Consider the following 57671-nt stretch of genomic DNA (forward strand, 5'->3'; position numbering starts at 1 on the left):
AGAAATATGGGAGTAAAAGCAGTGGTGGCAGTTAGTATGGTTGGTTTGCTGATGACAGCTTGTTCTGCGGAGAAGCAAACATCTGAACAGCCAACGTCTGCGCAGCAAACGGGAACATCGAAGGACACACAGCCTACGACAATTGAAATAATGAGTACGTTGCAAGGCGTAGCACCGAAGGAAACAAGTGATGTGCAAAAAGAACTAGAAAAACTTACGAATACGAAATTGAATATCACTTGGGTACCGGAAACGGCTTATAAAGAGAAGTTGAACGCCACAATGGCTTCTGGAACGCTTCCGCAAGTCATGTTCACGAATGAAACCAAATCCGCCAACATCATTAATGCAGCTCGGTCAGGAGCTTTCTGGGAAGTAGGTCCTTATCTGAAGGACTATCCGAATTTGAGCAAACAAATGGACCCAGAAGTGTTGAAAGGAATCGCGATTGATGGCAAATTCTACATGCTTCCCCGTCACAGGGATGCTGCCCGCCACGTCATTACGATTCGCAAGGATTGGCTGGATAAATTAGGATTAGCGATGCCAAAGACGTTAGATGATTTGTATAAAATATCGAAAGCATTTACGGAAAATGATCCCGATGGGAACGGTAAGAAAGATACGGTCGGATTGGTGGAAGACGGTTTAAATGCCATGGTTCGCAGCATTGCCGTTTACCACGGAGCCCCGATGAATTATGGCGTGCAGAACGGGCAAGTGGTTCCCAACTTCATGACGCCAGAGTATTTGGATGGTCTCAAATTTTACAAGAAGCTGTTTGCCGAGAAATTAATGAATTCCGACTTTCCTATCATCAATACGCAGCAACGCCGGGATATGATGGCGCAAGGGAAAGCGGGAATCATGATCGCGGTCGAATCTGATGCTCCGGTTATTCAGAAAGAAGCGGTAAAGATAAATCCGAAGGCGGAATTTGATTTGATTCAAGGTGTGACAGGACCACTAGGGCTGAAAGTATCGGCTACTTCAGGGTATAATGGAGCCATTTTATTTTCCAAGAGCAGCATTAAATCGGAAGCGGAATTCAGAAAAATTCTAGCGTTCTATGATAAAATGTCGACCCCCGAAATGTTAACTTTGACGGGGAAAGGTATTAAAGATATTGATTATAAGATTGTAGATGGATTCGTTGAGCCTGTGAATCCCCGCGCTGAAGACCGCAAATCGGATGCTAACTATCTCAATTTTGGAGTCGCAAATCCGAGTAATGAGTTACCTATTAAATCAACAGACCCACTCGTCATAAAAGGGAAAAAGATGGTAGCTGATAATGCCAAAATTGCCATTTACGATGTAACAACACCACTTGATTCCAAAACCAAGACCGAGAAAGGACCAGAACTAGATAAAATTAGTCGTGATGCTCAGATTAAATTCATCATGGGTGAAATCGACGAGGCTGGCTACAAAAAATCCCTTGAACAGTGGAGCAAAGCAGGCGGCGATCAAATCATCAAGGAATTTACAGAGGATTACAAGAAGCAAGGCGGTAAATAATCGGCTATTTAAAAGATGGGAGATTTCTTCCGTCTTTTTCCGCTTACTTTCGGTGAATCGACTGGCTATCATTTGTTATATGCTAAAATTAGAACTGAAAGATTAAACATCCAGCAGCGGAGGTATATTCATGAAAACTCGAGGTCTAACATATCTAAATAAATTAGTGTTGTACGGGTTTGTCCTTGGTGTCGTACCTCTGCTGGCATTGGGATTTTTTTCATATTTTCGCACATCCGGTACAATTCAAAATTATGTGGAGGAAGGCAATTTACAAATATTAAAGCTAAGCCAGTCACGCATCGAGCAGAACTTGAAAACGGTAGAAGCATCCGCCACAACGATGCTTCATTCTCCATTTGTGGAGAGTGTGCTTTCCTTGCCGCTGGAGGGTAAATATTATAACGAATTTGATCAATTAACAGGGACGATTCGGCAATTGCAGGTGTTTGAGCTCGGTGTTAGTGATATTGAATTCTACAACATGCACGGCAAATGGCAGATCGGAAATAAGGGGATTTATCCGTTCAATCAAGATAACAGCCATCCAACTTTGGAAATTCCGCAAAAGACAGTTTGGGAATCAAATAAGAATGGGATTCGCATGATCAGTAAAAAACCAGCTTATGATCCAGACCCTGATGTGATAATCACGGCAGATATCCCCTTCTCACACCTGCGTAAGCTGCTGTTAGACACAAGCCCTCTTGGTAGTGTATTTATGTTAGATAGTGAGATGAAACTGCTTGGCTATCAAGATGAAAGTTTCACGCGTTCCTTTCTTGGTGAAACGGAGCTAGCCCAAGAATTGAAACGGTTGGATGCTGAGGTGGGCAAAGTCAATGTTCACTATGGCAAGCAGGAGTATTCTGTTACCTTTATTCGTTCCAGTCTCACTGGATGGATGTATGTGTCTGCGGTTTCAATCGATATGATCACGCAAGAATCGAAAGCGATCGGGCGGTTTACCATCTGGATCTGCTTTATCATCATTCTTCTTGTACTTATATTCTCTGTCATGGGATCGAACCGATTCTACAGTCCAATACGCAAGCTTTATGCCACAGTTATCGGACAGGATACCCACCAACCTACCCCTCATCTCAAACGCGAGGACGAACTGCAGCAAATCGGCAAACGTTTTCTATCCTTGTTGAACCGACAACAGGAAATGTCTGGGCAAATCCAGGGGCAGGTTGTACAGTTGAATCAATTTTTTGTGCAAAAGCTCTTTTTTGGCGAGGTTGGACCAAGGGAAATAAAGGAGAAGTTGTTGATTCTACAATTCCCGCAGCGTTGGCAGCGCATGTATGTGATGGCGATAGAAATCGACACGCTTGAAGGAAGCCGGTATGAGGAGAAGGATCTGGATCTGCTTTTGTTTGCTGTAAACAATATTGCGGGGGAGCTTGCTCCACAACATACCCTGCTCAATCCCATCGTTCTGCACGAATCTCAGCTGACCATTCTAGGTACTGACCAAACGGATCCGGCTTGGGAAGAAGATGTATATCAATTGGCAGAGGAGATTCAACGAGCGGTTCGCACGTATTTAAATATATCGGTTAGCGTCGGACTTAGTTATGCCTTCGAGGCGTGGACGAAGGTGCCAAAAGCTTATAAAGAAGCAATTGATGCCCTCAGATACCGCGTTAAGCTCGGTCACGAGACGATTATATCGATACGTGATATTTTTGCAGATACCCCCGCGGAGACTTCGTATCCCGTCAAAATTTCGGATGAGCTCAGACAGGCCATTAATGCCTCTGACTTGGAACAAGCAACTCTTCTTCTGCATCAAATGGTCCGGGAATTGGTCGTACAGCCATTTCACTTCCATGATTACCAGTTTTCCCTTATCAGGTTCTTATCCGAACTGGGTAGTCTGCTCCAGGATCAAGGAATTTCGATTCGTACGCTTATGAAAGATGATGAATCGATCGTGGAAAGTCTGTTCAAGCTGAGAACGACGGAAGAGGTCGAGGCTTGGTTTAAGGAAGTTGTTGTAGGTCCAGTATTGTTACTGTTAGAGGAAAGACGAAGCCATCAATTCCGCAAAATTTCGGAAGCTGTCATCCAGATCATTCACGAAGAATATGATTCAGACCTAACGTTAGAGCTATGTGCCGATCGTATCGAGTACCATCCTCATTATGTCAGCAAAGTATTTCGCCAGGAGGCTGGCGTCAATTTCGGTGATTATTTGTTACAATACCGACTGACGTTAGCCAAGAAGATGCTCGTAGAAACGAATATGAAAATCTCCGACATTTCCGAAAAGTTGAAATATACGAATTCAACGAATTTCATCCGTTCTTTCCGCAAGGTTGAGGGGGAGACACCTGGTCAGTACCGTGAACGGATGCAAGAGGTTCCTACTTCGGGTAGTCTAATGAAATAAGTGAGTAACAAGCGTCCTTCAAACGGGGAAATAACCGTAAGAAGGGCGTTTTTGTGTAAATGTAGGACGGAACATAGGCGGCATGTTTGCGCAAGTGAAGCATGCCCGCCGGACGTCGCAGTCTTGCGCACCAATGCTCATATCTGAACAAATGATTATAGACTGATATTCACCATGGAACCTATATTTAAAGGCGAAAGGAGGAGAGAGTATGAAACTTTATTTCGAAGTGGAAGCCAGCATGGCCTATATGCTGGCAGACCAGGACACGGACACCATCCTGGAGACAATTGCAGGTGCCTATATAGCGAACAATCCCCCGCATCCGTTCGTATTTCGGTGCTTCAGCAGGCTTTCGATTCCTCAGCTGTCCGATGGCAGATTCGACTTTAATATGGGGGATAAACATTCCGATGCTTCTTCCGGTCAATATGCTTTCGCCCTTGGCATGCTTTGGAGTGACAATGTCAGGACTGTCGAAACAGCCCTCAATTGTTATGGTCCGACCAAGTTGCTGCTAAATGGCAAGCTGCTTTATAAATCAGGTGTAGCCGAAGAGGTAAACGTAGAGACACGCAAGATTGTTGAAGTTCCATTGCATAAAGGCTGGAATGCTTTCCTACTCGTCTTCCGCAAAGTAGCTTCTGGCTTTGGCTGTGTATTTGGCTCAAATCGCAGCCATTCTACTCCTCTGGATTTCATGAACCCGTTTCATGAAAGATATGACTGTGGCGGCTGGCTGTATTCGGAGCCGCAAGACGAGGAATGGTTAGGTGAAACGAACTTTCCCGATGTGAAAGGATCTGAACTGGACTCCCCAGTCAAGTGGTATCCTTGTCAGGCGTGGACGACAGATCAAGCGTCGCTGTCGAACTGCGCTCGTATATTTGGGATGCAGCCGGGTAAAGTGGCCTATGCGTGGTCGAAAGGGGAGTCTGTCCTCCCCGGTCGGAATCCATTCACTCTGAAAGGATGGTCATCCGGACAGCTGCGTATCTGGGTTAACGATGAGCTAGTCGCTCTATCGGAGATGGAAGGGTCATTTGAGGTTGAGGTCAATCTCGCCTACGGAACACACAATTGGTTAATTGAGTCGACCTGCGGGGAGAGAGACTGGGGGTTCTCATTGGAAGTGTCCGCTTGCGATGAAGCGTATTCGTTCAGTCAACCGCATTCGGTGAAAGGTACGGATGAATGTTGGCTATACGTTGGTCCGCTGGAGCGATCCGAAGGTATTAGCCCGGAGCAGTTGCAAACGATGAGCAGTTTGTTCGAAATACAAGCTGGTAACCACACCTATTGGCGGGTAGACAGGCCAGGTATTTGGGTCAGGCCATACCTGCAGAATGCCCGTTATGCAAGATGGAACTATCCAATCGGTGTGACTTTGTATGGTCTCCTCCAGACGGGCAGAAAACTCGTGAGACATGATATCGTCCGATACGTAGTTCAACATTTGAGAACATGTACGACCATGTACAGCTACGCGCTGTGGGACCGTGAGCAGTATGGATATCCTGCGATGAACACGAAGCTGGTTGATATGAAGATGCTGGATGATTGCGGTTCAATCGGCAGCGCGATGTTGGAGGCGAATAAAGAGGCGCAAGAGGACGGTTTTGTCAGTCTGGCACATATCATTGCCGATTATATGGCGGGCACGCAAGAGCGGCAGAATGACGGTGCATTCTATCGGGAATCCAAAGGCTATTACATGGAAAATACCTTATGGGCGGACGACTTATACATGAGCACCCCATTCCTGTGTCGTTATTACAAGCTGACAGGAGAACGCAAATGGCTCGATGATGCGGCCAGACAGTTTCTCCTTTTCAAGAAATATTTGTATCTCACTGAGGAAAAGCTGATGTCTCATGTCTATGATTTCAAATGTCATATGGCTAATGGGATACCTTGGGGACGCGGCAATGGCTGGGTACTCTTCTCTTTATCGGAGCTGCTGGAGATCATGCCGGAGGACCACCCGGACAGAGGTGCGCTGCTTGCCTTCTTCCAAGATTTCTCTGAAGGGTTACTGGCCCGCCAAGGGAAGAATGGCTTGTGGCATCAAGTATTGACTGATGAGGGTTCGTTCGAGGAAACGTCCTGCACATCGATGTTTATTTATGCTTTTGCGAGAGGTGTGCGCTTTGGCTGGCTGGATAAGCCCCTCCCTTATGCGAATGCCGTACGCAAGGCGTGGCGTGCATTGATCAGCCATGCCTTTGAAGGAAATGGATCTGTCCATGGTGTGTGCTGTGGATCCAAATATTCCTTTTCCCCTGATTATTACAAATATGATCTTAAGGTGGTTACGAACGATCCTCACGGTATTGGCATCGTCCTGCTTGCAGGAATTGAAGCCTCTGCGATGAACAGGATGTTAGCAATTTTATAGGCAGCAGAATAATTAATGAGGAGTGGATGGAAATGAAAGGCGATGTATATTACTCAACGATAACCAGAAAGCAAGACGAGTTGACGGGAGTCGAGGTGATACAGCTCACGGACAATTCCGGTGATACGTATCATCCCTATTTCACCAAAACATTGATTGATTCGGAAAACAATTACATCCTACTGGCTTCTAACCGTACAGGTTCGATGCAATTGTATACATTACGGTTCAAGGATGGACAAATGGTGCAAATCACCGATCGTGAGGGGGTTATTCCTTTCAGCTCGGTACTCGATGCCTGGCATCATATTGTCTATTATTTTGCCGATCGTACACTAATGCGGGTTCGTCTTGATAATTTGGAAATCGAGGAGCTAATGCAAATTCCACTAGGTTTCAAAGCCAGTGATCTATCTATAGATAACTCTGGAAAATTCCTAGCTTTCTCGTATGTGGAACATATGGAACTCTGTACGGAAACAGGTGGTACGTATTCCACACACAGGGAAAAGCACTTCCGCAGACCAACGAGCGTGGTCATCCGTTATGACATCGAAAGAACAACTCCTTACGTGGTATGGGGAGAAGGGCAATATATTTCCCATGTGAATATAAGTCCGGTGGACTCGAATATCATTTTGTTTTGCCATGAAGGTCCATGGCTTCAAGTTCAGCGAATGTGGACGGCGCGTATCGATCATGACAAAGTGTATCCGCTTGTGGATCAGAAGGTCAATTTGGAACGAATCGGACATGAATTTTTTACCGCCAGCGGCAGGATTGGCGCGCAATATTCATCTAGGGAGACGATCGGAGATGAGTTTCTGCGTCATGGCGATATTTTCATCAACGTGGATGGCTCGAACGAGAGAAGATATGATTACCCATACACTCGGCCTTCCCATGTTCAGATGAACTACCAGGAAACCATGGGTGTCGGTGATCGTGCACCGATTCGAGAAGTGATGGAGGATAAAGGGAACTATATGTCCTTGTTAAGATACGAAGGGGATACCATTGAAGTCGGCCTTCTTTGTGCACATGGTACCTCTTGGCGTAGCCAGATGTCGCATCCGCATCCTCTTTTTACCCGAGATGACCAGCATATTGTGTTCTCTTCCGACCTCGGCGGCAGATCGAATGTATACTTGGCCAGGGCAGATTGGGACAAAACGATAAAGAGTGACAAGTGAAAAGCAGGATAAAAAAGGAGGAGAGTATCGCATGCATTCTATCAAAAACGAGCTAACAAAGGCAGAACGGGTAACACAAGAAGATGGGCATTATTTTTTTGGTTATTACGATACACCTGCGTGGAGTCAAAGTGACCGATATCATCTATGTCATAAAGTCGAGTTCATGGATCGACTTCCGCACGCGGCAGACAACGCCGTTGTAGGGTTCATCGATATGCTGGACCATTCTTTTCATCCCGTGGCGGAAACGACTGCTTGGAATTTTCAGCAGGGGAGCATGCTGCAGTGGCACCCTGCTTTTCCAGAAGAGGAAATCATCTACAACACAAGGGATGGCGAAACATACAGAGGAATTGTGCACAATATTCATACAGGATCCTCCCGACAACTAGCACTGCCGGTGGCCAATGTCGATCCCACAGGTACGTATGCGGTAAGTATTAGTTTTGACCGTATGTTCGATTTCCGGCCTGGTTATGGGTACGAAGGGAGAGAGGACCCTTATAAAGAGGCTCGTCATTCGACGGCTGACGGGATTTTTCTAATCGACTTGTCCACAGGCGAGTCCCGACTCGTATTGTCACTTCAGCATATATGGGACTTCACGAAATCCCGCTTTCAGGGTCAAGACAAGAAGTTGCTGATTAACCATATTACTTTCAATACGGATGGCTCCCGTCTCGTTTTCCTTGTTCGTTATTTTCCAGAGCCTGGCGAAGTCTGGGAAACGGCTATCCTTACGGTCAACCGTGATGGATCTGGTCTATTCCTCTTGTCCGATTATTCGTATGCCTCTCATTATCATTGGCGTGACAGCGAAACGATTGTTTTTCATTCACGCGGAGTGGAAAACGGTGATGCAGGTGATCAGTTATATGAGCTTAGAGATCTAACGCATGAGGCCGAAATGATCGATAACTCATTTTTCTTGAGAGACGGTCACTGCAGTTACTCACCAGATCGACAGTACATGCTCTATGACAGTTATCCGGATGCGGATGGTTATCGGCATTTGTACGTGTACTCTTTGAAAAATAAACGGGGTTTGACGCTCGGCTCCTATTACTCGTTGCCGGATATCGATGGTGATATACGTTGCGATTTGCATCCTCGATGGAATCGGGCAGGGACTCACATATCGTTCGACTCTATTCATGAAGGAAAGCGGCATGTGTACGCTATGGACCTGCGAAAAGTACTGGAAAGCGGCTGCTGAACAAATGAATGTTGACTGTCATTTGCTTGCGAACACATACTGAGCACGTGGCAGAGCCCCTTAGTAAGGAAGTGACTAGGTGGATCACCCGGGAGAGGGAAGGAGGGATGAGTAGGTAGGTAAAAAGATGACAAGGTTTGATGGATCATATTCAGCTATTTGTAAGCGATTGCAATTGAAGATTGCATCCAGAATCCACTGACTGATGTTTGAAAAAGGGCTTGCAAGGAAGCGAATCAAAGGAGGAAAGTGTTGATGACTCACTCTTTTAAAAATCTTTTGTGTAGAGTATTAGTATTTTGCTTGATGCTGGCATTTATCCCGTTAGGTATGGCTGCTCCGGCCTCAGCATATGGGAACGGAACGCTGCTCAACGGTGGATTTGAGAGCGCGACAGGTTCAGGTATAACGATTTTCGATGGGTGGAAGATTGACTCTACTGGAGCAAAGGCTACGAATGGCAGCCCAGCAGGCTCCACCTATGCTCGCACGGGGAATAATGCTTTGAAGATTTCGGCGGGTTCAGGTTCGCAGAAAACGCCTGCTCAGCAATTAGTTTCAGTTATTCCCGGACAGACTTACGATGCATCCTATTATATTAACGTAGCTACTTGTAACGCCGCTTGTGTCAGTGGTGGATCCGCTGCAGGCATGACGATTCGGTTCTATGATAACAAAGCCAACCCGGATAACTTTAGTACCACAGGGGCAACACAAGTCGGTAATGATATGAATGTCGGTGGTATAACAGGCACAGTTACGTCTGGCTACACCCAAATTCAGAAAAGCTTTACGGTTCCTGCGAACGCGGAGTATATGCGCGTTTATGTCTTCTCAATTAGCGCAACTAGCGGCAGCATGATTGCTTATGTGGATGATATCAGCATCGTTCAAACCGCAGGTTCGACGCCAATAGCTGCTACAGGTGTAAGTTTGAACAAGGCATCTACGACGATAGAGAAAGCAGGAACTGAAACGCTGGTAGCAACGGTTAGTCCGGCTGGCGCGCCTCAAGCGGTTAAATGGACCAGCAGCAATACCAACGTAGCAACCGTGGATGTCAATTCAGGATTGGTAACCGCTGTGAATACAGGGACGGCAACGATTACTGCGACTTCGACGACGGTAACACCGCCTAGTGCAACCAATGCGGTCTACACGGCATCAGCGCAGGTTAGTGTTGTGGCCGGGATGCCTGTTCCGGTATATGGTTTAACACTGACGCCGTCATTTAGTTCGATCAGTGTCTATATCGCTGGAGGACGGGATGATTTAATTCGCCATCTTTACTATAAGAAGTCTGCGGACACGGTATGGAAGGAAGCTTTGGAGCCAATTACGATTCCCGATAAAGGGATTTTCTCTGGTAGTATTGTCAGGCTTGATGAGGATACCTCCTACGATGTGAAATCGGACATCTACTTTGGAAGTACGTTGATCAAATCGGAGACAGGTACGGTTCGAACATGGACGTCAACTCCAACGATTGCGCAGACCATTTCGTTATCCAGTTTATACACGAGTGGTGGTTTAACCATCAATGGGATAACCGGAACGAATAACGGTTGGGTTAAGGTTGTCAATGACACAGGACTGACGATTGATGCTGGGTTTGCAACGGATCATGCCGTAGCTGTGACGAATTCGGTTTATACGATATTAGAAGGCTTTATTGTCAAAGGCGGTAAGAAAAATGGTATTTATTTAAATAATACCAATCATGATGTCAGAATTAGCAATTCCGACATCTCCGGTTGGGGACGGGTAGCCGTTGATACCGTGCATACGCAGCAACAGCTAGATTTTATTAACAAGAGTGATGTTGGCTATGGAACGCCTATCGACGATCAAGGAAATACGCTGGAAGGGGATGCCGGCTTCCGGATTGAAGATGCCAAGAACATTGTCGTGGAAAGAAGCTACGTTCACGAACCGAGAGGTTATGCGAATCCTTGGACGGGAATCACCTCCGATGGACAAGTGTTCAGTAACTCTCACCCGCAAGGTCCTGAGGCGATGTATCTTCGAAGTGCAGGCGGCATCGTAGTTCGGTATAACGACTTCAGTGGAACCGACGAATATCACCGGTTTAATGATGTCATCAGCGGTTATTATAATAGCCAAGAAAGCGGCGGGTTCTATAAAGATGCTGATATTTATGGCAACTTTTTTGGTTACTCCAATGATGACAGTGTTGAGTTTGACGGCGGGCAGTCGAATATCAGAGTGTTCGACAACCGTGTCGAGATGAGCTATGCCGGGCTGAGTTTTGCACCTAACATGGTGGGACCTAGTTATGCGTTCAACAATGTGCTTTACAATATGAATGATTTCAGACGTACGGGGACTGGATCAGTCATCAAGTTAGGCGGTAATAGCAGCACGACGTATGACGGCGAAACTTGGTTTTTCAATAATACCATTTATGCCGTTCCGAAAGCGATTGTAGGCAGCAGTACACCAAAGGGCTGGTACGGCGGTACTAAAAATAACCTAATCGTTGTCATGAGGAACTTCACAAGCGGTACATCTAGTTACTATAATATTGAAGATAATCCATTAATCAACCCAGGAACGAATTTCGATTACGATGCGCTGGGGCGCACGACGGCTGCAGATGGAGCAGGTCAAATCTTAGCAAACGCTGGTGCAGAAGCACACGGGTTGTTCAAGATTGGTAAGATGACCAATCCTGGTGCTGGTGTATTCACACCAACTGCTTCCGGTGTCGATACGGCAAGAGAAGTGAATGTCATTGATAAAGGAACCGTTGTGAAAAACTTCGCAGAGACTTACTCCGGCAGTGCTCCGGATATCGGTGCGTTTGAAGTGGGGGGAAGCAGTCTGTTCCCTAAACGGCCTATTCCATTTCAATCGGACAAATATTTGATTGCTATCCCTGCTACGGATAACACGGCTACCTTCACAATCTCTACAGGTGCTTTGACCAGTTCAGGTAATTATTCAATTCGTCGCAATGCGGAAGAGGACTGGTACACGGTTACACCTGTTTCGGGGACTTTTGCAAGCAATAGCCAGGTAACCTTTACCATTCAAGTCGATAGAACGAAAGCGTCTTTTAATAGAGCTGCGGAATATTCTACTTTGTTTATAAGGCTGGCGAATGGATTTTCAGTGCCAATTACGATTAAAGCAGATAATTCGGTTACTACGGTTCCCGTTGGGCAGACTGTGCAAATCAATTCGACCAAAGCTTTCCCGAACACATCTAATTTAAGTGCAGACTGGAAATCGAGCAGTGCGGCTGCTCCTATAACTTCTACAACCATTAGTGATGTAACTTCTGTACAGGTCACTGGAGCTTACGCGGGTAGTGCAACGATCACGGCAAATAGCTCGGTTAATGGGGTAAACCAAGCGGAGTATAGAGTGGTTGTTCCATCGAAACTAAGTGATATTCAAGTGAATGGCCAATCCGTGGTTGGTTTTGGTGCTGACACCTTCACCTATAACGTGGCTTTACCAGCAGGTACAGCGGTACCGACGATTACTGGGATTTCACAGGATGCGGGCAGCGCAGTGCCATCCACGGTCACGTACTCTTTGCCAGCAAGTTTACCGGGGACAGCGGTAGTGAAAACCACCTCTGCTGATGGAACAACAAGCAATACGTACACGATTCAGTTCACAGTAGCATCTTCAATATCCATTGCAGGGTACTGGAATCTTGATGAGACATCGGGAACTGTTGCATCGGATTCTTCGGGCAATCATTTGAACGGAACCTTGATCAACGGCCCCGTATGGACAACGGGCAAGATTGGAAACAGTCTGGATTTCGATGGCGTGAATGATGAAATCGATCTGGGAACTCCCACTGCACTGCAATTCACCGGTGCCGTGTCTGCTGCCGCCTGGATCTATGTTGACAGCTTCTCGGGCGATGGCAGAATCATCTCGAAGGAGTACGGCGCCAATTCCAGGTCATGGAGCCTCAATGTGAAATCAGGAGGCAAAGGTGTCTTTCAAATCGCAACGGGTTCAAATTCTTCCATAACCGTGGAGACAGCAAGTACGCTGCCGGTTGGCCAATGGGTCCATCTGGCGGGCGTTTACGAGCCGGGCGTCGCGTTAAGGCTCTACGTCAACGGCATATTAAGCAACTCCAACCTCAGCTCAATTCCGTCGACACAATACAACAACACTAGCCATGTGTTTATAGGAAGACGGCCGGATTTCTCGAATGCCTTTAACGGCAAGATCGACGAAGTATATGTTTTTGGCAACGCATTGACGGGTACGGATATCGCAGCGCTTGCGGGGAACTAAGAGACATCGCCGCAAAACATCTTCACTATAACATTCCATGAAGAAGTCAATATTCGTATCGTTATAGGCTTGTAATTGTTTTTGTTCAACTTTGTAGGGCTGCCATTAGGCAGCCCTATCTTCGTTACCAGAATTTGGAGGCAGCAGGTACTATTACTATGCCGAGGACGTGAACGGGGACAGTTGGGGAGGAAACTATTACACCTCTGTACCAGAGGGGGCTTTTAGTTGGTGCTGGAATATAGCCTGTACACCTACCTGCACCAATGTAGGGTTTGGCCGCCTAGATGTTGGGTTGCTCGTATTTAACCACATCATTGAGCTGCAATCGATCGGGGGCAAGGTAAATCAAAGATCGATTCAAATCCGCAGACGATTGCCTGAAAACCTGAAAAGAGGAAATCCCGTGGGTAAACGGATAGCAATTCCCCGGACATTGAGAAGAAAGTTTATAAAATAAAATTGTATGGATTTGCAGCGTTAAGTTGCCACCCAAGTTGGCAGCTTTTTTGCTTTGATCTTGCGTGATCCCAGTATTTTGAAGAATTGTAGGAAGTATCATATTCCTCCGTGATAATCATTAACTCAGAAAAATGGAAAATATGAGCAAATGATTATTTCGGAACCTCTTTCCATACTGATAAGCTGAGTCTGAGCTTGGATGAAGTGAGGAGGGATGAGTAAATTTGTAAGCGGTTTCTGATGCGATACAATAATTATACGTGGGAGGAATTACATTGAACAAAAGTGTTACGAAGGTAACGAGTTACGTGTTATTGTTTGCTTTAGCGCTGTCTATTATCGCAAGCGGAGTGGCCAGCAAGGCTGTACATGCTCTCGGTGTTTCGATCACGGGCAGTGGAGGCTGGAATGAGACGGCCTTTGTAGAATGGACACCTGTAAGCAATGCTCAGGGCTACAATGTATATGTGAAACCTGCAAGTGCAGCAGATACGCAATATAAACAAATTGATACGCAATTAATCCGACAATACCCTTCCAAATGGAGAGCTGATGCTGTAGGGCTTGCAGCTGGAAATTATGTTATGAAGGTTGAAGCGGTCCTGTCAGGTGGTTCAAAAGAAAGTGCGGTTACAAGTACGATTACAGTAAAGGCACATGATAGGTCTGGATTCGCTTTTGCCAATCAATCCACATTCGGCACAGGATCAGGTGCTTATAATGAAGATGGTACACTCCAGAATGGAGCGCAAGTTATTTATATAACATCCGCGACTGCTCAAACAGTAACTCTTGATGTGATAACTAGTAGCTCAGGTACTAAACAAACAGGAGTTGGTTTAGGTGCCATTCTGGCTCTAAGACAAAAGGGCTACGATCAGTCACCACTTGCAATCAGATTTATTGGAAAAGTGACTGATGCTAACATGGGTTCATCCATTAACAGCAGTGGATTTCTTCAAGTAAAAGGTGCTTCAGCTTATACACGAATGAATACGACAATTGAAGGTATCGGAAACGATGCAACTGTTTATGGATGGGGATTTCTACTTAGGAATGTCGGTAATGTAGAAGTAAGAAACCTTGGTATCCTGTTATTCCAAGATGATGCTGTTTCTATGGATACAAGCAATGTGAATATATGGGTGCATAATAATGATATTACTTATGGAAAAGCAGGTGGTGATGCTGACCAGGCCAAAGGGGATGGTTCAACTGACCTTAAAGGCGCATCAACGTATACGACGATATCTTATAATCACTACTGGGATTCCGGGAAAGCTGCTCTAATCGGTCTGAGCGAATCATCTGAATTCTTTGTCACATTCCACCATAACTGGTTTGACCATTCTGACTCACGTCACCCACGTATTAGAAAAGGAACTATTCATATTTATAATAACTTCTTTGATGGCGTCTCCAAATATGGATCTGGTATGACAACAGGAGGTTCGGCTTTCGTAGAATCCAATTATTACAGACATTCTAAAAATCCAATGTTGATCTCCTTGCAAGGTACTGATATTGCAGGTGGGGCCGTAGGTACATTCTCTGGTGAGAATGGTGGTATGATTAAAGCTTACAATAATAGTATTGTAGATCTTGTTGGAGGACTTGTTTATGCAAATTCCAACGCAGGATCGGCTCCAGCTAATGCAACTTCATTTGATGCGTACTTAGCTTCGACAAGAAGCGAGACAGTTCCAAGTTCATACAAAGCATTAGTAGGTGGAACATCTTATAATAACTTTGATACTACGATCGATACGGGAGTAAATGTAGCTGACATAGATAACGTAAGCACGGTTGAACAAGTTGTTACAGCAGAAGCTGGACGCCTAGGTAATGGTGACTTTACGTGGACATTTAATGATGCAGTTGATGACACATCATCTGATCTTAATTCAGCACTTATGTCAAAAATATTAAATTACACCTCTCAACTTGTATCCGTAGGGGGTAATTCAACACCGCCAACGTCGACACCAGCACCGACAGTAACACCTACGACTACACCGACAATTACACCGGCACCAACGACTACACCAGCCCCAACGACTACACCAGGTACTTCTGTTGTTCATAATTTTACTACTGATGGCAAAACTAGCCCCTTCTTCACGATTGTCGGAAACCTTTCAACTAGTAAGGGGACAGTGGTCTATAATGGGTTAACCCTAACGCAATGTTTAAAAATGGAGAGCTCAACTAGTGTTGGGTTTACCACAACAACAGCAAAAACATTAACATTAGTGTTTAATCCAGCAAACGGATTGAAAGTTAAAATCGATGGAACAAGCTATGCTATGACGAATGGCATTGTCAGTGTATCACTTGCACCAGGACAACATACCATTGTAAAAGAGGATGTAACCAATCTGTATTACATGAAAGTAGACTAACAGCAAATAAAGACTGCCAACAGTATCGCGATATTCGCATAGTGTTGGTAGTTTTTTTATCCAGACTACTTGTTCGTTCAAAAATATGGGATTTTCTTCATGACTTTAAAGAACGAACACCACTCTCGGATGTAGATGTTATCTATTTTGATGCATCAAATGTAAGTGAGGATCTTGAAAAAGGATTGGAAGAACAGTTGAAACAAATCATCCCGAACATACCTTGGTCCGTAAAAAACCAGGCAAGAATGCATGTACTCAATAACAATCCTCCTTATTCTAGTTCTACGGATGCCATGTCCAAATTCCCTGAGACAGCAACTGCCCTAGGGTTGTCTATAGACAATGAGGATCATTTGCGCTTAACTGCCCCATGTGGCATTGACGATGTACTTCACATTATCATTAGGCCAACCCCCTTTTTCACAGAAAATAAGCACCTTTCAGCTATATATAATAGACGAATTGAACAGAAGAAATTTAAAGAGAAGTGGCATAAGGCGACTGTTTATGAATTAGACAGTAATCGTTGAGGCATAATTACGAATCCGCTTGCTTTGCGAAATTTAAGCAGTTGCCAATCCCAGGAAGAAGCCACCTATTAAGCCAAGCAATCCCCAAATTATGGGACCCCAATATAACACGAATCCATAGATAGTTCCTATAACCGAAAAGAGAGTTGCGCATATCATAGCTCCGTCCAGAATACTTCTGCCATCGACCCGATGAATAGAGTCAATGATATGTGTCTCAGATTTCAGGTTCTCTACAGGTAATGCAACGATATTCCGCGCTGGTACTCCTAGTTTCTCAATTTCATGAATAGCAATCTCTGCAAAGGGGCTTGGGCAAGGATTGACAATGGAAAGGGCAATTCGTATGATCCAACTAGGAGTGTAAATAAGTGCAAAGGGGTCGAATGAGATGACGACAGCTAGCTGGGCGAACAAAATTACTGAGATCACATTGTTTGTAGAAGATTTGCATCGATCAAAGGTATTTTACTTAGAGACATTCAAACTTGCGATTATATATGAAGATGAAAACTGCACGGTGTTCAATTATGGCAATACAAGCATTAATCTGTTAAAACAATCGAATGCACACGAATTGATTGAGCCGAAGCAGGTTGGTAGCAAAGGAGATGGCGCGCGGTTTCAGTTTACGATCCAAGTGTCAGACGTTGACCAAGTATGTGATGAACTGGAAATGTGTGGCGTTAAGTTATTGAATGGACCGATAACGCGCCCTTGGGGGAGGAGAACGGCTTGTTTTGCCGATCCAGACGGGCATGTGTGGGAGATTGCACAAGTGTTGTAATTCAGAGTGGCGTGACGCGAAATTGTGAATGAAAAGAAGATCGTATGAATGGGTATCACGTGTGCTCCAAGTAAATGGATGGAATTTCTACATTATATTTTACACTTGAATCGAATTATCGTGGGAATTGGTTTAAAATAGCTTTATGTTTTCCATTTAATCGAATTGTGTATGATTAGATACACTAGCAATCTGCGCCAGCTCCAGTATCGGCACAGAAGTTAATATAATGGTCTGTGAAATTTTCTCATCCTAAGGAGCATTCCTATGAACCTATCAATTCTCCAAAAGCATATCCCCCTCCTGCACAACGTAACAGAGATGACACGGATTACGAAAGGATTCTCCTTCGATAGTAAGTACTTTGTATATGAAAATAGCGAAACACCCCACTATGTCTTGCGAACGGCCCCTCTAGAGCAAATGAAAAAGAAGGAATCAGAATTCGAAGTTGTTACGAACGTATTTAATCGAGGGGTAAAAACTTCGAAACCAATACAATTCGGTGTGATCGAATCGCTCGATATTTGCTATATGCTGCTGAGTTATATGGAAGGCGAGGATGCATTTGACATACTACCTTCCTTATCGGATGACGAGCAATACCAAGTTGGTTTAGAAGCAGGACGAGAGCTGCGTATCATGCATGACATACCTTCCCCTCACTCCGAAGATTGGCACGACATCAGATTCTCCAAGCATACGCGTCAATTTGAGAGTTATCGCAAATGCGGTGTTAAGCTGCCCGAAGAGGAAGCCATCATCTCTTTTATTAATCTTAATGCGAAGTACATGCGCAATCGCCCTAACCGCTTCCAGCATGATGATTTTCATACGAGCAATCTGCTCATCCATAATCGCAGCTACGCGGGGGCCATTGATTTTAACCGATACGATTGGGGAGACCCTTATCATGATTTTTTGAAAATTGCTTATTTTAGCCGCGAAATTAGTATCCCGTTCTGTAGGGGACAAATACAAGGTTACTTTAACGGCACAGTTCCGGGGGAATTCTGGCGATTATATGCGCTATACACAGCAATGATTATTTTTCCGACAATTACTTGGACCTTGCAGGTAGTTCCCGAGCAGCTTCAGTCTATGTTAGGGAGAATTCATGTTGTGTTGGATGATCATCATAATTTTGAGAAGTGTATCCCTAATTGGTTTATCTCATAACTGGCATATACAAGCTTATCTTACATACAATGGTGATGTAAGATACTGCTTGACTATGGGGGAGCTATGAAGTCGAAAACGGGTATGATATTACAAATCGCCGCAACATATATGGGGACTGTAGTGGGGGCGGGATTTGCCTCAGGGCAGTCTATAATGCATTTTTTCACTATCTATGGAGCATATGGCGGAGTTGGCATAGGGATTGCAACGGCCTTTTTTATTTGGATTGGGACGAAAATGATGGTTCTCTCGCACAGACTTAAGGCGTCTTCTTACCAGGAACTGAATGATTATTTGTTTGGAAATTTCTTTGGAAAAGTCGCGAATACCTTGACATTTATCATCCTATTCGGTGTGACGGCTGTGATGATGTCGGGTACTGGCTCTATTTTTGAAGAGCAACTGAGACTGCCCTATCAATTTGGAGTCATTATTAGTATGTTACTGTGCTACTTGGTCATGAGCAAAGACATGCATGGGATTCTAGCCATTAATTCGCTTGTGATGCCGTTGATGCTGTTTTTTATGGTGCTTGTGATCATCCGAGTTGTTGGTATAGATGGAATCGGCGAAGCTGTGAAATGGCAAGAACTGCAAACGAGTGCCCATTTGAAATGGATTATGAGTCCGTTTACGTACGTCGCCTTAAATTTTGCTTTTGCCCAAGCGGTCTTGGTGCCATTAGGCAGTGAGGTGCAGGATGAGAGCATATTGAAATGGGGAGGTTTATGGGGAGGCATTGGGCTTGGTCTGATGCTGCTCATTAGCCATTTTGCGATACATTCGCGGATGCCGGAGATCTTGAATTTTGAAATTCCGATGGCTGAAATTATAAGAGGCTTTGGACGGTTCTTCCATGTCTTATTCATCCTGGTTATATACGGGGAAATCGTAACGACATTAATTGGAAATGTGTTCGGTATTACCCGTCATATTGGGCGCATACGTTCATGGCCACGGAATTGGGTTGTTTTGGCTATTTTGCTGATCTGTTTAGGCATTAGCCAGGTTGGTTTCACTTCGCTTCTAACGTATTTATACCCACTCTTCGGATATATGGGGATGATCCTTCTAATTTTTCTAGTAGGCAAACTTATGCCTAGTAAGTAATGAAATTCATTAATGAAGGAGCTTTGGTCATGTTGGTTCAAAATATTGCTGATTTGGAAATCCGCCGATTAGGTCACATGGATGTTCCGGCTATTCGAGCGCTGATGGTTGATGTCGTATCTCGTCTCCCGTCACAAGAACTTTTTGCGATGGATGATGAACAGTACCTGAGCGCTCAGATTGAAGAACAAGGTGAAATCTACGGCGCTTTTCAAAATGGTAACCTTGTGGCCTACTCCGCTCTGGCGTTCCCTGGCTCGAGTGAAAGTAATCTGGGCAGGGAGTTCGGAGTTCCTGAATCAGATTTATCCTATGTAGCGATTCTCGATGCAACAATCGTTCATGAAACCGTTCGTGGTTATGGATTGCAACGTTACTTCCACGAATTGCGGGAAGAGCGTGCGCGGGAGAGGGGCTGCCGATACTTATATTCAACGGTTCATCCAGACAATGTGGTGAGCAAACGCAATTTAGAAATGCAAGGATTTGCGCTTCAGTTTACACGCCACATGTACAATGGGAAGCTGAGACACTGCTATGCCAAATGGTTGGTGTAAGGACAGCCTCATGTATAACGGGATCAAACTTTGGGCATACTAAAAATTACTGCGTTAGAATTGAAAAAAGAAGTAACCTGTTTACCGGATAATGTTCGAATAATATCATGTATCCATATTGGAATTGAAAATGAATAAAGTATTGCCTGCAATAAGTTATTATCTCTTTTCGGATAGAACGCAAGAAGAAAGAAGCCGTGATCGATGATCTGGCTTCTTTTTTATGTTTTCAGAGACAAACAAAATTCATGTTAATATGTTAAAATAAGGTAAAATAATTGGTTAGGTGGAAAATGAGTGGGCGCAATGTAGTGGCAGCAGGGTATCCAATTCGCGGATATCATACAATGTGAAGGAGTTGACCATCGTATGACTGTTCAATTGCCTCGTAAGGTCACTAGAAAAGTGTTTCTGAGCACATCAAGTAAAGTTGTATTAGGCGTGTCCGGTTTGTTAATTGGGAATACGGCCTTGTTCTATTACGGAGCGGTTCATGGGAAAAAGATGGATGATCCGGCTATACGGGAGATTCCCTCTAGTTTCGTAAAGGTCGGCCAAGTAGAACAACTGCGTGCGATGAATGGATACGAAAAAGTTTATTATACCGCTACGATCGAGGATGCTTGGGTGAAGACGCAAAAACAAGGCTTCGTTTATGTGACCAAAGATGAAAACGGCGCACTTGTCATTCTTTCATCAGCTTGCACACATCTGGGCTGTTCGGTGGAGCCGGCAACAGAGGCGCAGCGTAATCGAAAGAAGGATCTTTTTTTCTGGTGCCCATGTCACGGAGCTGAATTCGATATCGTAGGAGCGTCTGTGGGCATGGAGCTGCCTGGATTGGAAAGGTATCAGCCTCTCATCATTGAGGGGAATGTGTATGTAGATATAGCAACTCCGAAGAAGTGAGCCCGTATATTCGCTCAAAAAGGAGTTAAGAGCACACGCTCTTAACTCCTTTCTGTTGATGAGAGAGTCTTCAGCCGCGTCGTGACTGTGACTTAAGCAGATCTTCGCGCCAAATATTGCTTCCACTGAAAATAGATGAAGCATCCAAAGCAAAAGCCGCTTAACGCGAGCACGACAGCTATAGTGAGCATACTCAGTGTGATGTAAGCCAGCGCCATGAGATTGAAAAGTGAAGCTGTAAGGGTAACGATCAGAAAGAGAATGGCTAGCAAATTGTTGAACCGAAGCAGTTCGCGGCTTTCCGTTCGTGTACTGACGGGAAAGAGTGGAGCGAATAGTCGGACAAAAAGGTTGTATTTTACACCATAAGAACGACTAATTAGCTGAATGATCAAAGGAATGGCAAGAATCCAAAACTGCTGGGCGAGTACACTGGTAACAATACTTAACAGTATACCTAGTTGATTGCCTCGCACGCGATGCAAGGGGACCTCATCTACACAATCGTAATTGTCATGCAAGAGTGGGTTCGTCATGGACATCCTCCATTCATATTGAAATAAAGTATCCTCATTATACATTAAATCCGAGTATTTTGATACGAATTTATACAAATATTTACTGATAGCAGGATTGTAGGAATCATTAGCATGATTAGTACTTCTAAGTGACCGGTTATTTCGATATGCTAAAGACACAGAAATAAAGATTCAATTGGAGGGAATAAGGATGACACAGTCACTAGTTAAATTGACGAAGGAACAAAAACAGCATTTTGAAACCGAGGGTTACGTAATCGTGAAAGGCCTATTCTCAGAAGCGGATTTGGCTGCGATTGATGAAACTTTTGAAGCGATTAGCCAGCAATCAATTCCAGGTCATTTCGATCCTGACTTGACGGGGGAAGTTGTAGATCCATTGAAACGTTACCCGCGTGTCATGCACCCGCATCGGTTTAATGAGACTGCGAAAAGCTACATGCTGCATCAGCCCGTGCTAGAAGTGTTAGCAGATTTGTATGAAGAAGAGGCGCTCGCCGCTCAAAGTATGTTTTATTACAAGCCGCCAGGCTCCCGTGGGCAGGCGCTTCATCAGGACAACTTTTATTTACAGGTAGAACCGGGCAATTGTATTGCTGCTTGGACAGCGATCGACGCGGCTGATGAGGAAAATGGGGGGTTGCTCGTTGTACCGAAAACGAATGCCCTCGAAATCTCGTGTCCTGATCTCGCAGATTCGAAGGAATCCTTTACGACCCACTACGTGAAACCGCCGAAAGACGAGAAGGCAATGCCGGTCATCATGGACCGCGGGGATGTCCTCTTTTTCAATGGCAACCTAATTCATGGTTCTTATCGTAATAAGACCAAGGACCGATTCCGCCGCGCGTTCATTTGCCACTATGCCAATGCTTCTGCGACACATATTAGTAATCATTATCGTCCATTGTATCGAGCAAATGGTGAAGCTGTTTCCTTGGAAATTAACCCGAGTGGCGGTCCTTGCGGTGATGAGTTTGAGATGGTATACCCGCATTAATGAGAATTGATAGATGAAAATAATCGTTTCCAGGTTGTAGTTCACACTTTGGGGGCGATTTTTTTGACGATAAAAGGATGGAAGCCGTACTGTTTTTCTCCAAATATTCAGTGATTCAGGTGCATTTCCCTTGACAGGTTATGCAGTTCAATTTAATCTAAAGGAGCTAGTTAAACGTTTAACCGATGGAGCTGAAACATAGATGAGCAGACCCAAACAAGTCACCATTGTAGAAGTGGCAGCAGCAGCAGGAGTATCGATTGCCACGGTCTCCAACGTGCTGAATCGAGGTGGAATTCGGTCGTCCAAAGAGACGATTCGTAAAGTGGAAATGGCAGCAGAGCAACTGGGATATCGACGCAATACCATGGCAGCGGGATTAAGTCGTAACAAAACCTTTGAAATTGGTCTCATTGTTCCTGGGTTAACGAGTTATTACGGAAGGTTAGCCGAGTTTTTACAATTGGAAGCTCATCATGCGGGATATCATTTATCCGTTTTTTCTTCAGGAGGATTTGATCCAACTATTGAACGAAGAAACTTGGAAGTATTACTACAGCGAAGAGTTGATGGACTCATCTGTCATGGGTTAGCGATGGGTAAGGATTCTACACGCGCAATCGTAAATAGCGGTACGCCGCTTGTTCTTATTAATGGCTGGGGTTGGCCAGAGGACATTGCTGTTGGTGCTGTGAATTTGGGCTTTGCCGAGGCGTGTAGACAATCAACGAAATTGCTTGCTGATCGCGGTTGTGATTCACTCATATACGTAGGCAGTAAGTACTCGAATGTTATTGATGAACAGCGTCGGAACGGATTCCATCTGGGTTTAGGGCAACTGCCCGAGGAGATTCCTCATCGTATTGTTGAAATGAAGGAACTGGACGTGGATGCATTTCTCCGAGAGGTGATGGCTGGGACAGCGCAGCGAACGGGAATCATCGCTTTTGATGATCATGTGGCATTAAAGCTGCTTTCGGCGGCCAATAGACAGAGGATCGATTTCCCTAACCACTTACAAATGATTAGTATAAACAACGACTATATGGCTAAGCATAGTTATCCTGGTATATCCAGTTGGGACATCCCTTATGAGCTCCAGGCTCAAATGGCCATCCATAAATTGCTTCATAAGTTCGGCCATTCGGTAGAGGCAAGCGAGGAGCGCGAATTTGAAGTTCCGCTTACTTTTATAGAACGAGAAACAAGCGGATTAACGGATACAAAATGAAGAAAAACGTCGCAGTCTCCTTATGGGGGCTAGCGGCGTTTTTTATAAGCGGTCACTCCTCAGTATGAAATTGTGTGCCACAATCTGAATTAGTCCGATTTTTCCGAATTAAAATGAGGATTCCAGTCTGATAAGGGCCAATAGTCAGGTTTTGCCGAACTAATTGCTCATTTTCCTCGCTACGGCGTTGTTAAGGCTGATTTAGTTGTGTTATTTAGGACTAATTAGGTTTAAATGATGTGGAAAGTAGGATTAGTTGGGCAAATTCGGACTAATGGATGCAAAAGACCATTTGAACTCGACGATACGCTCTGAGGGTTCTAGCCTTCGATGTCGAAAAATTCCACACTTTTTAGTTAGTTCTGCATTATCTCCACTATTTCTTGAAATCGTCTGCTAGTTTCGACCATGTAACCAACCTATACTAAGAACAAGTAAACGTTACCAAATAGCTAAGCCCAGCAGTGAAGAATGACATGATTAGTTTTTGCGATTTGCGGTTTAGGGGGTAGAATTAGTAGGTTTACGGTTTAGGGGTTATGAATTGTTGCTTACGGTTACGATCGAATTACGATTCGCGGTGAACACTTACTCTTTTCATTCGAATGTATCCGCTTTCAATAGTCGATCGCGCCAATTGCTTCTAGTCATCTCATTCATGAATCATTCCAGCAATCGCTCCCAGCAATCGCGTTCCGCATCAAGTTTCACGCATCAAGATCCACAGCTCACGCAAGTATAAATAGGAGGGGTGTTTTTACGATGAAAAAATTGACGCTATTAGGACTCGCCACCATGTTTGCGCTTACAGGATGTTCAGATAACAAACCGACAGAAACATCAGGAACAGCTACAGGTTCACCCAATGCGACTGGAGCGGCGAAGCCAGCTAAGCTCGCGTTGAACTGGTCAGTAGCCAGTCCATACTTAGCGAATGTGACGTTGCCTTCCGGTGACAAAGATTTCGTGAAGAAAGCCATTGAAGAGAAATTCAACGTAGATTTGAAAATTGACTATATGGTGATAGGTAAAGAGTACCACGATAAGCTCAACGCCACATTGGCGGGAGGGGCAGCTCCTGATCTATTCATCGCGGGCGGTGCAGAGTCACAGAAATACATCACGGATGGGATTACGGCTAATCTGACTCCTTACTTCACCAAAGAAGCCATTCCAAACTACTACAAATGGGTATCCAAAGATGAAGTAGATGCGTTCCAGCTCAAGCAAGGGGAATTCACGCGTGGGATTGATCCTTTCCAACGCAACTCCTATGCGTCTTGGTACATCCGCCAGGATTGGCTAGATAAGCTGGGGCTTAAATCTCCGAAAAATTACGCCGAATTGACCAATGTCTTAACACAATTCACCAAAGGTGATCCAGATGGCAACGGCAAACAAGATTCGTACGGCTTTTCAGCAGCAGGCAGTGGTGTAACCTTACCTCTCGATTTCCCGCAATGGTTAAATAATGGTTTCGTCGCAGACTTCCAAATTGTTGACAACAGTTACGTGGATAACCGTACTGACCTTAAAGTGCAAGGTGTCCTTGAACAAGTCGTGGAATGGAACAATGCAGGAATTGTTGATCCGGATTGGTTCTTAAATAAGGCACCTGCTCATTTTGATAAAGCAGCTCAAGGCAAAGTTGGTATGATCTTTAGTCTCGATAAAAATACGGCGTTAGACAGCTCGGCGACAAGTGTACAAAATCGTTCAAAGGCGCTGGATCCCAAAGCCAATTGGCAGCCTATTTACCCGTTGGATAAACCGGTACTTTGGAAATACAACGTACCTGAAGCTACGATTTTAATTAGTAAAACAACAGCCGATAAAACCCCTGACAAAGTGAAGCGCTCCATGGAAATTCTGAACTGGCTGACAGGTGAAGAAGGCTTCCTGCTTACGCATTATGGTCAAGAAGGCAAACATTATACGAAATCCGGCAATAAAATTACGTTGAACGTGGCTAACTTCGAAGCGGATATCGCCAAAGCTGGCAACTGGTTGAACGTGTACGCTGCCTTTACGCCGGATGAGCCGAATGTACTTGGACTTGAGTTGATTGATTCCCGTATTTCTGAGCATGACCGTGCAATTCTGAAAACGGTTGAGAGCTTTCCGAAGCATAACGCTTTGCCTCCAGTGAGCTTAGTTCCTCCTGCTGGCATTAATATTGGAGATTTCCGCAAAGAAATGAGTAAATTCCACATCAAAGCGGTGTTGGAAGACAAAAGCGGCAAAAACTGGCCGCAATACCGTGAAGAGCTGATGACGAAATACAAAGGCAGAGATATTTTCACGGAGTACACGAAGCAAATTAACTCGGTACTGAAGGATAAGAAGTTGAACGATTTCAAATAAAATGTGGCTAGGCATCGAGGGGAACCCTAGGAAAGTTCAAGGGTTTCCTTCTGCCTTCTATCTAGAAACGACAACTAGGAGGAGATGGCGATGGCGGAAACCATAGCTGCAAAACAAGAGAAATCTACCGTTTCACGCCCGATGAGGCAGGGCAAGCTACGCAGTATATATCTGAGCAGATGGTTTTACCTCATGATGATTCCTGGCTTGATCTATTATGCATTATTTCATTACGCCCCGATGATGGGAGCCCTGATTGCTTTTCAAGACTACAACCTCATGAAAGGAATTTGGGGAAGTCCTTGGGTGGGGTTCGATAATTTCCGAGTCATATTTGATAATCCTGAATTTGTACGCATCATGAGAAATACCTTACTGATTAGTGTTTACAAAATCGTTGGCAGCATGGTACCCGATGTTATCCTTGCACTGATGTTGAATGAAGTCCGGGTTAGATGGTTTAAACGCGCTGTACAAACGATTACGTATGGGCCCTATTTTCTGTCGTGGGTTATTGTGTACGGCTTAGCATTCTCCTTCCTAGCGCCAGGATCTGGTTTAATCAGTACCTTCGTACGCGATATGGGTTGGGGATCGATTGATTTATTAACGAATAAGGATTTCTTTAGACCCTTACTAGTTCTGACAGAAATTTGGAAAAACACCGGATTCGGAGCCATTATTTATTTAGCAGCTCTGGCATCCATCAACCAGGAACTCTATGAAGCTGCCGTCGTAGATGGTGCAGGACGTTGGCGTCAGCTCTGGCATATTACGCTTCCGGGCATCCGTGATGTATTCGTGCTCCTGCTGATTATTCGTATCGGCGGCATTTTGGATGCAGGCTTCGATCAGGTTTTTATCTTTTTAAATGCGCGTGTCTATGATGTGGGAGATATTGTCGATACCTGGGTGTACCGCTACGGGTTTGAGCGTCTTGAGTTTGGTGTGGCTGCAGCCATGGGTGTGTTCAAATCGGTCATCGGACTCGTGCTCGTAATTGGCGCAAATAGACTGGCTAAGAAAATGGGAGGCTCTGGCATATGGTAGCTTCAAACCGCAATGTTGGAAAAGGAGGGGATTCGCATGTCTTTTGTGAGTAGTCATAAAACCAAAGGGGATCATGCCGCAGATGTGGCGATTTATACCGTCTTGGGCTTATTCGCCTTGGTTACGTTATTCCCGCTCTACTATGTGGCTATCGTCTCCATTACACCTTATGTGGAAGTTATGAAAAACGGCGGCTTCGTCATATGGCCCGAACATGTAACGTTTCAAGCGTACAAAGAGATATTCAGCTCGCCACGGATTCCTCAAGCATTAAAAATTACGGTATTCATCACGGTGGTTGGGACGACGCTGAATCTGGTTGTGACGACACTTCTGGCGTATCCGCTATCTAAAAAGTCAGTGCCAGGCCGCAATTTCATCTTGATGGCGCTTGTCTTTACAATGATTTTCAGCGGCGGTATTATCCCGCTTTACATTTTGGTGCGCAGCCTTGGGTTATATGATTCGGTCTGGGCACTTGTGATACCCGGTATGGTATCTACCTTTAACTTGCTGATTGTCAAAACATACTTCGAGAATCTACCTGCTGAAGTAGAGGAAGCTGCTAGGGTGGATGGCTGTGGTGAGTTAGCTACGTTATTCCGTATTGTTCTGCCGTTGTCAGCGCCGATCATGGCGACCATTGGTTTGTTCTATGGCGTTACGCATTGGAATGAGTATTTCAAAGGGATTTTCTATCTATCCGACAAATCGCTCATGCCGATGCAGGTTGTGCTGCGAAGTATGATTCAAACGCCGAATGTCTCGACAGAGCTGTCGATTAATTCACTCGTATTGGATGCCTTGCCGCCAGAAACGATCAAGATGGCCGTCGTTGTTGTGGCTACCTTGCCGTTATTAATTATTTATCCTTTCTTGCAGAAGTATTTTGTGAAAGGCGCTCTGCTAGGTTCAATTAAGGGGTAATGGAGGATTGTAACGGCTATGAGAGCAGTCATTGCACGATCAGGCAGCGTGGAAATCATGAACATGGAGGAGCCGAATGTAGAAGCCAATTACGTGTTGGTAGAAACGGTCTACTCTGCGATCAGTCCAGGCACCGAAATGATGCTGAAAGATATACAGTCTACCGAGCCGATTTTCTTAGGCTATAGCGCCATGGGGCAGGTGAGGGAAGTCGGGGAGGGTATTACGCATGTGAAGAAAGGGGACCGCGTCGCTTGCTATGGTTCGCCGTTTGTTCGTCATGCCGAGCTTCTCAAAGTCCCGATGCATCTGGTGGTTCCCTTGCCCCAGCAAGTGGACGCCCAAGAAGCAGCTCATGTAGGGCTCGGCGCTATTGCTACTCATGCACTGAGGCAGGCGGATCTGCGATTCGGCGAGTCAGTCCTCGTTGTTGGCTTAGGCATACTAGGGCAGATGGTGTGCCAGATTGCTGAAGCCTCAGCTAACATCGTTATCGGAATGGATCGTGTAGCCGAACGTGCGGAGAAGCTTACGGCTTCCGGCACACAGTTGGTCTATACCAACGAGGAAGACATGATGCATAACCTACCGCATATTACTGGAGGAGCTGGTGTGGATGCAGTCATTCTGTGTGTCGGTGGCGGCAACAGCGAGATGATTGATAAAGCGCTGAGCTGGATTCGGGATAGGGGTAAAATTGTTATCGTTGGCGATGTCAGCATGACATTCAATCGCGAGCTGATGTTTCAAAAGGAAGCGCAAATCCTTATCTCCCGTGCAGGCGGGCCTGGACGATATCTGAAAGATTACGAGATGAAGGGGATCGACTATCCGATCGGGCTTGTTCGCTGGACTGAGGGCCGCAATATGGCCGAATATATCCGTTTATTGGCAGAGCGGAAGCTGAGCATTGCGCCTTTGATCTCGCACATTTTGCCATTAGAGCGTATCGGGGAAGCTTATGACTTATATCGTAACGCGCCACAGCACGTGCTGGGCGTCGTTGTCCGTTATGGAGATTCTCAGCGCGATAGCTAGTTAAATCTCTATTAATTTTCTATACTGTAGATAGGAGTTTCATAATAGGGTCTGTAGGTATAGGGGGATCTGGCATGTTTCGTCGGCTTAGAAGAACTAACTTCATTTCCAGCGTCTCTACGAAGCTCTTTATCCTTACCTTTATGTCGGTCATCGTGCTGTTTTTGGTGATTGGCGTGTTCAGTTACCAACGACTCTTCGAGCCTATCAAGCAAGACAACGAAAAAGTGCTGCAAGGCTCTGTCGTGCAAGTCGAAAATTATATTAAAACTTTAATGAATAATATACAAACGCAGTTGATTTTCCTCTCCACGCCAGTCCTCTATAATATGGGGGAAAAAGATTTCGTCCAGCTCATGGAAAATGTACTAACCTACCACCAGGAGGAGATTTCTAGTATTTATGTCATTGAAGATAACGCGGTACGGATTTCTGCTCCGTTTGGGTATCGTGTTTATGTTCCCCAAGAACGCATAACGGAAATCACCAATCAAACGAGCAAAACGGGCTTCTGGTGGAGCCCTCCTCATACGATCAATGACCACTTCGTGCTGACAGTCGCTAAGCAAATCGACAATCGGCGGGTGGTAGCCATGGATGTCAATCTAAATGCGCTGACGGGTCCGCAAATTATTCAAGATAATCCGGACATTCAGCGGCGTATCTATTTGTTTACAGGCCAGGGCGATTACCTCTCCACGAACACGTACCTAGCATACCCGAAGACGTATCTCAATCATTTGGAAATGAAAGAGGCGTTACAAGCACTTACGCAGCAAAGTGGTACTTCCTTTAACACCGTTCACACCTCATTTGGCAACTACAAGGTCCTTAGTTCTAATCAAAACCGCTGGGATTGGTTCGTCTTCTCCGTGATAGAGGAGTCGCAAGCTTTTCCTTTACTAGAGTCACTGAAGGAGCAATTGGTATTCGTATTGTTAGTTGCCATTATTCTTGCATTCATCCTATCCATCTGGATTACGAACTATATCCGCAAACCAGTGACGGCGATCACAAAGCAATTCAAGGCAGCGGCACGTGGTGAGCTCGAAGCACGCATCAAGTTCAAACGCAATGATGAGTTCACTCATATTGCTAATGGTTTCAACGGCATGATGGACGATATCCAGTCCTTGTTTGACGATTTGCGCGTAGCGGAAGAAAAGAAGCGACATCACGAGCTTAAGGTGCTCCAATCACAGATTCATCCCCATTTTCTGAATAACACGCTCAATGCGATCTATTGTTTAGGGGAGACGGGACATACGCAGGAGATGTGCGAGATGATTCGCTCATTGATGGGGTTGTTGCAATATTCAACAGATAAGGTAGGGGACATTGTAACGGTCGAGGATGAATTGGCGCAATTGGACAATTATGTGCAGATTATGAACCTGAGGTACGGGGACGTCTTTGTCATGGATATGGCTGTGCCTGAGATCTACAATGGGACACCGATTCCGAAACTGACGTTGATTACATTAGTAGAGAATAGTATTTTCTATGGACTCAGTAAGGAAGGCGTCAACCATATTATTGTGTGTGGCAAAGAGCATGAAGGGCACGGCGTGCTTCTGGAAGTCTCTGATACGGGGCCAGGGATCCCACCAGAGAAGCTGAAACTACTGCTAGAAGATTCAGGCACAGCCAATCCGAACAAAGGGTTGAACAATCTGGGGATGCGAAATGTCCAAGAGCGATTGCGGATGACATTTGGGTATGCGTATGGGCTGCATTTTGCCAATGAACCGGATGAAGGGTTAACGGTAACGATTCATCTGCCGGCCGGAGAGTCGATCGAGCAAGGATAGCATCGGGGAGGGGACGAGACGATCATGCTGAAAATACTGATGGTAGATGACGAGAAATGGGTAAGGGAGCGCTTTGCGCAGCGTATTCCTTGGTCAGATGGGGGATTTGTGTTCATGGGCGCGGCCTCTAGTGCCAAAGAAGCAATTAGCATGATCGAGCGGGAAGTTCCTCATCTGCTGCTGACGGATATTACGATGCCCAATATGAACGGACTGGAGCTGGCTGCCTATGTGCGTAAAAGATGGCCGCGCATCCGAATCGTTATCCTAACTGCTTACGGTGAGTTCGAATATGCGAGGCAGGCGATTGAGTTAGGTGTGGATAACTACTTAATTAAGCTCGCGCAAACGCCAGAGCAAATTCTAGAAGCATGCCGCAAGGTGGCTGAGGACCTAGTGCAAGAGATGGATATTGATCTGAAGCTGGCGATGCAGCTCAAGCTCGAACGCGAGAAGAAGTGGGCAAAGAAGCGCCAATGGACAGATCGGCTGTTGGAAGACGAGGGAAGTATGCAAGAGCTTCTTGTGCCAAGTGAATGGCTGGCAGGTGTAGAGTCTGCGAGTTATGTGACGGGAATTACGTTAGGTTGGCGTGCGACGGAGAGTTCAGGGCAAGGCGATACTTCTCTTGAGGAGCTGGAGCAGCGGCAAAGTCAACTAGCTGATCTACTTGAAGCCAAACTGGATGGGCAGATGTTAGGCGAGGGTAACGGATTGGCTATTCTCCCTGTGCAACACAGCCAATTGCTACTTCTCATTGGATCGAAGCGAGAGGTACCTGCTTTTCATTTGAATCAATTAGCAAGAATGGCGCAAGAGGCGGTAAGCAGCATTATTTCTACGAAAAGCCTCGTTCATATTGGTTCGGTAGAAGAGCTAGGGAAGTCAAGAGTGACAGTGAAACAGCTAGCTGATCTTATCCGCAAAGGTAGGGATGGACTAGCTGCGTATTTCTATTCAGATCAAAGTAAGCCGTCCATCGTGCTTCGGCGGCTCGATGCGGAACAGACGAGAGAATGGACGGCAGCTGTTGTCAAAGCGCTGCAGCGCGAGAATGGAGAGGCGTTTCGAGAAGCAGTCACTGTAATGATTACGCGTGGTGTGCCGCTCATTCATCCAGGGGATTTGCTCCGTCTGACGAAACAGATGCTTCAACCTGAACTTGTGCGGCTGCCAGACGAAGTCGTCGCTAGGTTAAGCCGGATCGACCGGCTAACGACGTGGGACACGTACTGTGATTGGTGGCTGGAAACCATTGATGCCATCTGCGAATGGTGGACTCAGAAGGCGCAGCCTCCAGTAACGGTACGGAAGGAGATTCAGTGGATGTGCCGCTACATTCGCGAGCATTTCCAAGCTGATCTGCAGCTGGCAGAGCTCGCCAAGCTCGTGCATATGCATCCTTCGTATGCGGGGCAAATGTTCAAACAGGAGATCGGCGAGAATTTTCTGGAATACGTGAACAGAGTGCGTATGGAGAAAGCTAGCGAGATGCTGGAGAGAACCACCATGAAAATTTATGAAGTATCTGGCGCTGTTGGCATCTCTGACTATCGTTATTTTTGCAAGTTATTTAAGAGCCATACGGGCGTTACGCCAACACAGTATAAGAGTAAGATGGGGTAATCGCAGTCTATGAAGAGTTGAACGCCAAAGCTGAGGGTTATCTGACGTTAGTGTAAGGATCAAAGCTTCTCCATGAGCAAGTGGGGGAGCTTTTTTGTATGCTTTTTTGTGCTTTTGTATTAGAAATGGCTTCTTTACCTTTTACAAAACATTAAATGAACGATAATATCGCGATGACAAACCTTTCGTAAACTTAAAAAGTAATAAGTCAAATAATTTTACTAATTATCGTTAGTTGAGAGGATGGTCGTTTTTGACACTGGAAAAATGGAAAAACAACCTAGCAGGGTACTTGTTTCTCGCACCTTCGCTTCTTGTTCTTATTGTATTTGTAATGATCCCCATATTCTATAGTGCTGGATTAAGCTTCTTTTCCTGGGATATGTTGCGGCCTAATCCTACCTTCATAGGCTTGGAAAATTACGAAAGAATGTTCACGAACGATGAGTTTTATCACTCATTGAAACTGACGTTTCTGTTTGCTCTCATCACAGTCCCAGGGTCTTTGAGCATAGCTCTATTCTTTGCGCTGCTGTTAGATCGAGGATCTAAGAAATTAATCGTTCTGATTCGTTCCATGTTTTTTATGCCGATGGTAACCTCGACGGTAGCGATCTCCGTTGTATGGATGTTCATCTTCCATCCTGATTATGGATTGATGAATCAATTCCTTGGCTGGTTTGGTGTCGAGCCGCTAAGCTGGCTGAACGATACCAAAACTTCGCTGTTGTCTATATCCATCATGTCGATTTGGAAGAGTATCGGCTACTGCGTCATTATTTTTCTGGCAGGTCTTCAATCGATTGATAATCAAGTCATGGAAGCTGCCAAGGTAGACGGTGCAACGAAATGGCAGACGATTATCAAGATCAAGCTGCCTCTGCTGACGCCTTCGATCTTCCTGTTGTTGATTCTGCAAACCATTGAGCAATTTCAGACGTTTTCGCAGGTTGATGTCATGACACAGGGCGGACCGGCTAAGAGCAGTGAACTCATTGTTGTCCAGTTGTACCATTATGCCTTTGAATTGTTCCAAATGGGGTATGCGTCAGCTATTTCTATGGTTATATTCGGGATTGTACTGCTTCTTGTCTTGTTGCAGATGCTCCTGCTAGGCAAGAAAGTACACTATCAATAAAAGAAGGAAGGTAAGACGATGTTTTCTCAAACCAGAGAAGCGGCACCAAAAATGAAAAGCTATTCGATAATGAAGGGACTGCAATCTGGTCACATCTCGGTACTTAGCACATATCTCATTCTAGTGCTCGGCGCTGTTGTTATGATGATCCCGTTCCTATGGATGGTTCTTTCCTCCTTTAAGGAAATCGATCAAATCTTCACAGGCTCATTTCTCACTTTGCCAACGCAATGGCATTGGGATAACTATATCAAGGCATGGAAAAGTGCGCCATTCGGCCGATTCTTCCTCAACAGCTTCCTGATGTCCATAGGCACGGTTGTAGGACAAATCATCACAAGCAGTCTAGCGGCTTATGCCTTTTCTTGGATTGAGTTTCGGGGTAAAAAGGTGATGTTCATCGCCATCGTAGCTACAACCATTATTCCATTTGAAGCTACGATGATTCCTTCCTACTTAGTTATTAAAGAACTTGGTTGGATGAACAGTTATGCTGGATTAATCATTCCAAGTATATGCAGTGTTTTTGGTATATTTTTGCTGCGTCAGTTCTTTCTCACGATTCCAAAAGATTTTATGGAAGCTGCGCGAATGGACGGCTGCTCTCACCTACGAATTCTAATTCAAATCATTCTGCCGCTATCGGGGACAGTGCTTGCAACATTAAGTCTGTTCGCATTCCTTGGGGCTTGGAACAGCTATCTGTGGCCACTATTAATTACGAATAGTGCAGATATGAGAACCGTACAGATCGGCCTTCGTTACATGGTGGATAAGGAGCTTGGCACCCAATGGCCACAGCTGATGGCCGCATCCACATTCATCATTTTACCTGTTATGGTCGTGTTCATGATGGCTCAAAAGTATTTCATTCGAGGGGTGATGCATTCCGGAGTGAAATAATCAGTTTGACGGATGAATGAACACGAAACCATCGAATTCCATATTCTTAGGAGGTATAAACAAGATTATGAAAAAAACGCTACTTACCATCATGAGTGCAGTAACAGTTATCACAGCGGCAGGTTGTGCTTCGAAAGAGGATGTGAATCAAGGCAACTCATCCAGTCAGCAGGCAACGGCTGCCGCTGCCACAACTGCGGCAGCTAAGGAAGTAACTTTAACATTTTGGTCAACGAATAAGGAGCTTTACGCTGAAGACATTAAGCAATTCGAATCCAAATATCCGAACATTAAAATCAAAGCTGAATTTATGGGTGACTATGATGAAATGGCCAAGAAGGTCATGGCAGGTGTAGTTGCTAATTCATTACCTAATGTCGTGCAGCTTGGTCAAAGACATGGGATACCGCAGATTGCCGACAGTGGAAAGCTAATTCCAATCGAGCAATTTATGGAGAAAAAGGATATCGATGATATTTATCCGGCCTTCTGGAATCGATTCCGATACAAGGAGAAATTATGGACGATTCCTTTTAACAGCTCGACACCTGTGATGTATTATAACAAGACGATGCTGGAAAAAGCGGGAGTTAAACCGCCAGATAATTGGAATGAACTGGTGGAAGCGGCGAAGAAGCTGACGCAGGACACGAACGGTGATGGCAAGACGGACATTTGGGGCTTTAATACAGCAGCGGACACGCCATGGTACCTACAGCCGATGACCTGGAACCGAGGTGGGAAAATGGTAGATCCTGCAGCAAATAAAATTACTGTCAACAGCAAAGAGTCGGTAGAGACATTAAAATCGTTCCAAGATCTGGTCAATGTGCAAAAAGCAATGGCACCGAATCAGCACAAGACAGCTGAAGAAGATTTCAATTCAGGTAAATTAGCTCTTTTATTCAAATCAGGTTCCGCGTTAGCTTCTACTCAAAAGCAAGTAGGTGACAAATTTGCAGTAGGTGTCGCTCCTCTTCCGATGGTTCAAACTCGGACAGCGCCGATTGGCGGCAACAGCTTAGGTATCTTCAAGTCCAATGACGAATTGCAAAAGGCTTCATGGACCTTTGTTTCTTACTTGACGAATACGGAGAATGCGGCAAAAACGAGTATGAAGTCGGGGTATGTACCGATTCGCAAGACATCCACAGATTTGCCAGAGTTTCAGAAGCTGCTGAAGGAAAATGACGGCTTCAAGGCAAATATGGGACAAATTGAGTTTTTATATGGACAAGCTATCCATCCAGCTGACTCCTTGATTTGGTCTGGGTTAGTAACTGCTCTGGAAACTGTGGAGGGCGACAGCAAGGCAGATCCGCAAAAGTTGCTTGATAAGCTACAGCAGGATGTTGACGTATTTATGAAAAGTTACAAGTAAAAGCCGGTTACTGGTTCGGGGAATGCCTGCCTACTGGCGGGCATTCCTTTTTTTCTACCATATAGGGACATCATAGGGACATTACTATCAAAAAAATAGGTTAAAGGAGTGCTATTAGATGTTTATGAATCTTGCACATAGAGGGGCTTCCGAATATGCTCCGGAGAATACGTTAGCGTCATTCTATAAAGGAATTGAGATGGGAGCTAACGGTATTGAAACGGATCTCAAGATAACGAAAGATGGCGTTATCATTCTGTTTCACGATAATGAGTTGAATAGAACGACGAACGGTACCGGACTCCCTTCCGATTATACGTGGGAGGAGCTGCAGCAGTTGGATGCGGGCGGGTGGTATTCACCGCTCTATGCAGGGGAACGCTTAGTTTCCTTTGAGCAGTTTCTTCATTATTTTGGGAGAAAATCAGTGCTGTTTGCGTTAGAATTAAAAGATAAGTTTATAGAGGAGCAATCGCTCTACTATATTGAGAAATATGGTGTCCGTGAGCAAGTGACGGTTACTTCCTTTTCATACGATAATCTTCGTGCCGTACGAGCCAAAGATGCGACAATTAAAATGGGACATTTGATCCGGCACATTGATCTTTCTTCTATTGAGCAAGTGAAAGAGATTAATTGTCAACAGATTTGCCCGGCCACCGAGTTCATTACTGCGGAAGGTGTTGCTCTCGCAAAAGCACATGGGCTAGAGGTCAGAGCATGGGGAGCATTTAGTGAAGCACTTATGCACAAAGCTTTGTCGTGCGGGGTGGACGGAATGACGATTAATTTTCCTGACAAATTGTCGATGGCGTTAGCCAGTAAAGAAAACAGCTCCATTTCTGTCGAGTAGATCAGGGCATAGCTGCCTAAGCCCTCTATATGAAAGAAATGGGTGAGGGGGATGAGGTTTGAAGACCGAGCAAGGTAACAGCTTTCTTTGGATGAAGATGAATAATCAGAGCAAGGTACTAAAGCTGCTGCACCGTGAGAGACTCATCTCGCGTATTGAAATTTCACGGAAATCAGGGATTCAAAAGCAGACCGTCACGAATATTATTGGGGATTTACTGCATCAAGGCTTGGTTGTAGAAGAGGAGACGTTATCTTTAGGGGGAGCCGGTAGACGACCTACGCAGCTGCGATTAAATAGGGAGCGTCTGGTTTCAATTGGCGTTGAGGTGACCAAAAGTCATGTTGCCGGTGTGCTTATGGATTATAACCGCATGCTGTTGCATCAGGAGAAGCTGTCCCTTTCTTTAACACCAGTGCGGGATACGAGCTCCGTCCAAGCCCAAGATGCAGCTGAAGAATTACTGAACATGCTGATTCAGATCATCGAAATGCTAATAGCGAAAGTACCTGAAGCCTCCATTTTTGCCGGCATAGGGGTAGGTGTCCAAGGGATCGTCAATTCCCATGAAGGCATTGTCATCCATTCCCCCTATCTGGGCTGGTTTCAGGTTCATATTCGTTCACTTCTGGAAGGAAGGTTCAGCATTCCCGTTTTCATTGATAATAATGTTAGAGCCTTTGCCATTGGTGAGGTTTGGTCCCGTCCGGAGGAGGATTTGGGGCATGCCCTTTGCGTCTATTTAGATGAAGGTGTCGGAAGCGCAATGGTCATTAATCATGAGATCTATTCAGGCTATCAGTATCAAGCAGGGGAAATCGGTCATGTGAAGATCGAACTAAACGGTGAGTTGTGCTACTGCGGTCAACGGGGGTGTCTAGAACCTTATGTATCGGTTCAGAATCTGGGCAAAAGAATGGGGCTAGACGGCGGTTTCGGGGAAATAGTGACGCTGCTAGAGAAACAGGATATTCGAGCTGTAAAGGAGCTTCAGGAAGTCGGAGATCGTTTAGGGTTTGTATTAGGAAATACGATTAATTTGATGAATCCGCAAGCGGTGATCCTCGGCGGTGAATTAATAACTGCTGTGTCTTGGTTTGCCTCGTCTATGAACATAGCGATGGAACAGACAATTCGATTAAGCAATCGGAATACAGCGATTATTTATTCTGATTTTCACCAAAATAACGGATCTATTGGAGCTGCTTCACTTGTTTTTCATCAAGGTTTATTGAATACGATTTCAGGAAAAGAAGGCTCTGGATCATGATTTCAACAGCAAGATGGCTTATGGCATTTTATTTTATTTATTACGGCACGACAGCGATGAATATTATCTATCTGCCTCTGGTTCTTAAAGAGAAAGGCCTCTCGCTCTTGGAGATCGGTGCGTTTCTATCTGCGGGACTTATAGCAGGCGCGGTGGCTCAACCGTCCTGGGGGGCGGTAAGTGACAGAATCGGCGGAGTAAAAAGAATTATCCTATGGTGTTTAGTCGGGATGACTGTCGGACTTGGCATCCTGTTTGCTTCAGAAGGTCGAATGCTAGTATTGATAGGGTATTTGATATTTGTCATTTTTTCCTCTCCGGTCATTCCCTTGGTTGATTCGTGGAACCTATCCCTCAGCGAAACAGGGGGGCTGCCTTATGGTGCATATCGTATTTGGGGGAGCCTGGGTTTTGCTTGTGCCGCGCCTTGCATGGGATGGATTTCACAGCAAACGGGTCCTGTAGTGTTATATGTTCTTTATTCAGTAGGTTTAGTCCTTTCGTTGATCTGTCTGCTGCCACTGCCGGATGAGCCTCGCCACACTTCGAGTACGAAGTCGAATTGGTCTATAATGACGATACGGAGGGGAAAGCCGGGATTATGGTTCATCCTGGGTGCACTATTATTGCTAGGTTGTGCTTCCCGAGCAGCAGATAATTTCACGGGCATTTATGCACAAGATATCGGCGGCACGGAATTGTTTGTAGGGCTCTACTGGTCTGTTGCTGCAATTTGCGAAATTCCCTTTTTTTACCGAGCGGCAGCGTGGGTCGATAAATACGGTCCAATCCGTGTTCTCTGCACAGCTGCGGCTTGCTATGGAATCAAATGGCTGCTCATTTGGACAACTGGGAACTTGGCAGGACTTATGGTGAGTCAAGCGCTCCAAGGCGCAACATTTGCATTGATGTACGTCGCAGCCATGTATTACGTACGATCGATTGTCCCTATAGCGTTAAGATCAACAGGACAAATGCTGCTTTCGATGTGGATGTTCAGTCTCGCTGGTGTGTTAGGCAGTGGCATGGGGGGGTGGCTGATGAACAAGGGGCACTCCATGGAATTATTTGCTGTCTGTGTCTTACTTGCGGGAGCAGCCTTCGTCCTTCTATTAGCAGGTATACATCGAAATAAAAGTCCAAGGCTCGTTCATACACGTCCAAGCATGTAGGAGGAGTCTAGCTCGGGAAGGAGTGGCACTGTATGGTTCAGGTGCTTGAAATGAACGAAATAGGTTGGAGTAGAGATAACAAGATCATCCTGGAAGAAATTAATTGGCAGGTTGACGAAGGTGAGCATTGGGCTATACTTGGACTAAACGGTTCAGGCAAAACAACCCTGCTCAACATGATTAATGGCTATATATGGCCAACGAAAGGGCAATTGTCGGTCTTGGGGCATCCTTTTGGAAGCGTTGATATAAGAGAATTACGTAAATCCATCGGTTGGGTCAGCTCATCCTTACAGGAGAAGTTATATGTTTCGGATAGAACACAGCATGTCGTAATCAGTGGCAAACATGCCTCTATAGGGTTATATGATAAACCGAGTGAAGATGATTACGACCGTGCAAGGGAGTATATGCAGCAGCTGTCTTGCTTGCATTTGTATGATCGCACTTATCAATCCTGCTCGCAGGGAGAGAAACAAAAGCTGCTCATTGCCAGAGCATTAATGGCATCACCGAAGTTGTTAATTTTGGACGAAGCGACAAACGGTCTAGATTTTCTATCTAGAGAAGCTTTATTGTCCAGTGTTAGTGAACTCGTTAAGAGTCCGAATGCACCGACGCTCCTATTTGTCACCCATCATATTGAAGAGATTCTCCCTGTGTTTGGTAAAACCTTACTCCTTCGCCGCGGCGGTGTATTTGCCAAAGGAGACTCGCGCGAAGTATTGACTAGCAACAGTTTGTCCTCTTTCTTTGAAACCTCTGTAGAAGTGAATTGGCAGAATCAACGTGCATGGATCTCCATCCCGTAAACGAAAAGAGACCCTCAGTCTGTTGCTGAGGGTCTCTTAGTACAATTAAATTAGCTTGGCTGACCTGCTGTTGCAGCTTCGTTGGACGTCTCCGCTTCACCCACTCGCTCTTCATTGTTCGCAGCCTGTGGTGTCTCCGTTTCCTTCTGAGGCACGAGAATCGTAACGACAATATCATTCGGGTCGGATTTTATTTCGATGCCGGCCGGCACCATAATTTGACTGACATGCAGATTGTCACCCAGCCCTAGGCTGGATACTTCCACTTGAATAGAAGGTGGAACTTGGCTTGGCATGCAGCGAATCTCGATGTTGTGCATCTGAATTTGCAGAATCCCGCCTTCAGTTACACCAGCAGCTTCGCCGATAAACTCTAGCGCAACCAGTGTTTTGATCGGCTCATCCATATTAATTTGATGGAAATCGATGTGGGTCAACTGGCGGTTCAGCGGATTGCGCTGAATTTCATTAATCATGACGGGTTGTCTACCTTTGCCGCCGGAGATAGTCAAATCGATAATGGCATGAGGATTTTGCCGAAGCACGACCTGCAATTCTTTCAAATCCACACTTAGAACTGTAGGCGCCATTTGCTTGCCGTACATGACAGCGGGAATTTTCCCTTGGGAACGCAGTTGCTTAATTTCCGATTTTGTTGCATCTTTGCGGACTTCTGCTTGTAAAGAGACAGCCATATGTAAAGAACCTCCCCAAATTTAGCCCGGTATCCAGTGGAGCCATGGCTCGCACAGCCGGATGATTAACAGCTAGTTCATAACATACCCAAACATTGGAGATTCCATCCCTAAATTAAACGGCTGCATTTTTTCATCCATAAAGATGCCGAATGGATGACGCCAAGGGAGTATATGGCGAAGTGGACGCGGTAAAAAGGGGCAATCAAAAGACCCGGTTGGCCATGTAGTCATGGTCTCCCGGGTCTTTTGGTAGCGTAGACTTATTTAATTGTGTATGGCAGCTTAAATGTCCAGAGCAATGTGCCATTTTCTGGGCTTGTGCTGTCGATACCGAAGTCGTTATCGTTCGTGATGGCAAGGGTATCACCATTGATAAGTGAAACACCTTCAATTTTTTCATAAGGGAACTTGAATTGTACAGCATCCAATACAGTTCTCTTCGTTGGAGGCAGGATAGCATTAGTTTTCAGATCGGCAACCGTCATTTGCTCAAGTGTTTTACCTGCCGCTGCCGAAGTATCATATTTGCCTATAACATTCGTAGCTGTTGAAAGGTCAATGGCATAAATACGCTTCAATTGCGCTTTATCACCAGAGAATTTATCCCGCTCATCGATTAGCAGCGTGTTCTCGTTCACAACGACCATATCGGAGATGACGATATCGCCTTGAACCAGATCTTTAAATTGCTTCGCATCCTCAAGGAGGTATACAAACTCGCCAACAGGATTGAGCGTCGCTAGATCAAATTTAATAATCCGAACCTGGCGTGAATTGTCCATTGCCTTATCTGGATTACGAAGCGCATTCTGCATCGCCATGAACATATACTTGCCATCAGGTGTAATGCCTACAGCTTCAGCTCCGCGGTTTTGGCGCAGTTTGTTGTAGACTTCTGGCAGCGTCTCGCGGGATGGTACAAGTGGAGCGGATACTTGAGCAGACCAACCTTTTGGCACAATGCGCTCAATGATCGTACCGTCGCGCTTCACATGAACAATGGACGGACCGTATTCATCAGAAATCCAGAAGCTATCGTCCTTCGGATTGTAAGCCAATCCTTCGATATCAAGTCCGTACGGGTCGTAGGCTAATACCTTTTCACCTTTTGCATCGTATGGCTCTTCATCGCGCCCTTTGATATTAGGCAGTCCGGTAATTGTAGCTTTGCCTGTTACAGGGTCTACACCAGACAGCTTCAACGGGAATTTATCTAAAATGTTGATTTCACCTTTGCTTACTTCGATTTTATAAATCGTTGGCGTGTAGTCTGGAAGAGGGAACGTACGCACTGTTTTACCGTTGATCGTCGGTTGACCGTTTGGCCCGCGATCGGCCGTTGTATAGAATACATTATCAGGATCACCTGGAATGTGCGTTAAGGATGAGCCTACTCCCATCTTAATGCCTTCTGCAAGGTTTGGTGCTTTGAGCTCATATTTACCAGTCAAAACAGGCTTGTCCGTTAATGAAACACTGCTTCGGAACTCATCCCAATCGACATATTTGCCCAAAGATTCAGATAGTGCACGAACTGGAAGATACAAGCTGCCGTCCAAATTAACAGCAGGTGCTGATGGTTTAATTGCTTGTCCATTGCTTGAATACGTTACATTTGCGGAAGCCTCCCCGCTTACTTGCTGAGCCGTTACTGTTCCAGAAACAGCCACTGGAAGTGTAAGCATTAAAGTTGTCAGTACGATCCATTTACTTTTTTTCATGTGATGTAATTCTCCCCTCGGTTTTGTCCGCATTTCTCTTGACTTCTTACTTATACCAAAACTATGTAATGGTCATGTAAATTGCATATTGCGGAATTGTAAATTTTAACAATGTCATCTTTGTCAGCGGTGGGAAGGGCATAGCATGGCTGATGAAGGGAGGTAGTGATTTGGAAGATGTAAGAGTGAATATGATATACTGTTTATGTGATATACATTTTCGGAATGCTCGGATAATGGAGGAATGAACAGCATGGCGATTGGCGACGAGATCGATGATGAAATTATACAGAGCTTACCATCAGGCGTAGCTCTTAGTTGGGGAATTGTTAAGCCGTCACGCAGAGGGCCCAAGGGTGAGCTAAGCATCAAGAAAATCGTTGACGCGGCGATTGAAATTGCTGACAAGGATGGACTTTCAGCGGTGTCGATGAGCAGAGTGGCCCAATCATTGGGATACACGACGATGTCGCTCTATCGCTACATTACAAGCAAGGAAGACTTGCTCGTGCTTATGCAGGATGCGGTGTGTGACATTCCAATTCCACAAGAAGTGCCAGGTAAGTCGTGGCGTGAGGAAATGGGGGAATATGTCTGGGCATGCGTAGAAATGTTCCGCAAACATCCGTGGTATAGTGATATTCCGATCACGAGTGTTCCCCTTGCGCCCAATAATCTTCAGGTGATCGACTGGATGTTGAGAATCATGCGGGATTTTCCGCTGAATGATTTTGAGAAGATGTCGTTTCTACTCCTTGTCAGCAGCTATTCCAGAGCATGCGGCCTAATTGCAAGGGACATGGATAAGGCAATCCGTGATGGTGCGAGCCCCGAAACATTTAGCGGTGTTAACTATGGAGCAGCACTGAAACAGCTGGTGAAACCGGACCGGTTTCCTAATCTGCATCCTATCTTAATGGCAGGTGCTTATACGGATGAGGCGGAGAACCCGATCGGTAATGATCTGGCGTTTGGACTCGAGCGGATCTTGGATGGGATTGAGCATTATTTGCAGGAGAAAGGTGCGGGGGGAGAGTAGTTGGCATTTTAAATAAAATAAGAAACGGCTATCTCAAGTAGAGAATATTACTTGTGGTCAGCCTTTTTTTAACTCTAAGCACTGATCAGGCTTTTGAAAATGCAAAATAAGTGCCTTTTAGCAGTTTTGAATTTAGCCGATTGTTCTATTTCAGGGAATAAATAGTTATGACATAACGTTAACCACGGCAATCTGAGTTTTCTACTAGATAAGGTAATGGCATAACTTTTTCTACTTGAACGGTTTGTCAATGTTTCTATATTTCATAGATAGGATAATTTGTAATATTTAGTATACTCATGGGGTTTCGGTCTACTATAATGAGGAGAGGTTTAAAGGTGAATTTTAATAGGGGGATAAGATCTTGAAATTTAGTAAGAAATATATGTGGTTTGTTGCAGTTGTTCTACTTCTTTTATCCATAGGGCAATTCATAGGAGGTACTAGAACAGTCCATGCGGAATCGGTAACTGTGGTGACGATCGAAGATCCCGCTTTAGATGCGTTAATTCGAAAACAGTTGAAACTTTCAGATGCGCCGATTACAGAGAAGGATATGTTGTCACTGCAGTCGATTTCAGGAGCAAGTTGGTTAGGAATCAAAAGCTTACAAGGCTTGGAATATGCTGAAAATCTAACCTCTATTCGTTTGGGTGAAAATAAAATTTCTGATTTAACGCCGATTACTAATTTAACACATCTCGTGTCTCTTGATTTTAATCATAATGAATTAACCGATATTAGCGCTTTAAGCAGATTGATTAATTTAAAAGATTTAAACTTATACGTTAATAAAATACGCAATCTGGAGCCTCTAAGAGGACTAACTAAACTCGAAGTATTAACTCTTTATGGTAACGAAATTTATGACATATCTCCTTTATATGGATTGGTTAATATGACTTCATTGCAAGTTTCTTTTAATCACATTAAAGATGTCTCCTCGCTGTCAGGCTTAATCAATTTAACTTCGCTATACATAGGCAGTAATGAAATCGAAGATATTAGCATGCTGAACAAATTGACGAAACTAACCTCACTTTCAATTAGCCGTAATCACATTTCAGATATCCAAGTTATCCAAAACATGCCGGGGCTTACCATCCTAAGTTTTGATGACAACCCAGTTAAAGATTTTTCTGTTATTCAAAATCTAAAAAAACTGTATTGGCTCAATCTTTCCAACTTTGGAATCGAAGATCTAACTTTCTTGCAGGACATGCATAGTTTGACTCGACTCGACCTTTCTAAAAATCATATCCGAGACATTAGACCTCTAACGAAGTTGATTTCTTTAGAACATCTGAACGTAATGAATAATCAGATCACTGAACTGAACCCGTTGTTACTTATGACGAACTTGTCCGATTTACAACTCAGCTATAATCCAATTACCGATATTACGCCATTAGTGCAATTGCATAAACTATCAACGCTATTTCTGGATAGGGTTCCGGTGCAAGACTTTTCAAGGCTTGGGCAATTGACATCTCTTACTTTTTTAACATTGGGATACAATGATCTCTCTGATATCTCTTATTTATCTAACCTGGAGCGATTAAACTACATTTCACTAGATGGAAATGACATCCAAAATTTAACGCCTTTAAAGGATCTTCGTCGATTGGTGAGTTTGAGTGTATCCAATAGTAATGTCACTGATATTTCGGGAATTAAGGGGTTTTCAACCTTAGCGGATTTAGATGTGAGCTTCAATCAGATTAAAGACATTTCGGCTTTAACCCAGCTTGTGAACTTAACGAAGGTATACTTGGCTAACAATCAGATCACTAATATTGAAGCACTAAATGACCATCCAAAACTGTGGGAGATTCACATCGGGAATAACCCGCTTGATGATAGATCACTAGAATTTATAGAGAATGCTAAGAAGCGCGGTGTTGTCATTTCACATGGCAATGAGCTCACAGTGAAGATCAATAATGATATTCAAATTTTTAGCAACGATGAGAAACCTCTGCGTGAAGAGGGGAGTGTCTTACTTCCGATGCGTCGAATTTTCAACGCTCTAAGCGCAAGTGTGACGTGGGACGAGCAAAAGCGTACGGTCAAAGCGACGAAAGGAGATAAGGAGGTACTATTAACGATTGATTCGAAAGAAGCATTCGTGAATGGCAGTGTCATTCAGCTAGAAATGGCTCCTAAGATACAAAATGGAACGACGTTCGTGCCCGTCCGGTTTGTCAGCGAAACGCTCGGCGCTAAGGTAGAGTGGGATGAGAAGAATCAAACGGTCGTAATTGTAAGCAAGTAGAATGAAATGGAGGCATGAACAGTGAAATATAAAATTATTGCCATTGCTTTAATTGGGATATTATCAGGAGGCAGTTTGGTCCCAACTCAGACATATGCTGCATCGCCAGAGGTTAAAATCGAGGATGCAGTTCTCGAAAAAGAAATTCGTGCAGAGCTGAAACTAGAAGAAGGTACGGCACTGGATTATACAAATTTACAAAAACTAACGTCCCTATATCCGAAGGGGAAAGAGAAAATAAAGAGTGTTAAAGGTCTGAATATGGCACATAATCTAGAACAATTATACTTGCCTAATCAGGAAATCACTGATATCAGTCCGCTAGGTAGTTTGTATAAGTTAACATTTCTTGCTATTAATAATAATCAAATTCAAAATGCTTGTCCGATCGCGAATCTGTCTGACTTACAAAAGTTAGTCATTTCTAATAATCAAATTGAGGAAATTGGGTGTTTTTCTCGTCTGACTGGTCTGACAGACTTACTGGCAAGTAACAATAAAATTAAAGATATTCTACCACTTACCAAACTTAAGCTTGGTTGGCTTGATGTCTCAAATAACCCAGTTGCAGATATCACATCGATCAGCGTAATGAATAAACTACGCCAAATCTATGTTACCAAAGATTCTCTTAATGAAAAGTCTAACGCCCTGTTGAAGCAATTGGAACAATCAGGGATTGCGGTAAATCGGGCTTCTGCTTCATCTGACGAGGTGTCTGGCATCTCCGTATTAGTGAACGATGAGCGTGTTCTGTTTGATCTTGCTCCATTGGTAGATGCGGGATCGACTTTGGTACAGTTCCGACCTCTTTTTGAAAAGTTAGGTTTCGTTATTCAGTGGGATGGGACAACACGAACCATTCAAGCGGAGAAGCAAGGAACGAAGATTACCCTACAGGTTGATAATCCAATGGCTACTTTAAACGGGAATTCCAATACGTTAACCGTTGCGCCGAGAAATATCGAGGGCAGTATTTTTGTGCCCATCCGGTTTGTAGGAGAAGCGTCCAAATTTGTAGTGACTTGGGAAAGTAGCTCGAAAACCATTTATCTTCAATCTACGCGAACTATTGTTACTCCTGATGAAAAGTTAAAAGTGACCTTGGGAGGTAATTGGCTGAGTAGAACGCCTCCAGTAAACTCTAATTACCAAATATATGCGGTAAGTAGTAATAATGCTTTGATTTCTGGTTCAGAGTCTAAGACACTATTTGATAAGAATTTGACACTAGATGAATACGAAGCTGGTATAAAAAAAATGTTGGAAGCGCAGAAGATAACGAAGTTTTACGAGGAGAAGTCATTGACGACAAACGGATTGAATGCAAAGCAATTTTCCTACTCAAAGAACGGAACAAAGGGTGAGGATTTTACAGTTACGCATACAATAGTCGATGGGAAGTACAATTTTTTCAATGTTATTCTTTTCTCGGGAGAACTCGTTTTCTCTGAGATTAATAAAGAATATCAAAATATCTTACAAACGTTAGAAGAAATCAAAACACCCTATCAGCTAAGCAAAGAAAAGTTTGGTGCTCTTAAGCCAACCGAACGATTATTAGAAGCAGCACATTATTATCGAAATCTAGGCTTTTTTGAAAGTGAAAAGGGACTGACAAGTCAAGAATTTGATAACAAAATGCTGGAATTAGAAAAGAAGTTTACAGATTGGAATCCTTTTGATTCTAGCGAGTATTACGATGACTTAGCTGAACTCTCACTTTTAATAGCAGACGAAGACCGTGTTTGGGTAGAGGATTGGGATTTAGATGTCGGTAAGGGGAAAAATACTTACTTAACCACGTTAGGACAGTGGAGCAAGATATCACGTGGGGCATTTCAGCCGATTGATATAAAGGAAACATGGGAAGCAGAAGAAGGGCCAATTACCGTTAGCTTCAAGTTGAATGGACAAGAGCGAGTCATTTATCCTGAGTATGTGGGTGGTTATATGAATACCTATGGTTTACTCAAGGAAATTAATGACATGATTAAGCCAAGTGGATATCAGTTCGCTGTGGTGGAGAATGATGATGAAGAGGTTATGGTGACAGCGTTAAAGGCGGAAGAGAAAATGAAACTGCAACAGGATCGGTACATTGATTTCGATTTCATCACGTTCGACTAATACAAAGCTAGTACACCAAAAAGGCCATCCTCCAATAAGAAGGAATGGCCTTTTTTCATTTCGTAAGGATGTTAACGGTCTGCGTTTCAGGAACCCAGGTAACCTTGCTACCTAGTGATTCGGCTATACGGACAGGCACTAGCGTGCTCCCATTCACATTGGTAGGAGGAGCGTCAAGCGTAATTGACTGCCCATTCAAGATGCCCGTCGGGTTTCCTACGACCAAGGTCAGAACGCTGTTGCCTTTGGTTGCTGTAATGGTTGATGAAGCAGCGTCCCAAGTAACCACGGCACCTATTGATTCGAATATTTTACGTAAGGGAACCAGTGTACTGCCATTCATCATCATAGGTTGCTGCTCGAACGAGAGCAATGTCCCATCTAGACGTACAGAAATTAGAGTAGTTTGAGGTGGAGCTTCTTCATTTCTACTCTTTATCCAAACAGGCTCTGTCCGATACCACTCTGTACCGTCTCCGGAATAACCGCCGCCCCACGACCAAAGTGTGCCATCTTCTCTAAGTGCCAAGGAACGAAAACCAGTCCCATGTGCTCCGATTTTTGTGACTTTCATCAAGTTATTGACCTGTACAGGGACATCACTATTATCATAGGTTCCAATGCCTAATTGACCGCCACGGTTATTCCCACTTGTCCAGACAGTACCATCTTTCTTTAGGTAAAGGGGACCGCCAGCGGTGGCGCGGATATCAATAATGTCTTGGATACCTTGTACCTTCTGAGGAGCGGATTTATTAGCTGTGTCTTGTCCAGCGACAACACCTTGACCACTTGAGCCAAAGGCCCAAACGGTGCCATCCTTTTGTAGTGCATATGAATTGGCTCCGCCTGCAGCGATAGCTGTAATATCACTGAGTCCATCTATCTTAACGATTGCTCCTTGATTTAACGTCCATACTGCTCCATCTTTTCCAAGAACTACGAGATTGTCGCCATATCCTGTAGAAATACTACTCACATTTTGAAATCTTAATTGGACAGGATACGTGTAGGTGCCTGTAGACCCATCGGGTTTCTTATAGTAGATGCCTCCCCAAGCCCATAAGGTACCGTCATCTTTAATCGCATAACTTTTCCCCCAAGCTCCCCAAACCGAAACCACATTTGATAATCCTTCCACTTGATGTGGGAGAGCTCGGTTATTGTCGATAACCATTTTGCCTGAGCCTGTCTCCAGAGATGTCTGCATACCATCACCGATTTGCCCGCCTAAATTGTCACCCCATACCCACACTGTGCCATCTTTTTTAACAGCAAGTGCGTGCTCGGAACCAGCAGCGATGGAGATGACATTATTCAATTCTTTTACCTGAGTAGGAACTTTCGTGTTCGTAGCACTTGGACCTTTTTCGCCATTGCCAAAAACACCATTACGATTCGTTTCTCCCCATGCCCAAACGGTGCCGTCGTTTTTGATTCCTAGGCTGACACGTCCACCTACAGCGATATCCTTCCAGCCAATACTAGCTCCTTCAGCATGGATATGCGGGATAGAAGTCGTAATGGTGAAATTCAGTATTAAACCTAAAGCTAATGCGGTTTTTGCTAAAATCTTAGACTGAATGTACATGTAAAGGTATCATACTCCTTATTTTCAAATGATTTACATACTCATTCTTCATTGGAGTGTTATTTCCTTTCGTAGCATGATTTATTGAACGAAATACTGTTCAGTCAGAGATAGATAGAGGGAGTCCCAGTAGCCATTTATTAGGCTTAGAAAAATGCAAAAGTGCGATCTGTTAGATTGAGCTAGCTGCTTAAAAAGAAAATGCGTGCAAGTGACAGGTTACTTCACGCTGAGTTACATCTCATCGACCATCAGTAAAACAACTGGTGTGCTAGTCGATGTCCACCTAAGTTGTATTTAGAACGTGATCATGATCGCGTGTTTCATGTTGAGTACTATGTGTTTTGTCTGATGGCCTGCGGCTATCCTTGTGCTTAGCGTTACTCCATAACGCTATTTCGGCAAATCGATCACATTCAAGGGAAATAGAATGATGGCATAACACTATTTCCTCCTTTTAGGGGGGAATGAGCTAATTAAAGGAGAATAGCGTTACTGCATAACGTTAAATAGGTCTAGTTCGGTAGCGGCCATATAAGATGATAGCATAGCGTTATTTACCCGAGCATGCTGCACGGGGGTTTCACTCACCCTGCACCTAACTCCTCGTTTGCGAAGATTCCCAGTCACTTCCCGCTCTTCCTACGGAATGAGAGTAAACACCAACCAATAGCAATAATTAGCAAGGTAACGCACCAGCCAACGGCCCACCAACCGTTGTTCAGCACCGGTGTGCCCATTAGCAATCCGCGGATGGTCTCGATAACCGGCGTGATCGGCTGATGGTTAGCGAACCCTTGCATCCAAGACGGCATCGTGTTCGTTGGGACGAAAGCGCTGGACAGATAAGGGAGGAACAGCAGTGCGAATCCATAGCCGCTGGCAGCCGAAGGGCTGCCTGTGACGAGGCCAATCGCGGCGAACAGCCAGGTAAAGGTTAGAATGAACAAGATGATGAGGCCAATGGCTCCAAGCCACTCGATGAAGGTTGCATTTGGACGAAAACCAACGAGCAGGGCAACGCCGATGACCATACAAGTAGCAAGCAAGTTACGGGCTAGGCTTGCGGCGACATGCCCCGTAATGACACTGATACTGCTGATCGGCATCGTTCGGAAGCGATTGATAATGCCATTGGTCATATCGGTCGCTACATCAACAGCTGTGCTTGATGAGCCGAAGCCTGCGCATAACAAGATGATGCCTGGTACGACATAGTTCACATAATTCCCGCTCGGATCAAGGGCGCCGCCGAAAATATAGGTAAACAGCAGCATCAACATAACAGGCAGCATGATGGCCATCATGAGCGACTCGATGTTGCGCAAGCTGTGACGGATGCTCCGTCCAACGAAGACGGCGTTGGTTGCTGCGAATGAAGCTGGCTTTGGCATAGCCAGATTATTCATGTTTGGTCGAGGGTTGTTCAGATTCATCGGCTGTACGTTCTTCAGCGCATGGAAATCACTCATACGAGGGAAGCCTCCTTATTATCAGTTGTCGTCAACGCAAGGAAGACGTCATCCATACTTGGTTTGCGGATATAGATGCGTGTTCCTGGCGGGCACGAGCCCGCAATTTCGTTCAACGTTCGGCTAACATCTTGAACAGTGCCACTCGTCGGTAGGGATAGGATGACTTCGTCCAACGTGTTCCGCAGCTCAATGACTTCGCCGCCGACACGTGCTTTCAATGATTCCGCAGAGCCGGATGCAACGATGCGTCCATGATTCAGCACAGCAATTTCGTCTGCAAGCTGATCTGCCTCTTCCAGATATTGCGTCGTCAACAAGATCGTCATGCCTTGCTGCTTCAACTGGAGGATAGTCTCCCACAGGGATCTACGGCTGACGGTGTCCAAGCCCGTCGTAGGTTCATCGAGGAAGAGTACCGGACGACTAACGACGAGGCTGACCGCCAGATCCAATCGGCGCCGCATGCCGCCAGAGTAGGATTTCACACGCTTGCCAGCTGCGGCCTCCAAATCGAATTGCTTAAGAAGCTCAGCTGCACGGACGCGGGACTCACCCGCAGATAAGCCAGCTAGCCGGCACATCATAATGATATTTTCCAGACCTGTTAGCACCTCATCTACCGCAGCAAATTGCCCAGTGAGTGTAATTAAACCGCGAACTGCTTTGCGGTCATCGATCACGTCATAACCATCGATTCGCGCAACCCCGCTGTCAGGCTCGGATAACGTGGACAAAATATGAATTAATGTCGTTTTCCCAGCTCCGTTAGGCCCAAGCAGTGCGAATATTGTACCTTTCCCCACCTGTAAATCAATGCCATCCAATACGGTTTGTTTGCCAAAGCTTTTGCGCAAGCCCATAACTTCAATGGAATTTGTCGTCATTCATTATCTCCCCGTTCTTTTAATTGTCGATCGTATAAACAGTATATTGCATACTCAGTTATTTATGATCGTTCTCAAGACCGATATTGCACTCCGTCGTGCGTCTCATCATATCAGCCTCGAACTTGCCCATTGGGTAGGGCTGCATAATTTTCTTTTTGAGAGTTCAACATTGTATGGTACTGTTGAAGATATGACGATATTCTTCAATAGGAAGGAGATATACATATGCTTCTCTCAAAAGGACAAAAGATAGATGTAACCAAGGGAAAAGGGTTATCCAACGTAAAATTGCAATTTGGATGGTCAGCGGACTCGAAATTGAGCATTGATTCATCTTGTTTTATATTGTCTGATGCTAACCGGTGCGAGAAAGATGAAGATTTTATCTTCTACGGAAATCCATCTGCGCTAAATGGGGCGGTGATGCATGGTCAAGCTGGTGGACAAGACAAAGAAGCCATCTCCCTATGTTTGGCGAAGATCCCAGCAACGACAGCTAAGATTGCTTTTTCACTAACGATTCATGAAGGTGAGAAGAACGGATACAGTATGAAAGATGTCTCCAATCGGTATGTCAGACTCCTGGATGCCGATCGTAACGAAGAACTATTTCGTTATGAATATGGATCAGACTTGTCACAAGAAACAGCAATCGTCGTTGGTGAGTTATATAGGCACAATGGTGAGTGGAAATTTAATGCAATTGGCAGTGGTTTTTTTGGCGGATTAGCAGCGTTATGTACGAACTTTGGCCTAGTGATCGAAGAGGAAGCAGCACAAGAAACGGTTGAAATAGAGGCCAAACCAGTCCTCTCGACGATTGATCTGCGCAAGAAAATTGTTCAAATCACACTAGAAAAGAAAAAGATGAAACATGTTGCTGCAAGAGTTGGTTTAGTGCTCGACATCTCCGGATCTATGATTTCCTTGTATAGAAACGGGACCGTTCAGGAGGTTGTTGAACGGATACTCGCTGTAGCATGTCAATTTGATGATAATGCGACTCTGGATGTGTGGGTGTATGACAACGAATTTAGTCGATTGCCTTCTGCAACGGAGCGGGATTTTGATCAATATGTGGAAAAACATATTCTGAATAACCGAAATATCCATAAGTTTGGTCGTAATAATGAACCTCCGGTTATGAATGATGTGATCCGTAAATATACAGTTGAAGAGGATTCACCGCTTCCCGCGTTCGTTATTTTTATTAACGATGGTGGAGTTGTAAAATCTATAAAAAAAGTAATCGTGGAATCCTCACTTCAACCACTCTTTTGGCAATTCGTCGGAATTGGCAATTCCGATTTCGAAGTCCTGAAGCAGCTGGATACGATGGAAGGTCGAATTGTAGACAACGCTAATTTTATCCATATTAAAGATATTGCTAAGATATCGGATGAAGATTTATATAATCAGCTGCTGAATGAATTTCCGTTATGGCTTAAGGAAGCGAAGGAGAAGCGGGTTATCCGGAGTTGATGGAAGAGGATCCTGACTATTCTCAAGGGCTGCCCCAACTAGGGTAGTCCTTTTTGCAGTTTAATTGTAATGCTAATACATTATTAATGATTTTTTATATAGATATTAAACAATTTTAGGTTATGATAGAGCTAACTGTAAATGACAGTATTAGACAATAGTAGACAGTATTAGACAGCAGTAGACAGGAGTTGACCATTCTTTTGATACACCTAATAACCAGGCTCGCGAGGCAATGGCGGCATCATTTCAACTTGTTCCGCAAGGCCCCGGGCGTACAGTCGGTGGGTCTGAGGCTGTTGGTCTGGGCAGTTGGCAGTACGGCGATTTTATTTGTTGGATTCAGTTTTTTTTCTTACTCCCATTCACAACAGATTGTCGTAGACAAGATGACCTCAACTACCAAACAAACGGTTGCGCAAACCAGAGACACGTTAAATATTATTTTCCAGAATTACGAGGATGTAACCTTTAACATCTTGACCGATGAGGATATGTTGAATCAACTCCAGGTATACGGTAGTGTGTTTACTAGTCAGAACGATAAATTCGTAGCAAAGAATAAAATTGTAGAGAGCTTAGCCATTCGTTTTTTTAGCAAAAGCGATATCACGAATATCCATTTGATTCCGGTGGATCCGAAGCTGAAAGAAATTACAACAGATACGCTGCATGCAGAATCAATTGAGTATAGTAAGGAAGCGTGGTTTCAGAGGGCGGTTATTGCGAATGGCGAAATCGGATGGCTTCCTACGCAAAGATATGGCTACTCGAACATCGGGCAACCGTCGTTTGCTATCAATCGGCTTATTAAATTGAGTTCAGGTATGAAATATGTGCTTCTTATTGAGATCAGCTCTGAGGTATTGAAGCGTTCCATCAGTGATATACCGAATGGAGAAATGGTCATTCTGAATCCGGCCAATCAATTGTTGACGAGAACAAATTCAGAAACAGAAGGCGACTTCTATCGAATTCCTAACGTATTCGAAGCGAATCCGATTCGTGCCGGACATCCTTCTGCAAGTAAAACGGTCAAGGTGAACGGGGAGATGCAGCTAATCGTTGCGGAGAAAATAGCAGCTAGTGATTGGACCGTACAAGCTGTGCTTCCAAGCTCGGAATTGTTCAAAGATGCGAACACCATTGGCAATAGTATGTTGATTAGTATGGTCGGAATTGCGATCATGACCTACTTATTTAACTACTACCTACAAAGACGGCGTAATGCAAAGAAAATCCGATATATGGCTTTCCATGATCATTTGACGGATTTAGTAAACCGGAAGTTGTTTATGGAAGTTATTGATAAGGAAATTCAAACCGCGCGTCAACATAAGTTGGAATTTACTGTTCTCTTTCTAGACTTGGACAGGTTCAAAATTATTAATGATACATTTGGCCACGAGGCTGGCGATAAACTGCTAATTGAAACAGCACGGCGACTAGAGAATACGTTGGATAAATCTTGTACGATCTCCCGCTTTGGCGGCGACGAATTTCTCGTTCTGATACCGAACACTGGGGATCAAGAGGTGATTTTGACCATTATCCAGGAGATTACTTCTCACATTCAGAAGCCTGTATATTATGAGGAGCAAGAGCTCTATGTCTCTGTTAGTATAGGTGTTAGTATATATCCGCATGATGGCAATGATATACAGAGCTTAACTAAGCACGCGGATACAGCGATGTACAGTGCGAAGGAGAGCGGCAGAAATAATTATAAATTTTATAACACCACGATGGAAAAAAATACATATGCGAAGCTGTCTTTGGAAAGAGATTTGCGACATGCGATAGAGCGTGACGAGTTATTGCTCTATTATCAGCCGCAAATTGAACTAGACTCCGGGTGTATCCTAGGTGTTGAAACGCTAGCCCGCTGGAAGCATCCAAAGCATGGTTTCATTCCACCATCGGAGTTTATTCCCATTGCTGAGTACTCGCGGCTGATCGTGCCCATTGGCAAATGGATTCTATACACAGCGTGTAAGCAAAACAAAGCCTGGCAAGATGCAGGGCTCCCTAAGGTGCATGTAGCAGTGAACTTATCCCTTCACCAGTTCCAGAATTCAGAAATCATACAAACTGTGGCGCAAATCTTGGAGGAAACAGGCTTGGAGCCGCAGTATTTGGAATTAGAGATTACAGAATCCATTGCGATGCAGGATGTAGAGAAAGTTATTCTAACCTTACAAGGCTTGTATGCTTTAGGGGTGAAAATCTCAATTGATGATTTCGGTACAGGTTATTCTTCCTTAAATTATTTGAAAAACTTCCCGATTCAGCGGTTGAAAATTGATAAATCGTTTCTCGATGATATTGTCAGAAGTGAGAAAGAGCGTGCCATTGTCGGAGCAATCATCGTTATGGCACACAGTTTGAATTTACGTGTGACAGCAGAAGGCGTAGAGTCAATGGAACAAGTGGCTCTGTTACAAGACTGCAATTGCGATGAGATTCAAGGTTACATTTATAGCCGTCCCATTCCGTCAAGCGAATGCGCAGAATTGCTGGCAGAGAGAAGGGTGTTTGACACATCTATGACAATTCTACAAGGTGGCTAACCGTTTGAGTTGGGCGAGGGGGAACCATGAAGAGAATAAAACCAAGAGATAGAAACAAAGGGTTGCTCGTTATCAATTGGATTGTGCTTATGATGTTCGTAATGGGGTGTTCCAGTCAGGAAGCCCCCATACCAACTTCATTGCCAACGGACGACACGAAAATAACACTGCGTATGATCGAGAGCTTAACCAATTCGAATCGAACGGCCATTCTGAAAGGCTTAATTGCGCAATTCGAAAGTCAAAACCCGAATATCCATGTCGAATTGATATCACCACCTTTTACACAGGCGGATCTTACGATAAAGACGATGCTGAATGTGAAGCAAGAGCTCGATGTTATGGAAGTCAGAGATATTAACGTTGCTAATCTAGCAAGCCAAGGCTATATTGATCCTTTAAATACATACATATCCGCTTGGGATGAAAGTAATACGCTCTCCCATGCTGCTCAATCCATTTCCCTTGTTGGCCGTAAGAATTACTTTATTGCGAACGGTTTATATCAACGCCAAATGTTCTACCGCCAAGATTGGCTGGAGGACGCCGGCCTTAAACCACCTTCTTCATGGGAAGAGTTGTATGAAGTAAGTAAAAAACTAACAGATCCTGCGAAAAATCAGTTTGGCTTTTCCTTTCGTGGCGCGAAAGGCGCGATTGCTATATCGGATTCGTTGATCAGGGCTTACAATAGTGATCTCGTTAATCTAGATGACGGTCAATTCCTTAATGATGGGTCAACCATCTACAGCTCTCCTGAAGCGGTAAAAGCAATGGAATTATATGTAAATCTATATAAGGATGCTTCGCCACCTGATTCGCTATACTGGGGATTCCAAGAGCAGGTGGAGGCTTTCACCTCGGGTGTGACAGGGATTTTGCTGCAGGATCCAGATGTCATTCAAACGATTCAAGATACCATGCAGCCAGGAACGTGGGCAACAGCGCCGCTGCCAACAGGACCCAAAGGGAAGGCACTTGTCAGTGTAGGCGGTGCCGGCTGGGGGATGGCCTCCTATTCCAAACATAAAGCTGAAGCATGGAAGCTGATCGCTTTTCTTTCTGGAGCTAAGTCAAATACGGAATTATCCAAAAAATACGGCCTGATCCCGACGCACACCTCCGCGTTTTCTGATCCTTTTTTCCAAACTGGCCCCTATAAAACCTTGCTCGATATGACGCTCAAGCCAGATATCTTCCTGCTCTTCAAACCACCATTTCAATATCCAGGCAACAGCAGTTGGGATAAGGTAGCCATGGATTCCGGGCAGGCGATGCTGTCAGGAAATGCCACAATTGAGGAAACGTTAAGCAAGTGGGATGCTTTCTGGCAGGAACAGAAACGAACGACGGGGATGGGATTGAACAAGAATTGAACAAGAATTGAAACGTGATAGAATAGAAGAAGATGATTTGTTTATGAAAAAGGAGAGCTTTAATTGAATCCAGATATAAGGAGCCTAGTTGCAGTAACTAGCAGTTTAGAACAAGCTGGCATTCGATACTCGTTAGGTGGCAGTGGGTTAATGCTGAGCCTTGGTTTAACCGATACGGTGGGTGATTGGGATGTGATGGTTGAAGCTCCTCTTGAGGGGGTTAAACATGCGTTGCTTCACGAGCAAGTCGAAGAAATAACGAGTGGGGACTATCCATTTGGCACAGCGTATAAGCTAGTCGTACATAGTGGCACACCTCAGGTAGAGATCATCGGAGGACTCTCCATC

General features: G+C 44.6%; 42 protein-coding genes and 1 pseudogene (2 of these 43 cut by a window edge). 37 read left to right on the top strand and 6 right to left on the bottom strand.

The window, feature by feature from the left end:
* The 13 genes from A8708_RS24355 to A8708_RS35005 all read left to right on the top strand — a co-directional run.
* A protein-coding gene (locus A8708_RS24355) for an extracellular solute-binding protein (RefSeq protein ID WP_068667914.1) crosses the window boundary here: on the top strand, positions 1-1521 show its 3' portion. 12 nt of this gene lie to the left of the window's left edge; 1521 of the gene's 1533 nt are visible here — the last part of the coding sequence; its start codon lies beyond the left edge, outside the window; it ends in the stop codon at positions 1519-1521.
* Between the two features lie 130 nt (positions 1522-1651).
* Complete coding sequence (locus tag A8708_RS24360; protein ID WP_068667915.1) at positions 1652-3922, top strand: helix-turn-helix domain-containing protein; 2271 nt, start codon at positions 1652-1654, stop codon at positions 3920-3922.
* Between the two features lie 211 nt (positions 3923-4133).
* Positions 4134-6320: a glycoside hydrolase family 88/105 protein gene (locus A8708_RS24365; RefSeq protein ID WP_068667916.1), complete on the top strand. Its 2187-nt coding sequence runs from the start codon at positions 4134-4136 to the stop codon at positions 6318-6320.
* Between the two features lie 32 nt (positions 6321-6352).
* A complete protein-coding gene (locus A8708_RS24370) occupies positions 6353-7513 on the top strand; it encodes an oligogalacturonate lyase family protein (protein ID WP_068667917.1) in 1161 nt (386 codons plus the stop codon).
* Between the two features lie 31 nt (positions 7514-7544).
* Positions 7545-8732 (top strand): TolB-like translocation protein, encoded by a 1188-nt coding sequence (locus A8708_RS24375; protein ID WP_068667918.1) that lies wholly within the window; start codon positions 7545-7547, stop codon positions 8730-8732.
* Between the two features lie 279 nt (positions 8733-9011).
* Positions 9012-13022: a LamG-like jellyroll fold domain-containing protein gene (locus A8708_RS24380; protein WP_204787627.1), complete on the top strand. Its 4011-nt coding sequence runs from the start codon at positions 9012-9014 to the stop codon at positions 13020-13022.
* A gap of 737 nt (positions 13023-13759) precedes the next feature.
* Positions 13760-15886, top strand: coding sequence for a pectate lyase family protein (locus A8708_RS24390; protein ID WP_068667921.1), 2127 nt, complete (start codon positions 13760-13762; stop codon positions 15884-15886).
* 41 nt (positions 15887-15927) lie between these two features.
* Positions 15928-16419: a nucleotidyltransferase family protein gene (locus A8708_RS24395; protein ID WP_068667922.1), complete on the top strand. Its 492-nt coding sequence runs from the start codon at positions 15928-15930 to the stop codon at positions 16417-16419.
* A 391-nt stretch (positions 16420-16810) separates the two neighbouring features.
* A complete protein-coding gene (locus A8708_RS24405; protein ID WP_068667924.1) occupies positions 16811-17206 on the top strand; it encodes a VOC family protein in 396 nt (131 codons plus the stop codon).
* A 267-nt stretch (positions 17207-17473) separates the two neighbouring features.
* Entirely contained in the window at positions 17474-18385 is a 912-nt protein-coding gene (locus A8708_RS24410) for an aminoglycoside phosphotransferase family protein (RefSeq protein ID WP_068667925.1), read from the top strand.
* A gap of 66 nt (positions 18386-18451) precedes the next feature.
* Complete coding sequence (locus A8708_RS24415; protein WP_068667926.1) at positions 18452-19498, top strand: YkvI family membrane protein; 1047 nt, start codon at positions 18452-18454, stop codon at positions 19496-19498.
* 29 nt (positions 19499-19527) lie between these two features.
* Complete coding sequence (locus A8708_RS24420; RefSeq protein ID WP_239696835.1) at positions 19528-20055, top strand: GNAT family N-acetyltransferase; 528 nt, start codon at positions 19528-19530, stop codon at positions 20053-20055.
* Between the two features lie 369 nt (positions 20056-20424).
* Positions 20425-20964, top strand: coding sequence for a Rieske (2Fe-2S) protein (locus tag A8708_RS35005; protein ID WP_082927769.1), 540 nt, complete (start codon positions 20425-20427; stop codon positions 20962-20964).
* A gap of 92 nt (positions 20965-21056) precedes the next feature.
* Here A8708_RS35005 and A8708_RS24430 read toward each other — a convergent pair whose 3' ends face one another.
* Positions 21057-21500 (bottom strand): DUF4395 domain-containing protein, encoded by a 444-nt coding sequence (locus tag A8708_RS24430; RefSeq protein WP_068667927.1) that lies wholly within the window; start codon positions 21498-21500, stop codon positions 21057-21059.
* A gap of 193 nt (positions 21501-21693) precedes the next feature.
* Between A8708_RS24430 and A8708_RS24435 the strand changes: the two genes are divergently transcribed.
* From A8708_RS24435 to A8708_RS24510, 16 genes are all read left to right on the top strand, one after another.
* Positions 21694-22503, top strand: a complete 810-nt coding sequence (locus A8708_RS24435) for a phytanoyl-CoA dioxygenase family protein (RefSeq protein WP_068667928.1) — start codon at positions 21694-21696, stop codon at positions 22501-22503.
* Between the two features lie 202 nt (positions 22504-22705).
* A complete protein-coding gene (locus A8708_RS24440) occupies positions 22706-23734 on the top strand; it encodes a LacI family DNA-binding transcriptional regulator (protein WP_068667929.1) in 1029 nt (342 codons plus the stop codon).
* 544 nt (positions 23735-24278) lie between these two features.
* Positions 24279-24476, top strand: coding sequence for a hypothetical protein (locus tag A8708_RS24445; RefSeq protein WP_068667930.1), 198 nt, complete (start codon positions 24279-24281; stop codon positions 24474-24476).
* A 20-nt stretch (positions 24477-24496) separates the two neighbouring features.
* Entirely contained in the window at positions 24497-26098 is a 1602-nt protein-coding gene (locus tag A8708_RS24450) for a type 2 periplasmic-binding domain-containing protein (protein WP_068667931.1), read from the top strand.
* A 90-nt stretch (positions 26099-26188) separates the two neighbouring features.
* Positions 26189-27148, top strand: coding sequence for an ABC transporter permease (locus A8708_RS24455; RefSeq protein ID WP_068667932.1), 960 nt, complete (start codon positions 26189-26191; stop codon positions 27146-27148).
* 36 nt (positions 27149-27184) lie between these two features.
* Entirely contained in the window at positions 27185-28075 is an 891-nt protein-coding gene (locus A8708_RS24460) for a carbohydrate ABC transporter permease (RefSeq protein ID WP_068667933.1), read from the top strand.
* An 18-nt stretch (positions 28076-28093) separates the two neighbouring features.
* On the top strand, positions 28094-29113 hold the full coding sequence (locus A8708_RS24465) for a zinc-dependent alcohol dehydrogenase (protein ID WP_068667934.1): 1020 nt from the start codon (positions 28094-28096) through the stop codon (positions 29111-29113).
* Positions 29114-29187: 74 nt separating this feature from the next.
* On the top strand, positions 29188-30924 hold the full coding sequence (locus tag A8708_RS24470) for a sensor histidine kinase (protein WP_068667935.1): 1737 nt from the start codon (positions 29188-29190) through the stop codon (positions 30922-30924).
* A gap of 24 nt (positions 30925-30948) precedes the next feature.
* Positions 30949-32550 carry a response regulator transcription factor gene (locus tag A8708_RS24475; protein ID WP_068667936.1) on the top strand — a complete coding sequence of 534 codons (1602 nt, stop codon included), beginning with the start codon at positions 30949-30951 and terminating at the stop codon, positions 32548-32550.
* Positions 32551-32803: 253 nt separating this feature from the next.
* Positions 32804-33688: a carbohydrate ABC transporter permease gene (locus A8708_RS24480; protein WP_082927770.1), complete on the top strand. Its 885-nt coding sequence runs from the start codon at positions 32804-32806 to the stop codon at positions 33686-33688.
* 18 nt (positions 33689-33706) lie between these two features.
* Positions 33707-34591, top strand: a complete 885-nt coding sequence (locus A8708_RS24485) for a carbohydrate ABC transporter permease (protein WP_082927771.1) — start codon at positions 33707-33709, stop codon at positions 34589-34591.
* A gap of 67 nt (positions 34592-34658) precedes the next feature.
* Positions 34659-35972 carry an ABC transporter substrate-binding protein gene (locus A8708_RS24490; RefSeq protein ID WP_068667937.1) on the top strand — a complete coding sequence of 438 codons (1314 nt, stop codon included), beginning with the start codon at positions 34659-34661 and terminating at the stop codon, positions 35970-35972.
* Between the two features lie 118 nt (positions 35973-36090).
* A complete protein-coding gene (locus tag A8708_RS24495) occupies positions 36091-36825 on the top strand; it encodes a glycerophosphodiester phosphodiesterase (RefSeq protein WP_068667938.1) in 735 nt (244 codons plus the stop codon).
* Between the two features lie 58 nt (positions 36826-36883).
* On the top strand, positions 36884-38095 hold the full coding sequence (locus tag A8708_RS24500; RefSeq protein ID WP_068667939.1) for an ROK family transcriptional regulator: 1212 nt from the start codon (positions 36884-36886) through the stop codon (positions 38093-38095).
* Positions 38092-39267 carry an MFS transporter gene (locus A8708_RS24505; RefSeq protein WP_068667940.1) on the top strand — a complete coding sequence of 392 codons (1176 nt, stop codon included), beginning with the start codon at positions 38092-38094 and terminating at the stop codon, positions 39265-39267. Before A8708_RS24500 ends, A8708_RS24505 begins: the two co-directional genes overlap by 4 nt.
* Before the next feature lie 32 nt (positions 39268-39299).
* Positions 39300-40079, top strand: coding sequence for an ABC transporter ATP-binding protein (locus A8708_RS24510; protein WP_068667941.1), 780 nt, complete (start codon positions 39300-39302; stop codon positions 40077-40079).
* A gap of 50 nt (positions 40080-40129) precedes the next feature.
* Here A8708_RS24510 and A8708_RS24515 read toward each other — a convergent pair whose 3' ends face one another.
* Both A8708_RS24515 and A8708_RS24520 read right to left on the bottom strand, forming a co-directional pair.
* A complete protein-coding gene (locus A8708_RS24515; protein WP_068667942.1) occupies positions 40130-40774 on the bottom strand; it encodes a 50S ribosomal protein L25 in 645 nt (214 codons plus the stop codon).
* Positions 40775-41037: 263 nt separating this feature from the next.
* Positions 41038-42498 carry an esterase-like activity of phytase family protein gene (locus tag A8708_RS24520; RefSeq protein ID WP_068667943.1) on the bottom strand — a complete coding sequence of 487 codons (1461 nt, stop codon included), beginning with the start codon at positions 42496-42498 and terminating at the stop codon, positions 41038-41040.
* Between the two features lie 253 nt (positions 42499-42751).
* On the opposite strand from A8708_RS24520, the gene A8708_RS24525 reads away from it, so the two are divergent.
* From A8708_RS24525 to A8708_RS24535, 3 genes are all read left to right on the top strand, one after another.
* Positions 42752-43537: a TetR/AcrR family transcriptional regulator gene (locus A8708_RS24525; RefSeq protein WP_068667944.1), complete on the top strand. Its 786-nt coding sequence runs from the start codon at positions 42752-42754 to the stop codon at positions 43535-43537.
* A gap of 364 nt (positions 43538-43901) precedes the next feature.
* The gene (locus A8708_RS24530; RefSeq protein WP_068667945.1) at positions 43902-45812 is read left to right on the top strand and encodes a leucine-rich repeat domain-containing protein; all 1911 of its coding nucleotides are present in this window, start codon (positions 43902-43904) and stop codon (positions 45810-45812) included.
* A gap of 21 nt (positions 45813-45833) precedes the next feature.
* Entirely contained in the window at positions 45834-47942 is a 2109-nt protein-coding gene (locus A8708_RS24535; protein ID WP_068667946.1) for a stalk domain-containing protein, read from the top strand.
* A 55-nt stretch (positions 47943-47997) separates the two neighbouring features.
* Here the strand turns inward: A8708_RS24535 and A8708_RS24540 are convergent, their stop codons facing one another.
* The 3 genes from A8708_RS24540 to A8708_RS24550 form a co-directional block, all read right to left on the bottom strand.
* Positions 47998-49533 carry a stalk domain-containing protein gene (locus tag A8708_RS24540; protein WP_068667947.1) on the bottom strand — a complete coding sequence of 512 codons (1536 nt, stop codon included), beginning with the start codon at positions 49531-49533 and terminating at the stop codon, positions 47998-48000.
* Between the two features lie 626 nt (positions 49534-50159).
* Positions 50160-50927 (bottom strand): ABC transporter permease, encoded by a 768-nt coding sequence (locus A8708_RS24545; protein ID WP_239696839.1) that lies wholly within the window; start codon positions 50925-50927, stop codon positions 50160-50162.
* Between the two features lie 74 nt (positions 50928-51001).
* Positions 51002-51892, bottom strand: a complete 891-nt coding sequence (locus tag A8708_RS24550; protein WP_068667948.1) for an ATP-binding cassette domain-containing protein — start codon at positions 51890-51892, stop codon at positions 51002-51004.
* A 228-nt stretch (positions 51893-52120) separates the two neighbouring features.
* Here A8708_RS24550 and A8708_RS36625 point away from each other — a divergent pair.
* From A8708_RS36625 to A8708_RS24570, 5 genes and pseudogenes are all read left to right on the top strand, one after another.
* Positions 52121-52633: pseudogene (locus tag A8708_RS36625) on the top strand (TerD family protein); the annotation flags it as partial.
* Between the two features lie 129 nt (positions 52634-52762).
* On the top strand, positions 52763-53377 hold the full coding sequence (locus tag A8708_RS36630; RefSeq protein WP_068667991.1) for a vWA domain-containing protein: 615 nt from the start codon (positions 52763-52765) through the stop codon (positions 53375-53377).
* A 254-nt stretch (positions 53378-53631) separates the two neighbouring features.
* On the top strand, positions 53632-55947 hold the full coding sequence (locus A8708_RS24560) for a bifunctional diguanylate cyclase/phosphodiesterase (protein WP_204787628.1): 2316 nt from the start codon (positions 53632-53634) through the stop codon (positions 55945-55947).
* A gap of 26 nt (positions 55948-55973) precedes the next feature.
* A complete protein-coding gene (locus A8708_RS24565) occupies positions 55974-57323 on the top strand; it encodes an ABC transporter substrate-binding protein (protein ID WP_239696836.1) in 1350 nt (449 codons plus the stop codon).
* Between the two features lie 63 nt (positions 57324-57386).
* Positions 57387-57671: the 5' portion of a hypothetical protein gene (locus tag A8708_RS24570; RefSeq protein WP_157265021.1), read on the top strand. Its footprint extends 243 nt past the window's final position; 285 of the gene's 528 nt are visible here — the first part of the coding sequence; its start codon is at positions 57387-57389; its stop codon lies off the right edge, out of view.

The organism is Paenibacillus oryzisoli, from assembly GCF_001653565.1.
In the GTDB taxonomy this organism is placed as follows: domain Bacteria; phylum Bacillota; class Bacilli; order Paenibacillales; family NBRC-103111; genus Paenibacillus_E; species Paenibacillus_E oryzisoli.

Excerpts from the sequence above, each read along its gene's own strand:
- A8708_RS24365 (WP_068667916.1), top strand. The coding sequence starts at position 4,134 with ATGAAACTTTATTTCGAAGTGGAAGCCAGCATGGCCTATATGCTGGCA.
- A8708_RS24420 (WP_239696835.1), top strand. The coding sequence starts at position 19,528 with ATGTTGGTTCAAAATATTGCTGATTTGGAAATCCGCCGATTAGGTCAC.
- A8708_RS24470 (WP_068667935.1), top strand. The coding sequence starts at position 29,188 with ATGTTTCGTCGGCTTAGAAGAACTAACTTCATTTCCAGCGTCTCTACG.
- A8708_RS24370 (WP_068667917.1), top strand. The coding sequence starts at position 6,353 with ATGAAAGGCGATGTATATTACTCAACGATAACCAGAAAGCAAGACGAG.
- A8708_RS24465 (WP_068667934.1), top strand. The coding sequence starts at position 28,094 with ATGAGAGCAGTCATTGCACGATCAGGCAGCGTGGAAATCATGAACATG.
- A8708_RS24495 (WP_068667938.1), top strand. The coding sequence starts at position 36,091 with ATGTTTATGAATCTTGCACATAGAGGGGCTTCCGAATATGCTCCGGAG.
- A8708_RS24505 (WP_068667940.1), top strand. The coding sequence starts at position 38,092 with ATGATTTCAACAGCAAGATGGCTTATGGCATTTTATTTTATTTATTAC.
- A8708_RS24450 (WP_068667931.1), top strand. The coding sequence starts at position 24,497 with ATGAAAAAATTGACGCTATTAGGACTCGCCACCATGTTTGCGCTTACA.
- A8708_RS24565 (WP_239696836.1), top strand. The coding sequence starts at position 55,974 with ATGAAGAGAATAAAACCAAGAGATAGAAACAAAGGGTTGCTCGTTATC.
- A8708_RS24475 (WP_068667936.1), top strand. The coding sequence starts at position 30,949 with ATGCTGAAAATACTGATGGTAGATGACGAGAAATGGGTAAGGGAGCGC.
- A8708_RS24405 (WP_068667924.1), top strand. The coding sequence starts at position 16,811 with ATGACGACAGCTAGCTGGGCGAACAAAATTACTGAGATCACATTGTTT.
- A8708_RS24440 (WP_068667929.1), top strand. The coding sequence starts at position 22,706 with ATGAGCAGACCCAAACAAGTCACCATTGTAGAAGTGGCAGCAGCAGCA.
- A8708_RS24525 (WP_068667944.1), top strand. The coding sequence starts at position 42,752 with ATGGCGATTGGCGACGAGATCGATGATGAAATTATACAGAGCTTACCA.
- A8708_RS35005 (WP_082927769.1), top strand. The coding sequence starts at position 20,425 with ATGACTGTTCAATTGCCTCGTAAGGTCACTAGAAAAGTGTTTCTGAGC.
- A8708_RS24545 (WP_239696839.1), bottom strand. The coding sequence starts at position 50,927 with ATGCCAAAGCCAGCTTCATTCGCAGCAACCAACGCCGTCTTCGTTGGA.
- A8708_RS24410 (WP_068667925.1), top strand. The coding sequence starts at position 17,474 with ATGAACCTATCAATTCTCCAAAAGCATATCCCCCTCCTGCACAACGTA.
- A8708_RS24460 (WP_068667933.1), top strand. The coding sequence starts at position 27,185 with ATGTCTTTTGTGAGTAGTCATAAAACCAAAGGGGATCATGCCGCAGAT.
- A8708_RS24415 (WP_068667926.1), top strand. The coding sequence starts at position 18,452 with ATGAAGTCGAAAACGGGTATGATATTACAAATCGCCGCAACATATATG.
- A8708_RS24375 (WP_068667918.1), top strand. The coding sequence starts at position 7,545 with ATGCATTCTATCAAAAACGAGCTAACAAAGGCAGAACGGGTAACACAA.
- A8708_RS24435 (WP_068667928.1), top strand. The coding sequence starts at position 21,694 with ATGACACAGTCACTAGTTAAATTGACGAAGGAACAAAAACAGCATTTT.
- A8708_RS24360 (WP_068667915.1), top strand. The coding sequence starts at position 1,652 with ATGAAAACTCGAGGTCTAACATATCTAAATAAATTAGTGTTGTACGGG.
- A8708_RS24520 (WP_068667943.1), bottom strand. The coding sequence starts at position 42,498 with ATGAAAAAAAGTAAATGGATCGTACTGACAACTTTAATGCTTACACTT.
- A8708_RS24485 (WP_082927771.1), top strand. The coding sequence starts at position 33,707 with ATGTTTTCTCAAACCAGAGAAGCGGCACCAAAAATGAAAAGCTATTCG.
- A8708_RS24540 (WP_068667947.1), bottom strand. The coding sequence starts at position 49,533 with ATGTACATTCAGTCTAAGATTTTAGCAAAAACCGCATTAGCTTTAGGT.
- A8708_RS24455 (WP_068667932.1), top strand. The coding sequence starts at position 26,189 with ATGGCGGAAACCATAGCTGCAAAACAAGAGAAATCTACCGTTTCACGC.
- A8708_RS36630 (WP_068667991.1), top strand. The coding sequence starts at position 52,763 with ATGAAACATGTTGCTGCAAGAGTTGGTTTAGTGCTCGACATCTCCGGA.
- A8708_RS24430 (WP_068667927.1), bottom strand. The coding sequence starts at position 21,500 with ATGACGAACCCACTCTTGCATGACAATTACGATTGTGTAGATGAGGTC.
- A8708_RS24490 (WP_068667937.1), top strand. The coding sequence starts at position 34,659 with ATGAAAAAAACGCTACTTACCATCATGAGTGCAGTAACAGTTATCACA.
- A8708_RS24510 (WP_068667941.1), top strand. The coding sequence starts at position 39,300 with ATGGTTCAGGTGCTTGAAATGAACGAAATAGGTTGGAGTAGAGATAAC.
- A8708_RS24515 (WP_068667942.1), bottom strand. The coding sequence starts at position 40,774 with ATGGCTGTCTCTTTACAAGCAGAAGTCCGCAAAGATGCAACAAAATCG.
- A8708_RS24550 (WP_068667948.1), bottom strand. The coding sequence starts at position 51,892 with ATGACGACAAATTCCATTGAAGTTATGGGCTTGCGCAAAAGCTTTGGC.